At 72.7% G+C, this 56,883-nt stretch carries 50 protein-coding genes and 1 tRNA gene (2 of these 51 running past the window's edge); 21 read left to right on the top strand and 30 right to left on the bottom strand.

What is annotated here, in order from left to right; all coding sequences use genetic code 11:
- Together AC1DYZ_RS14265 and AC1DYZ_RS14260 are read right to left on the bottom strand one after the other, a co-directional pair.
- Positions 1-1,237: the 5' portion of a PhoH family protein gene (locus AC1DYZ_RS14265; RefSeq protein WP_477065841.1), read on the bottom strand. The gene continues 134 nt to the left of window position 1, outside the view; only the first 1,237 of its 1,371 coding nucleotides appear in the window; it begins with the start codon at positions 1,235-1,237; its stop codon lies beyond the left edge, outside the window.
- A 385-nt stretch (positions 1,238-1,622) separates the two neighbouring features.
- The gene (locus AC1DYZ_RS14260) at positions 1,623-2,384 is read right to left on the bottom strand and encodes an isoprenyl transferase (protein WP_477065840.1); all 762 of its coding nucleotides are present in this window, start codon (positions 2,382-2,384) and stop codon (positions 1,623-1,625) included.
- A gap of 262 nt (positions 2,385-2,646) precedes the next feature.
- Here AC1DYZ_RS14260 and trhA point away from each other — a divergent pair, with 262 nt between their 5' ends.
- Complete coding sequence (gene trhA, locus AC1DYZ_RS14255; RefSeq protein WP_477065839.1) at positions 2,647-3,381, top strand: PAQR family membrane homeostasis protein TrhA; 735 nt, start codon at positions 2,647-2,649, stop codon at positions 3,379-3,381.
- Positions 3,382-3,384: 3 nt separating this feature from the next.
- On the opposite strand, the gene AC1DYZ_RS14250 is transcribed toward trhA, so the two are convergent.
- Genes AC1DYZ_RS14250 through mca form a run of 3 tightly spaced genes read right to left on the bottom strand, consistent with a single transcriptional unit; the run spans position 3,385 to position 5,491 of the window.
- Positions 3,385-4,215: a carbon-nitrogen hydrolase family protein gene (locus tag AC1DYZ_RS14250; RefSeq protein ID WP_477065838.1), complete on the bottom strand. Its 831-nt coding sequence runs from the start codon at positions 4,213-4,215 to the stop codon at positions 3,385-3,387.
- On the bottom strand, positions 4,212-4,622 hold the full coding sequence (locus AC1DYZ_RS14245) for a hypothetical protein (protein ID WP_477065837.1): 411 nt from the start codon (positions 4,620-4,622) through the stop codon (positions 4,212-4,214). The genes AC1DYZ_RS14250 and AC1DYZ_RS14245 overlap by 4 nt, the downstream gene beginning before the upstream one ends.
- The gene (mca, locus tag AC1DYZ_RS14240) at positions 4,619-5,491 is read right to left on the bottom strand and encodes a mycothiol conjugate amidase Mca (protein WP_477065836.1); all 873 of its coding nucleotides are present in this window, start codon (positions 5,489-5,491) and stop codon (positions 4,619-4,621) included. Before mca ends, AC1DYZ_RS14245 begins: the two co-directional genes overlap by 4 nt.
- Positions 5,492-5,620: 129 nt before the next feature.
- Between mca and AC1DYZ_RS14235 the strand changes: the two genes are divergently transcribed.
- Both AC1DYZ_RS14235 and greA read left to right on the top strand, forming a co-directional pair.
- Positions 5,621-6,046 carry a DUF4307 domain-containing protein gene (locus AC1DYZ_RS14235; protein ID WP_477065835.1) on the top strand — a complete coding sequence of 142 codons (426 nt, stop codon included), beginning with the start codon at positions 5,621-5,623 and terminating at the stop codon, positions 6,044-6,046.
- 269 nt (positions 6,047-6,315) lie between these two features.
- Entirely contained in the window at positions 6,316-6,801 is a 486-nt protein-coding gene (gene greA, locus AC1DYZ_RS14230) for a transcription elongation factor GreA (protein WP_477065834.1), read from the top strand.
- A gap of 54 nt (positions 6,802-6,855) precedes the next feature.
- On the opposite strand, the gene ilvA is transcribed toward greA, so the two are convergent.
- Genes ilvA through AC1DYZ_RS14215 form a run of 3 tightly spaced genes read right to left on the bottom strand, consistent with a single transcriptional unit; the run spans position 6,856 to position 10,609 of the window.
- A complete protein-coding gene (gene ilvA / locus AC1DYZ_RS14225) occupies positions 6,856-8,058 on the bottom strand; it encodes a threonine ammonia-lyase (protein WP_477065833.1) in 1,203 nt (400 codons plus the stop codon).
- On the bottom strand, positions 8,055-9,380 hold the full coding sequence (locus AC1DYZ_RS14220) for an AI-2E family transporter (protein ID WP_477065832.1): 1,326 nt from the start codon (positions 9,378-9,380) through the stop codon (positions 8,055-8,057). The genes ilvA and AC1DYZ_RS14220 overlap by 4 nt, the downstream gene beginning before the upstream one ends.
- On the bottom strand, positions 9,377-10,609 hold the full coding sequence (locus AC1DYZ_RS14215) for a cystathionine gamma-synthase (RefSeq protein ID WP_477065831.1): 1,233 nt from the start codon (positions 10,607-10,609) through the stop codon (positions 9,377-9,379). The genes AC1DYZ_RS14220 and AC1DYZ_RS14215 overlap by 4 nt, the downstream gene beginning before the upstream one ends.
- Positions 10,610-10,832: 223 nt before the next feature.
- Between AC1DYZ_RS14215 and msrA the strand changes: the two genes are divergently transcribed.
- The 4 genes from msrA to AC1DYZ_RS14195 all read left to right on the top strand — a co-directional run bounded on the left by msrA (position 10,833) and on the right by AC1DYZ_RS14195 (position 14,248).
- A complete protein-coding gene (msrA, locus tag AC1DYZ_RS14210; RefSeq protein ID WP_477065830.1) occupies positions 10,833-11,501 on the top strand; it encodes a peptide-methionine (S)-S-oxide reductase MsrA in 669 nt (222 codons plus the stop codon).
- A 336-nt stretch (positions 11,502-11,837) separates the two neighbouring features.
- Positions 11,838-12,161 carry a nuclear transport factor 2 family protein gene (locus AC1DYZ_RS14205; RefSeq protein ID WP_477065829.1) on the top strand — a complete coding sequence of 108 codons (324 nt, stop codon included), beginning with the start codon at positions 11,838-11,840 and terminating at the stop codon, positions 12,159-12,161.
- Positions 12,158-12,994: a lysostaphin resistance A-like protein gene (locus AC1DYZ_RS14200; RefSeq protein ID WP_477065828.1), complete on the top strand. Its 837-nt coding sequence runs from the start codon at positions 12,158-12,160 to the stop codon at positions 12,992-12,994. Before AC1DYZ_RS14205 ends, AC1DYZ_RS14200 begins: the two co-directional genes overlap by 4 nt.
- A 9-nt stretch (positions 12,995-13,003) precedes the next feature.
- Positions 13,004-14,248: a D-arabinono-1,4-lactone oxidase gene (locus AC1DYZ_RS14195; RefSeq protein WP_477065827.1), complete on the top strand. Its 1,245-nt coding sequence runs from the start codon at positions 13,004-13,006 to the stop codon at positions 14,246-14,248.
- Here AC1DYZ_RS14195 and AC1DYZ_RS14190 read toward each other — a convergent pair.
- The 3 genes from AC1DYZ_RS14190 to AC1DYZ_RS14180 form a co-directional block, all read right to left on the bottom strand.
- Positions 14,245-15,159, bottom strand: coding sequence for a transglutaminase-like domain-containing protein (locus tag AC1DYZ_RS14190; RefSeq protein ID WP_477065826.1), 915 nt, complete (start codon positions 15,157-15,159; stop codon positions 14,245-14,247). The genes AC1DYZ_RS14195 and AC1DYZ_RS14190 overlap by 4 nt on opposite strands.
- A gap of 33 nt (positions 15,160-15,192) precedes the next feature.
- Positions 15,193-16,017: a MerR family transcriptional regulator gene (locus AC1DYZ_RS14185; protein WP_477065825.1), complete on the bottom strand. Its 825-nt coding sequence runs from the start codon at positions 16,015-16,017 to the stop codon at positions 15,193-15,195.
- A 67-nt stretch (positions 16,018-16,084) separates the two neighbouring features.
- Entirely contained in the window at positions 16,085-16,492 is a 408-nt protein-coding gene (locus tag AC1DYZ_RS14180; RefSeq protein ID WP_456823183.1) for an FKBP-type peptidyl-prolyl cis-trans isomerase, read from the bottom strand.
- Positions 16,493-16,602: 110 nt separating this feature from the next.
- On the opposite strand from AC1DYZ_RS14180, the gene AC1DYZ_RS14175 reads away from it, so the two are divergent.
- A complete protein-coding gene (locus AC1DYZ_RS14175; RefSeq protein WP_477065824.1) occupies positions 16,603-17,466 on the top strand; it encodes an alpha/beta fold hydrolase in 864 nt (287 codons plus the stop codon).
- Positions 17,459-18,046 carry a TetR/AcrR family transcriptional regulator gene (locus tag AC1DYZ_RS14170; protein WP_477065823.1) on the top strand — a complete coding sequence of 196 codons (588 nt, stop codon included), beginning with the start codon at positions 17,459-17,461 and terminating at the stop codon, positions 18,044-18,046. The genes AC1DYZ_RS14175 and AC1DYZ_RS14170 overlap by 8 nt, the downstream gene beginning before the upstream one ends.
- A 79-nt stretch (positions 18,047-18,125) precedes the next feature.
- Here the strand turns inward: AC1DYZ_RS14170 and AC1DYZ_RS14165 are convergent, their stop codons facing one another.
- The 3 genes from AC1DYZ_RS14165 to AC1DYZ_RS14155 all read right to left on the bottom strand — a co-directional run bounded on the left by AC1DYZ_RS14165 (position 18,126) and on the right by AC1DYZ_RS14155 (position 21,567).
- A complete protein-coding gene (locus AC1DYZ_RS14165; RefSeq protein WP_477065822.1) occupies positions 18,126-19,148 on the bottom strand; it encodes an acetylxylan esterase in 1,023 nt (340 codons plus the stop codon).
- Between the two features lie 45 nt (positions 19,149-19,193).
- Positions 19,194-20,579 carry a cystathionine beta-synthase gene (locus AC1DYZ_RS14160; protein ID WP_477065821.1) on the bottom strand — a complete coding sequence of 462 codons (1,386 nt, stop codon included), beginning with the start codon at positions 20,577-20,579 and terminating at the stop codon, positions 19,194-19,196.
- 127 nt (positions 20,580-20,706) lie between these two features.
- Positions 20,707-21,567, bottom strand: a complete 861-nt coding sequence (locus tag AC1DYZ_RS14155) for a Bax inhibitor-1/YccA family protein (protein ID WP_477065820.1) — start codon at positions 21,565-21,567, stop codon at positions 20,707-20,709.
- 206 nt (positions 21,568-21,773) lie between these two features.
- Here AC1DYZ_RS14155 and AC1DYZ_RS14150 point away from each other — a divergent pair, with 206 nt between their 5' ends.
- Both AC1DYZ_RS14150 and AC1DYZ_RS14145 read left to right on the top strand, forming a co-directional pair.
- Complete coding sequence (locus AC1DYZ_RS14150; RefSeq protein WP_477065819.1) at positions 21,774-22,757, top strand: ABC transporter ATP-binding protein; 984 nt, start codon at positions 21,774-21,776, stop codon at positions 22,755-22,757.
- Positions 22,754-23,617, top strand: a complete 864-nt coding sequence (locus tag AC1DYZ_RS14145; RefSeq protein ID WP_477065818.1) for an ABC transporter permease subunit — start codon at positions 22,754-22,756, stop codon at positions 23,615-23,617. Before AC1DYZ_RS14150 ends, AC1DYZ_RS14145 begins: the two co-directional genes overlap by 4 nt.
- 54 nt (positions 23,618-23,671) lie before the next feature.
- On the opposite strand, the gene AC1DYZ_RS14140 is transcribed toward AC1DYZ_RS14145, so the two are convergent.
- Both AC1DYZ_RS14140 and AC1DYZ_RS14135 read right to left on the bottom strand, forming a co-directional pair.
- The gene (locus tag AC1DYZ_RS14140) at positions 23,672-26,776 is read right to left on the bottom strand and encodes an efflux RND transporter permease subunit (protein WP_477065817.1); all 3,105 of its coding nucleotides are present in this window, start codon (positions 26,774-26,776) and stop codon (positions 23,672-23,674) included.
- Positions 26,777-26,894: 118 nt separating this feature from the next.
- Complete coding sequence (locus AC1DYZ_RS14135) at positions 26,895-28,133, bottom strand: MFS transporter (RefSeq protein WP_477065816.1); 1,239 nt, start codon at positions 28,131-28,133, stop codon at positions 26,895-26,897.
- Between the two features lie 52 nt (positions 28,134-28,185).
- Here AC1DYZ_RS14135 and AC1DYZ_RS14130 point away from each other — a divergent pair, with 52 nt between their 5' ends.
- Positions 28,186-28,635, top strand: coding sequence for a MarR family winged helix-turn-helix transcriptional regulator (locus tag AC1DYZ_RS14130; RefSeq protein ID WP_477065815.1), 450 nt, complete (start codon positions 28,186-28,188; stop codon positions 28,633-28,635).
- A gap of 58 nt (positions 28,636-28,693) precedes the next feature.
- Positions 28,694-29,548 carry a siderophore-interacting protein gene (locus AC1DYZ_RS14125; protein ID WP_477065814.1) on the top strand — a complete coding sequence of 285 codons (855 nt, stop codon included), beginning with the start codon at positions 28,694-28,696 and terminating at the stop codon, positions 29,546-29,548.
- 6 nt (positions 29,549-29,554) lie between these two features.
- Here the strand turns inward: AC1DYZ_RS14125 and AC1DYZ_RS14120 are convergent, their stop codons facing one another.
- From AC1DYZ_RS14120 to AC1DYZ_RS14070, 11 genes are all read right to left on the bottom strand, one after another.
- Positions 29,555-31,843, bottom strand: coding sequence for an FdhF/YdeP family oxidoreductase (locus AC1DYZ_RS14120; protein ID WP_477065813.1), 2,289 nt, complete (start codon positions 31,841-31,843; stop codon positions 29,555-29,557).
- The gene (gene fdhD, locus AC1DYZ_RS14115) at positions 31,843-32,685 is read right to left on the bottom strand and encodes a formate dehydrogenase accessory sulfurtransferase FdhD (protein ID WP_477065812.1); all 843 of its coding nucleotides are present in this window, start codon (positions 32,683-32,685) and stop codon (positions 31,843-31,845) included. Before fdhD ends, AC1DYZ_RS14120 begins: the two co-directional genes overlap by 1 nt.
- 32 nt (positions 32,686-32,717) lie before the next feature.
- Positions 32,718-32,791: transfer RNA gene (locus AC1DYZ_RS14110), tRNA-Leu, on the bottom strand.
- A gap of 72 nt (positions 32,792-32,863) precedes the next feature.
- Entirely contained in the window at positions 32,864-34,351 is a 1,488-nt protein-coding gene (locus tag AC1DYZ_RS14105; protein ID WP_477065811.1) for an NAD(P)/FAD-dependent oxidoreductase, read from the bottom strand.
- Positions 34,352-34,420: 69 nt separating this feature from the next.
- Entirely contained in the window at positions 34,421-35,896 is a 1,476-nt protein-coding gene (locus tag AC1DYZ_RS14100) for a GH1 family beta-glucosidase (RefSeq protein ID WP_477065810.1), read from the bottom strand.
- A 564-nt stretch (positions 35,897-36,460) separates the two neighbouring features.
- Complete coding sequence (locus AC1DYZ_RS14095; RefSeq protein ID WP_477065809.1) at positions 36,461-37,414, bottom strand: Ppx/GppA phosphatase family protein; 954 nt, start codon at positions 37,412-37,414, stop codon at positions 36,461-36,463.
- Positions 37,415-37,642: 228 nt separating this feature from the next.
- On the bottom strand, positions 37,643-38,143 hold the full coding sequence (locus tag AC1DYZ_RS14090; protein WP_477065808.1) for a DUF501 domain-containing protein: 501 nt from the start codon (positions 38,141-38,143) through the stop codon (positions 37,643-37,645).
- Positions 38,144-38,172: 29 nt separating this feature from the next.
- Positions 38,173-38,643 (bottom strand): FtsB family cell division protein, encoded by a 471-nt coding sequence (locus tag AC1DYZ_RS14085; RefSeq protein WP_477065807.1) that lies wholly within the window; start codon positions 38,641-38,643, stop codon positions 38,173-38,175.
- 383 nt (positions 38,644-39,026) lie between these two features.
- Positions 39,027-40,307 (bottom strand): phosphopyruvate hydratase, encoded by a 1,281-nt coding sequence (gene eno, locus AC1DYZ_RS14080; protein ID WP_477065806.1) that lies wholly within the window; start codon positions 40,305-40,307, stop codon positions 39,027-39,029.
- 94 nt (positions 40,308-40,401) lie between these two features.
- Positions 40,402-41,784: a Re/Si-specific NAD(P)(+) transhydrogenase subunit beta gene (gene pntB / locus AC1DYZ_RS14075; RefSeq protein ID WP_477065805.1), complete on the bottom strand. Its 1,383-nt coding sequence runs from the start codon at positions 41,782-41,784 to the stop codon at positions 40,402-40,404.
- 4 nt (positions 41,785-41,788) lie between these two features.
- Positions 41,789-43,342: a Re/Si-specific NAD(P)(+) transhydrogenase subunit alpha gene (locus AC1DYZ_RS14070; RefSeq protein ID WP_477065804.1), complete on the bottom strand. Its 1,554-nt coding sequence runs from the start codon at positions 43,340-43,342 to the stop codon at positions 41,789-41,791.
- 149 nt (positions 43,343-43,491) lie between these two features.
- Between AC1DYZ_RS14070 and AC1DYZ_RS14065 the strand changes: the two genes are divergently transcribed.
- Positions 43,492-45,225: a WD40 repeat domain-containing protein gene (locus AC1DYZ_RS14065; RefSeq protein ID WP_477065803.1), complete on the top strand. Its 1,734-nt coding sequence runs from the start codon at positions 43,492-43,494 to the stop codon at positions 45,223-45,225.
- On the opposite strand, the gene AC1DYZ_RS14060 is transcribed toward AC1DYZ_RS14065, so the two are convergent.
- Genes AC1DYZ_RS14060 through mfd form a run of 3 tightly spaced genes read right to left on the bottom strand, consistent with a single transcriptional unit; the run spans position 45,159 to position 50,129 of the window.
- Positions 45,159-45,818 (bottom strand): nucleoside triphosphate pyrophosphohydrolase, encoded by a 660-nt coding sequence (locus tag AC1DYZ_RS14060; protein WP_477065802.1) that lies wholly within the window; start codon positions 45,816-45,818, stop codon positions 45,159-45,161. The genes AC1DYZ_RS14065 and AC1DYZ_RS14060 overlap by 67 nt on opposite strands.
- Positions 45,815-46,450 (bottom strand): hypothetical protein, encoded by a 636-nt coding sequence (locus tag AC1DYZ_RS14055; protein ID WP_477065801.1) that lies wholly within the window; start codon positions 46,448-46,450, stop codon positions 45,815-45,817. The genes AC1DYZ_RS14060 and AC1DYZ_RS14055 overlap by 4 nt, the downstream gene beginning before the upstream one ends.
- Before the next feature lie 10 nt (positions 46,451-46,460).
- Positions 46,461-50,129, bottom strand: a complete 3,669-nt coding sequence (mfd, locus tag AC1DYZ_RS14050) for a transcription-repair coupling factor (RefSeq protein ID WP_477065800.1) — start codon at positions 50,127-50,129, stop codon at positions 46,461-46,463.
- A 138-nt stretch (positions 50,130-50,267) separates the two neighbouring features.
- Here mfd and lhgO point away from each other — a divergent pair, with 138 nt between their 5' ends.
- From lhgO to wecC, 7 genes are all read left to right on the top strand, one after another.
- Positions 50,268-51,458, top strand: a complete 1,191-nt coding sequence (lhgO, locus tag AC1DYZ_RS14045; RefSeq protein WP_477065799.1) for an L-2-hydroxyglutarate oxidase — start codon at positions 50,268-50,270, stop codon at positions 51,456-51,458.
- A 173-nt stretch (positions 51,459-51,631) separates the two neighbouring features.
- Positions 51,632-52,327: a hypothetical protein gene (locus AC1DYZ_RS14040; protein ID WP_477065798.1), complete on the top strand. Its 696-nt coding sequence runs from the start codon at positions 51,632-51,634 to the stop codon at positions 52,325-52,327.
- A gap of 6 nt (positions 52,328-52,333) precedes the next feature.
- The gene (locus AC1DYZ_RS14035) at positions 52,334-53,701 is read left to right on the top strand and encodes an MFS transporter (protein ID WP_477065797.1); all 1,368 of its coding nucleotides are present in this window, start codon (positions 52,334-52,336) and stop codon (positions 53,699-53,701) included.
- 5 nt (positions 53,702-53,706) lie between these two features.
- A complete protein-coding gene (locus tag AC1DYZ_RS14030) occupies positions 53,707-54,720 on the top strand; it encodes a TolB-like translocation protein (RefSeq protein ID WP_477065796.1) in 1,014 nt (337 codons plus the stop codon).
- Positions 54,717-55,958 carry a hypothetical protein gene (locus tag AC1DYZ_RS14025; RefSeq protein ID WP_477065795.1) on the top strand — a complete coding sequence of 414 codons (1,242 nt, stop codon included), beginning with the start codon at positions 54,717-54,719 and terminating at the stop codon, positions 55,956-55,958. The genes AC1DYZ_RS14030 and AC1DYZ_RS14025 overlap by 4 nt, the downstream gene beginning before the upstream one ends.
- On the top strand, positions 55,955-56,755 hold the full coding sequence (locus tag AC1DYZ_RS14020; RefSeq protein ID WP_477065794.1) for a WecB/TagA/CpsF family glycosyltransferase: 801 nt from the start codon (positions 55,955-55,957) through the stop codon (positions 56,753-56,755). Before AC1DYZ_RS14025 ends, AC1DYZ_RS14020 begins: the two co-directional genes overlap by 4 nt.
- Positions 56,748-56,883 carry the start of a UDP-N-acetyl-D-mannosamine dehydrogenase gene (wecC, locus tag AC1DYZ_RS14015; RefSeq protein WP_477065793.1) on the top strand. It continues 1,121 nt past the right edge of the window, so 136 of the gene's 1,257 nt are visible here — the first part of the coding sequence; the start codon lies at positions 56,748-56,750; its stop codon lies beyond the right edge, outside the window. The genes AC1DYZ_RS14020 and wecC overlap by 8 nt, the downstream gene beginning before the upstream one ends.

Here is a 56,883-nt window from a genome sequence, read left to right as displayed (position 1 = left end):
GGCCGACCCGCAGGTTGTCGCGCTGGGCCACGTCGTGCGTGAGGACCACGCGCGAGCTCTGGCCGATGCGGGACAGCACGGTGAGCAGGACGTTGCGCTCGAGCGACTGGGCCTCGTCGACGATCACGAACGCGTCGTGCAGCGAGCGCCCGCGGATGTGGGTCAGCGGCAGGACCTCGAGGATGTCGCGGTCCATGATCTCCTCGACGACCTCCTTGGAGACCAGCGCCCCGAGGGTGTCGAAGACGGCCTGTGCCCAGGGGTTCATCTTCTCGTCGGCACTGCCGGGCAGGTAGCCGAGGTCTTGGCCGCCGACCGCGTACAGGGGTCGGAACACCATGACCTTGCGGTGCTGGCGACGCTCGAGCACCGCCTCGAGGCCGGCGCACAGGGCGAGCGCCGACTTGCCGGTGCCGGCGCGCCCGCCGAGCGAGACGATGCCGATCTCCTCGTCGAGCAGCAGGTCGATGGCGATCCGCTGCTCGGCGCTGCGGCCGTGCAGGCCGAACACGTCCTGGTCGCCGCGCACCAGCTGCACGTGCTTGTCGGCCGTCACGCGCCCGAGGGCCGAGCCGCGCGGGCTGTGCAGCACGACGCCGGTGTGGCACAGCAGGTCGTTCGGGTTCGCGCTCCCGGTCCCGAAGCCGGCGGGGACGTCCGCGAGCGCGATGGACTCGTGCTCCCACAGGTTCGCCATCTGCTGCTCGCCCAGGTCGAGCGCGTCCATGCCGGTCCAGCCGGAGTCGACGGCCAGCTCCGCGCGGTACTCCTCGGCGCGCAGGCCGACCGCGGATGCCTTGACGCGCATCGGCAGGTCCTTGGAGACGACCGTGACGTCCTTGCCCTCGGCGGCGAGGTTGGCCGCCACGGCGAGGATCCGCGTGTCATTGTCGCCCAGACGGAAGCCGGCGGGCAGGACCGTGGGGTCGGTGTGGTTGAGCTCGACGCAGAGCGTGCCGCCGTCCTCGCCGAGCGGGATCGGCGTGTCGAGGCGGCCGTGCTCGATGCGCAGGTCGTCCAGCATCCGCAGCGCGGCCCGGGCGAAGTAGCCCAGCTCGGCGTGGTGGCGCTTGGCCTCGAGCTCCGTGATCACCACGACCGGGAGCACGACGTCGTGCTCGGCGAAGCGCAGGATCGCCCGCGGGTCGGACAGCAGGACGGAGGTGTCCAGGACGTGCGTCCTGCGCCCCTCGAGCGCGGGCTCGGGCTGGGTGTCGTTCTGCGCGTTGCTGACCACGGCAGGCTCCCTCCGGCGCTACGTGCGCCGCGACGGGCACCGGACGTCGGCGTCCTGCCAGAGCAGGACCATGCACCGACGAGCGGCGACGGGACGGGGGCGGTCGGCCGAGGGCCGGATCCGGCCCACCTCCCGGAGCAGATGCTCCATGGGCTGGCCTCCCGGGGACGGCGGTCGCCGTCCTCTACGCCGGAACATAAGCCCGCTCCGGCGCCCCTCAAGGGCGACACGCGAAGTGGTTACACGCTGTTCATCTGGGCGACCCTGGGCGCCTCGGCGCCCCGCACAGGTCGCACGCGACGGAGCCGCAGGTGGGAGCGGCAGAGGCGCTCGAACGACGCCCGCGGCGGCCTCGTCGGCCCCCGACACAATTAACCCGGACGGGTCAGCGGCCCCCGCGTCGCTCGCGCGCCGCGTACGCACGGACGGCGCGCAGGAAGTCGACGCGCCGGAAGTCGGGCCAGTAGGCCTCGCAGAAGTAGAACTCCGAGTGCGCGCTCTGCCAGAGGAGAAACCCGCCCAGCCGCTGCTCGCCCGAGGTGCGGATGACCAGCTCCGGGTCGGGTTGGCCCTTCGTGTAGAGGTGCTCGGCGATGTGCTCGACGTCGAAGGCCTCGGCCAGCTCGTCCAGGCTCGACCCGGCTTCCGCGTGCATGCGCAGGAACGCCTTGACCGCGTCGGCGATCTCGCGCCGGCCGCCGTACCCGACCGCGACGTTGACGTGTAGGCCGACCACGTCCTCGGTCGCGTCCTGCGCGGCGACGAGCGCCTTGACCGTGTGGTCGGGGAGCAGTTCGAGGGAGCCGACCGCCTGGATGCGCCACCGACCGGTCGCCGCGAGCGAGCCGACGGCGTCCTCGATGATCTCGAGCAGCGGCTCGAGCTCGTCGGCGCTCCGGGCGAGGTTGTCGGTGGAGAGCATCCACAGCGTGACCACCTCGACGCCGATGTCCTCGCTCCACTCGAGCAGGTCGGCGATCTTGTCGGCCCCGGCCTGGTGCCCGTGCCGGGTCGACTCCCCCACGCTGCGCGCCCAGCGGCGGTTGCCGTCGAGGATGACCCCGACGTGCCGCGGGAGCCCGTCCTTCGGGAGCGACGCCGCGAGCCGGCGTTCGTACAGCCCGTAGAGCGGGTGGGGCAGACGCACGCGCACTCCTCGGATGGACGACCGGATCCCGCTCACCGTACTCGCCGCGCGGCGCCCCGCGGACCCGGTCCGCGACGTCGTCGCGTGGGGTCGGTCCGGCGTCGCGCGGTACGTTCGCGAGGGACCCTCAGGGGTCTTTCTCAGGGTCCCGACGAGGGCCGCACCGACCGCATCACACCCGCCGCGCCTCGGTCGACACCCCTACCTACGGCGTCGTAACCTACGGTGTCGTAAGTTACCGCTGACGAATCGAGACAGTCCCATGAGCACGTCCCCCGCGCCCGCCCCGGGAGGCTCCGGTGCGCAGCCGACGGCCCCGACCGACGGGGAGTCGACCGGGATCGTGGAACGGGTGGCGGACAACGTCAAGCCGCACCTGCGCGGCTGGATCCACGCAGGCGTCACGCCGTTCGTGCTCATCGCATCGATCGTTCTCGTGGTGCTCTCCCCCACGCCCGAGGCCAAGTGGTCGACCGCCGTCTTCGGGCTGACCGCCGTGATGCTGTTCGGCACCAGCGCGTTCTACCACCGCGGCCACTGGTCCCCGAAGACCGCCGCCGTCCTGCGCCGGCTGGACCACACGAACATCTTCCTCATCATCGCGGGCACCTACACGCCGCTGTCGGTGCTGCTGCTGCCCGCGACCACCGCCCGGGTGCTGCTCATCGTCGTGTGGTCGGGCGCACTGATCGGGCTGCTGGCCCGCGTGTTCTGGCTCGGCGCGCCGCGCTGGGTCTACGTGCCCGTGTACGTGGCGCTCGGCTGGGTCGCCGTCTGGTTCTTCCCGGAGTTCTACCGCGCCGGTGGCGCCGCGATCGTCGCCTTCATCGCGATCGGCGGGCTCGCGTACACGCTCGGTGCGGTCGTGTACGGCACCAAGTGGCCGAACCCGAGCCCCCGCTGGTTCGGGTTCCACGAGATCTTCCACGTGCTGACCGTGGTCGGGTACGGGTGCCACTACATCGCGGTGTCGATGGCGTCGTACGGCTCCGCCTGACCCTTATGCGACCGGGACCACCGTGTACCGACGGTTGGCGAGCGACGGGTTCTTCTCCCGGACGCTGAGCAGCGCGGCACCGTCGAGGTCGACGGTCCGGATCTGCGGCTGGTCGTCCATCTCCAGGCCGACCACGCCGTCGGGCGCCACGACGATCGAGCGACCGACCACGCCCTTGCCCGCCTGACCGACGGCGACGACCGCCGCGGTGTTCTCGATGGCGCGGGCGATCGCGAGGGTCCGCCAGTGCATCGCCTTGAGGTCCCCGGCCGCCCACGCGGCGGGCACGACGAGCACCTGCGCACCCGCATCGATAAGCCGTCGTGCCGACTCGGGGAACCGCAGGTCGTAGCAGGTCAGCACGCCGAAGGTCAGGCCGCCCAGCTCGAGGACGAGCGGCGGCGCGTCGACGGGCCCCGGCGCCAGCCGGTCGGACTCCCGCTGCCCGAACGCGTCGTACAGGTGCACCTTGCGGTAGACCCCGACCAGCGCGCCCGTGCCGTCGACCGCCACGACCGCGTTGACCGCGCGCGGGTCGTCGCCGTCGGCCGGCAGGGTGACGCCCGCCAGCACCGCGACGCCGGTCGCGGCCGCGCGCTCGCGCAGCATGTGCACGAACGGGCCGTCCAGCGGTTCCGCGTGCTCCGCGCCGACGCCCCGCGGGTCGAAGCCGGAGGCGTACTCGGGGACCACCAGCAGGTCGGCCCGCGCCCGTGCGGCGGTGTCGAAGGCGTCCTCGACCACCTGGCGGTTCGCGCCGTGGTCCGCGCTGACCGACAGCTGCGCGACCGTCACCCGGACCGCGGGCCGCAGCGGCGGGTCGGTCGAGCTCACCGCGAGCCCCCGGCGGGCCCGGGACCGGGCTCGTCCGGGCTGGTCCCGCGCTGCCGGTCGGGCGTCTGCTCGTCCTCGACGTACTCCCACGGGGCCACCGCCACGTCGGCGTCGACCTCGGAGTCGGGGCCGGCCGCACCGGCGTCGACGAGACCGAGGTCGGCGTGCGGCCCCTCCGTGCGGTCGTCGCCCGGCTCGTCGTCGTCGAGCCCCAGCTTCTTCGCCCGGCGGTCGACCACGCGCAGCTGCTTGGTCAGCGACAGGAAGAGGAAGACGAGCGCGACGGCGAGCAGGAACGTGAACACGAACCCGAGGAACCCGGGCGAGCCGACGGGGCTTCCGTCGATGTTCACGTCCGACGGGGACGGGCTGGGCGTCGGCGCGACGAGCAGCAGGGCCGCGATCATGCGCGCAGCCCGGCGAAGAGGTCGTCCTCGGGCAGCGTCACGGGGACCCGGGACGACGCGAGCTCGTACTCCTCGGTGGGCCACTGTGCGATCTCGAGCTCGCGCGGGACGGCGAAGAAGAAGCCGTCCGGGTCGATCTGCGTCGCGTGGGCGCGCAGGGCGTCGTCGCGCTGGCCGAAGTACGCCGAGCACTCGATGCGCGTGGTGACCTCGCGCTCGGGGACCTCGCGGGCCTGGCGGGAGTCGATCCAGTCGCCGAACGGCGACTCGCGACCGGCCGCGACGAGGGCGTCGTGCACCGCGCGCATGCGCACCAGCGAGAAGCCGTGGTTGTAGTAGAGCTTCGACGGCGCCCAGGGCTCGCCGAGGCCGACGTACCGGTCGGGGTCGCCGGCGGCCTCGAACGTCTCGACCGAGACCCGGTGGCACATGATGTGGTCCGGGTGCGGGTAGCCGCCCGACGGGTCGTACGTCGTGATGACCTGCGGGCGGAACTCGCGGACCAGCTGCACCAGCGGGGCCGACGCCTCCTCGAGCGGGACGAGGCCGAAGCAGCCCTCCGGCAGTGGCGGCAGGGGGTCGCCCTCGGGCAGGCCGGAGTCGACGAAGCCGAGCCACCGGTGCCGCACGCCGAGCGCTGCCGCCGCGGCCGCCATCTCGTGGCGCCGGTACTCGCGCATGCCGTCCAGGCCGCCCTCGACCGGGGGGTGCTGCGTGTTGAGCACGTCGCCCCGCTCGCCGCCGGTGCACGAGACGACCAGGACGTCGACGCCCTCCGCCGCGTACTTCGCCGTGGTCGCGGCGCCCTTGCTCGACTCGTCGTCGGGGTGGGCGTGCACCGCCATCAGGCGCAGCCGCTCTCCGGTCACCTCGGGCCTCCCGTCGGTCGCCCGCCGACGGACCGCGGACGCGGACACGCTCGGCACGGGCGGGTGGTTGGACGAGAGACAATGATCGCGCACGCGGCGCCCCTGTCGCGCCACCGCCCGAGGAGCTCCGTGACCGACTCGCCCGCCACCCGACCGCCGGCCGGGCGCTACGGCCCCGAGCCCACGGCGCGGTCGACCCGGCGCGGGCGGCTCGGCCTCGTGGTCGCGGGGGCGCTCGGGGTCGCGCTGGTGATCTGGATCGGGCTGAACATGGCCGGCCGGCCCGTGTCGTGGAAGGACGTCGGCTTCCACGTCGAGGGCCCGCAGGCCATCGAGGTGACCTTCGAGGTCACCAAGCCCAAGGAGTCGACCGTGACCTGCACGGTCACCGCGCTGTCCGAGTCCTACGCCGAGGTCGGCGTGCGCAAGGTCGACGTCGGGCCGGCCGCCACCGCCACCCGCCGCGTCACCGCCACCGTGCAGACCACCGAGCTCGCCGTGAGCGGGACGGTCGAGCGCTGCGATCTGGTGGACACGCCCGGCTCGACCGGCTGACGGCACCACCCGAACGGGCGACAGCGCACGCCGTCGGGGCGCACCGGACGGGGTGATTCGGACCCCCGCTTGCTATCCTGGTCGTTTCAGCGCCGCCCCGGTCCGGCACCACCACCGGTCGACGTGACCGTGAGGGAACGGCGGAGCACCCCTTCAGTACCCGATCACCGGACGTGTCCTCGGATGCCTCCGGTCGACCGGACTGCCGAGAGCACGCCCTCGTGGCGCAGACCGGCCCGTCCGGCACACACGCAAGGAAAGGAGCGATCGTGACCGATACGACTGCGGCCACTTGGCTGACCCAGGAGGCCTACGACCGCCTCACGGCTGAGCTCGCACGCCTCGAAGGAGAGGGTCGGGCCGAGGTCACCGCGCGCATCGCCGCCGCGCGCGACGAGGGCGACCTCAAGGAGAACGGCGGCTACCACGCCGCGCGCGAGGAGCAGGCGAAGCAGGAGGCCCGCATCCGCGAGCTCAAGGAGAAGCTGCGCAACGTGCAGATCGGCACGCCGCCGGACAACGGGATCGTCGAGCCGGGCATGGTCGTCACGGCCGTCGTCGCCGGCGACGAGATGGTCTTCCTGCTCGGCTCGCGCGAGATCGCCGGGACCTCCGACATCGAGGTCTTCTCCCCGACCTCCCCGCTCGGCGAGGCCATCAACGGCCACAAGATCGGCGACTCGACCACCTACACGGCCCCCAACGGGCGCGAGATCCCGGTCGAGATCACGGACGCGAAGCCGTTCGCGGGCTGATCCACCGCACGCACGGACGAGGCGCCGCCCCACCGGGGTGGCGCCTCGTTCGCGTCAGCCGTCCGTGAGCCGGTAGCCCGCCCCGCGCAGCTGCTGCAGCACGTAGGCGCAGTGGTCGGGGCCCTTGGTCTCCACCTGCACCACGATCGCCACCTCGTCGAGCTGGAGGTCGCCGACGGTCCGCGCGTGCGACACGTGCATGACGTTCCCGCCCGTGTCGGCCAGGGCACGCAGCAGGTCCGCGAGCGCTCCCGGGGTGTCGTCGATGCGGACCTGGAGCTGCAGGAACCGGCCGGCCGCGGCGAGCCCGTGCCGGACCACCCGCATGAGCACGAGCGGGTCGATGTTGCCGCCCGACAGGATCGCGACCACCGGCCCCTCGACCGGACCGACGCCCGCCATGAGGGCCGCGGCCGCGGCGGCGCCCGACGGCTCGACCAGCATCTTCGCCCGCTCCGCGAGGAGCAGCAGCGCCCGCGAGAGGCTCTCCTCGGAGACGGTCGTCACCTCGATCTGGTGCGCGTCCAGGATGCCGAACGGCACGCCGCCCGGTGTGCCGACCGCGATGCCGTCGGCCATCGTGCGCAGCTCCGGCGCCGGGACCGGGTAGCCGGCCGCGAAGGACGCCGGGTACGCGGCGGCGCGGGCGGCCTGGACGCCGATCACGCGCACCTCGGGCCGCAGCTCGGCGAGGGCCGCGACGATGCCCGCGGCCAGCCCGCCGCCCCCGACCGGCACGACGACGGTCGCCACGTCGGGCACCTGCTCGACGATCTCGAGGGCGATGGTGCCCTGCCCCGCCACGACGTCGTCGTGGTCGAAGGGGTGGATGAGGATCGCGCCCGTGCGCTCGGCGAACTCCCGGGCGTGCACCAGGGCCTCGTCGACGCTGGCGCCGACCAGCTCGACCCTGGCCCCGTAGTCGCGCGTGGCGGCGATCTTGGGCAGGGCGGCGTCGCCCGGCATGAACACGACGGCGTCCAGGCCGAGCATCCGGGCCGCCAGCGCGACGCCCTGAGCGTGGTTGCCGGCGCTCGCGGCCACGACCCCGCGCGCCTGCTCCTGCGGCGACAGCCTGGCCATGCGCACGTACGCGCCGCGCAGCTTGAACGAGCCCGCCCGCTGCAGGTTCTCGCACTTGAGCCACACCTCGGCACCGCACGCCTGCGAGAGCGCGCGGCTCAGCTGCACGGGCGTCCGGTCCGCGACACCCTCGAGCAGCTGGGCGGCGGCCCGGACGTCGGCGAGGCCGGTCATCGGGGACCGGCCACGTCGTCGTCGGCGGCCGGGTCCTCGCGACGATCCGCCGCCTCCGCCCTCGTCGCCACGCGCTCGGACGTGGCCTCGGCCACCTGCGCGATGGCGCGGTCGAGCACTGGGTGCCCCCGACCCCGCACGGGGACGTGGTCGTCCGTCCCGAGCTGCGGGAACTTGTCGTGGCCGTGCAGGTAGAGGACGACGGTGTTCAGGGTCGCGACGATGGGCACGGCGAACAGCGCACCGATGATCCCGGCGACGAACGACCCGGCGGCCACCGACAGCAGCACGGCGACCGGGTGCAGGGCCACCGCGTGACCCATGAGGAACGGCTGCAGGACGTGGCCCTCGAGCTGCTGGACGAGCAGCACGACGACCAGCATCCAGATCGCCGACGCCGGGCCGTTGGAGACGAGCGCGACGAGGATCGCGACCGAGCCCGTGACGACCGCGCCCACGATCGGGATGAACGACCCGAGGAACACGAGCACGGCGAGCGGCAGCGCGAGCGGGACCTGCAGGATCGCGGCACCGACTCCGATGCCGACGGCGTCGACCGCGGCGACGAGGATCTGCGTCCGCGTGTACGCGCCGAGCGTGACGAGCCCCCGCCGGCCCGCCTGGTGGACGTGCTCGCGGGAGCCCCGCGGGAGCAGCCCGATGACCCACGCCCAGATGGCGCGGCCGTCGAGCAGGAAGAAGAACGTGCAGAACAGCGTGATCAGCGCGCCGGCCGCGACGTGGGCGACCGTCGTCGTCGCGTGCAGCGCGCCCGAGACGAGCTCGGAGCTGCCGCCGCTGAGGGACCCCTGGATCTTGTCCAGCCACCCCGAGATGTCGGCGGTGGTCAGCTGGAGCGGGCCCTCGGCGAGCGAGGTGGTCAGCTTGTCGATGCCCTGGGCCGCCTGGTCCCACAGCTCCCGGAAGCCCTTCACGATCGACCGACCGGCCAGCGTGAGCAGACCCGCCACGAGGGCGACGAGCCCGACGAGCGAGATCGCGGTCGCGGCGACCCGCGGCAGCCGGGTCCTGCGCTGCAGCCAGCCGACGAACGGCGCGAGCAGGACGGTCAGCAGCAGGGCCACCGCGATGGGGACCACGACGACCTTGAGCTCGGACAGCAGCCACAGGAACACCGCCAGGGCGGCGCCGATGAGCAGCAGCCGCCACGACCAGTCCGCCGCGTTGCGCACCGACGGCGGCACGGACTGCCCGTCGGCCGCGCGGATGACGCTGGTGGCCGACGGCGCTCCGGTGCGGGCCCCCGCCCGGGGCCCGGCCGCGTCGTCTCCTCCCGGTGCGGCCCCGCCGGGCCCGCTCACGCGTCGCGCCCCGCCGCGAGCGCGGCCTCGAGGTCGGCGATCAGGTCGGCGACGTCCTCGATCCCGACCGACAGGCGGACGAGGTCGTCGGGGACCTCGAGCTCCGTGCCGGCCACCGAGCCATGCGTCATCTTGTGCGGGTGCTCGACCAGCGACTCGACCCCGCCCAGCGACTCCGCGAGCGTGAACACGTGGGTCGCCGCGCAGAACGCCAGTGCGGTCGCCTCACTGCCGGTGCGGAACGAGATCATGCCGCCGAACCCGCTCATCTGCCGCGTCGCGACCTCGTGGCCCGGGTGGCTCTCCAGCCCCGGGTAGATCACCGACGTCACGGCGTCGTGCGCGGCCAGGAACTCGGCGATCGCCGTGGCGTTGCTGACGTGCCGGTCCATGCGGACGGCGAGCGTCTTGAGCCCGCGCAGCGTCAGCCACGCGTCGAAGGGCCCCGCCACCGCGCCCGAGGCGTTCTGGTGGAAGCGCACCGCGTCGGCCAGGACCGTCGTGCCGGTCGGACCGTCAAGGCCCACCGGGAGCTGCGCGCCGTCCGCGACGACGAGCGCGCCGCCGACCACGTCCGAGTGCCCGCCGATGTACTTCGTCGTCGAGTGGACGACGACGTCGGCGCCGAGCGCGAGCGGCTGCTGCAGGTATGGGGTGGCGAAGGTGTTGTCGACCACCAGCAGCGCGCCCGATGCGCGCGCGTGCGCCGCGAGGACGGCGATGTCGGCGATGCCGAGCAGCGGGTTGGTCGGGGTCTCCACCCACACGACCTTGGTGCGACCGGGCTGGATCGCGGCGAGGACCGCGTCGGCGTCGGAGAGGTCGACCGCTGTGTGCTCGATCCCCCACGGGCCGAAGACGCGGGCGATCAGGCGGTACGTGCCGCCGTACGCGTCGTTCGGGATGACGACGTGGTCGCCGGGTCGCAGCGTCGCGCGCAGCAGCGTGTCCTCGGCGGCGAGGCCCGACGAGAACGCGAAGCCGGCCGCGCCGCCTTCCGCCGCCGCGAGCGCCGACTCGAGCGCCGTGCGGGTGGGGTTGGCCGAGCGCGAGTACTCGTACCCGCCGCGCAGGCCGCCGACGCCGTCCTGCTTGTAGGTCGAGGTCGCGTAGATGGGCGGGACGACGGCCCCGGTGGTGGGGTCCGGGTCCTGACCTGCATGGATGGCGCGGGTCGAGAAGCCGGCGGAGGACCAGTCGTCGTCGTGGGGGTGCGCGTGGTTCGTCACGCGTCCCAGGCTAGGCGCTCGCGGCGCCGGGGCCCTGGTGGACGACGGTGCGCTGCGGGTGCGGTCTCGGTCACGGAATGGTGCGCTCTCGGTCTGGTATTCATTCGGTCAAGCAATGACCACGATCGGTGCCGCAGAACGGGAACAGAGGGCGGATGGACGCCGTTGAGATCGCCGGGAGGACCCAGGTGACCAACCGGGCTCCCGGAGAGGAAACAGACTCATGAGCTGGCTGTTCGGATCCGCACTCAAGTCCACGATGGTCGAGCCGGAGCGCGCCCTCGCGGGTCGCGACCGCTACGCCTACACCGTCCCGACGACCCACACCGTCCTCGGCACCCCGCTGCAGGGCCCGTGGCCCGAGGGCACCGAGGTGCTCTACGTCGCGATGGGGTGTTTCTGGGGCGCCGAGCGCACCTTCTGGAAGATCCCCGGCGTCGTGACGACGGCGGTCGGCTACCAGGGTGGGTTCACCCCCTTCCCGTCCTATGAGGAGACCTGCACCGGCCGGACCGGCCACACCGAGATGGTTCTCGTCGCGTACGACCCGTCGGTCGTCTCCGCCGAGGACCTGCTGCGCACCTTCTGGGAGTCGCACGACCCGACGCAGGGCTACCGGCAGGGCAACGACGTCGGCACGCAGTACCGGTCGGCGATCTACACCACGACGCCGGAGCAGGAGCTCGCCGCCCGCACCACGCGCGACGAGTACCAGCCGCGGCTGACCCGGGTCGGCTTCGGCCCCATCACCACGGAGATCCGGTCGGCCGACGACGCCGGCACGTTCTACTACGCCGAGGGCTACCACCAGCAGTACCTCGACAAGAACCCGAACGGCTACTGCGGCCTGGGTGGCACGGGCGTCTCCTGCCCGCGCCCGACCGGCGCCTGACCGTTCGCACACGCCCCGCTCGCCGACCACGGCGAGCGGGGCGTCGCACGTCAGCGGGCGGGTGACCGGCTCGCCCCCGCTGCCGGCCACCCACCCGCCACGGGGCCGGCGACAGGTCCCCGGGTCGCCGGCCGCCCTTCGGCGTCGTCCTTGGCGGACCGGCGGGTCGCTCCCCTGTGCCGGTCCGCCGCGAACGTATCGGCGTGCCTCCAAGCCCGTCCACGCCCGTCCACCCGGCGCTGGACCCCGGTCCACCTGCGCGAACGCCCATCTCGACACAGCCGGCCACCGACCGAGGTCTCGCCGAGCGGGTCGGGAGCCGACAGACTGCACCCCGTGACCTCCGAGCTCCCGGCCCGCATCAGCGACGTGATCGTCGGCATCAACACCGAGGACCCGACGCTCTTCCGAGGCGCGTTCACCGACGACGCGGTCGTCGACGACTGGGGCCGCACCTTCCACGGCCTGGAGGCGATCGCGGGCTGGAACCGCACGGACAACCTCGACAAGCACACGCGCGTCCGCGTGACGGGCTACGACCGGCGGGGCGATGCCCACGCGGTCGCGATCGACGTGACCGGCGGCGGGTTCAACGGCGCGGGGACGTTCACCTTCCGGCTTGCCGACGACGGCCGCGTGACCCGCCTCGACGTCGCATGAGCGAAGCGGCACCCAGCCGGACGGACAGCTCCACGGCGACGACGGCCGCCCGCGCCCTGGCCGCCGCCCTCGTCTGCGGCGCCGCGATCCTGCTCTTCGCCGTCCACGTCCGCCCGCTCGGCTACGTCCCGCTCGTGCTGGGCGTGGGCCTCGGGCTGCTCGTCGACAAACGCCTGGGCAAGGACCTCGCCCTCATCGCGCTCGGCCAGGTGATCATCAGCACAATCTCGCTCAAGGCCGACCTGTCCAACGCCGGCATGGCGCGATTCACGGTGGCGCTGGGCCTGGCGGTCGTCGTGCCGACGGTGCTGAGCCGCCGGGCGTTCCACGACGACAAGATCCACTTCCCCGTCCGCACGGGCCGCCGCTGGGAGCGCTGGCAGTGGGTGTACCTCGGCGCGGTCGCCGTGGCGGCGTACCTGATCCTGCCGGCGTACTTCCTGCGGTCCGGCGTCTGGCAGAACTGGCCGGACCTCGACGGCACGCACGACATCGTGCGGCTGTTCATCGGGGTCAACGCGGTGGGCATCTGGGACGAGCTGTTCTTCATCTGCGTCGTCCTCGCGCTGCTCCGGGCCCACTTCCCGTTCTGGCTGGCCAACCTCCTGCAGTCCGCCGTCTTCGTGTCGTTCCTGTGGGAGCTGGGTTACCGCTCGTGGGGGCCGCTGCTGACCATCCCGTTCGCGCTGATCCAGGGCTGGATCTTCCGCCGGACCTCCTCGCTGAGCTACGTCGTGGCGATCCACCTGACGTTCGACCTCGTCGTGTTCCTGGTGCTGGTGCACGCCCACGACCCCGCCCTGTTCGACATCTTCGTCACCGGTGGGCCGTAGGTTGGCCTGGTGACGCTGACCAACTGGGCCGGGAACTACACCTACCGCGCGGCCGAAATCCACCACCCCCGCACCGTCGAGGAGCTGCAGGAGATCGTCGCGAGGTCCCCGCGGATCCGCGCCCTGGGCACCCGGCACTGCTTCAACGACATCGCCGACGACCCCGCCGCGCTGGTCGCGCTGGACGGCCTGGAAGTTGCGCCGGAGATCGACGAGGCGGCCAGGACGGTCACGGTCACGGGCGGCACCCGCTACGGCACGCTCGCCCAGCACCTGCACCCGGCGGGCTGGGCGGTGCACAACCTCGCGTCGCTCCCGCACATCTCCGTCGCCGGGGCCGTCGCCACGGCGACGCACGGCTCGGGCGACCGCAGCCCGAACCTCGCGGCCGTGGTGCGCCGCCTGGAGCTCGTGGGTCCGGACGGCGCCATCCGCACGGTGGAACGCGGTGACGACGACTTCGCCGGCTCGGTGGTCGCGCTCGGCGCCCTCGGCGTCGCCACGCGCGTGACCCTCGACATCGAGCCGACCTACGACGTCGCGCAGGAGGTGCACCTCGACCTGCCGTGGAGCGCGGCCCTGGAGCACCTCGACGAGATCACCGGCAGCGCCGACTCCGTCAGCCTCTTCACCGACTGGACCGGCGAGACGATCCAGCAGGTCTGGCGCAAGACCCGCGTCACGGAGTCCTACGCGCTGCGCACCGACTTCTTCGGCACGACGCCGGCCGACGGTCCGCGCCACCCGCTGCCCGGCATCGACCCCGTCAACTGCACGGCCCAGCTGGGTGAGCCCGGGCCGTGGCACGACCGCCTGCCGCACTTCCGCATGGACTTCACGCCCAGCAACGGCGACGAGCTGCAGTCGGAGTTCCTGGTCCCGCGGGCCCACGCGGTGGACGCCCTGCAGGCGATGCGCGCGCTGAGCAGCCGGATCGCGCCGTTGCTGCAGGTGACCGAGGTCCGCACCATGGCCGGGGACGACCTGTGGCTCTCCACCGCCGAGGGCGGCGACCGCGTCGGCCTGCACTTCACGTGGCTGCCGCGGCAGCCCGAGGTCGAGGCGCTGCTGCCGACGATCGAGGCCGCGCTCGCCCCGTTCGACGCGCGTCCGCACTGGGGCAAGCTCTTCGCGGACGAGCACCGCGACCTCGCCCGCCTGTACCCGCGCTGGGACGACTTCCGCTCACTCGTCGCCCGCACCGACCCCGACGGCGTCTTCCGCAACGCGTTCCTGGACCGGCACGTCCTCTAGGACCGCCAGCGGTTGACCTTCGCGACGAGGTCCGCGTCGGCGACCCGCCCGGTCGGCGACAGCGTCACCACGCCGGCGCCCGGCTGCAGCCGCGGGTCGGTCGCGTAGCGGTCAGCCAGCGACGCCTCGGCCGCGGCGTCGCCGGCATCCGCGGCCACGAGCAGCGCGGCGACCTCGTCGGCGAGCCGGTCCAGCTCCTCCGCGGGCGTCGGCGTCTCGGGCAGGGTGTCGCCCCACACGTCCCAGAGCAGCAGCTCGTCGCGCTGCCGGTGCGCGAGCTCGTTGACCACGTACCCGCGGACGAACTGCGGCCCGCAGAGGAACGGCAGGGAGGGATCGACCCCGTAGGTCGAGACGTCGAGGCCGTCCCGGCGGTGCGCGAGCCAGACCTCGGCCGCGGTCTCGAACGGCGCCCCGATCCCCGTCGCCATGTCGTGCGAGTCGAAGCCGAACCAGTTCTCGGCCATGTTCAGCTCGGGGTCGAACCGCACCCACCGGTCGCCGTCCCAGTACTCGCCGACGACGTGGTCGTGGTGGAACCCCGGCCGGAAGTAGCCCGAGAACCCGACGCGGCTGCGCGCCGGGATCCCGTGCTCGCGCAGCACGCCGAGCGCGACGAGCGTGTGGTCGCGGCAGCAACCCGCGACCTGCTGCGCTGGTGCCCGCGGCGCGACCAGCGGACCGGCGGACCGCCGCTGCGCCTCCGCGAGCACGTCGGAGAGCCAGCGCAGGTCGATGTCGGCGTCCTGCCCGGGCTCCAGCTGCTCCGCCCCAGCGCGGTAGTGGATGACCACCGAGCAGGCGGCCTGGTGCAGGGCGGCCGGCGACGGGTCGACCGCGGCGAGGAGCGGCGCGTACGGACCGGGGTCGGTGTAGCGGCTGTGCGTGGCGTACGAGGCGACATCGGGCATGCGACCAGCGTGAGCCCTGCCCCAGGGGCAGGGTCAAGCGACGGGTCGGGCGACGTGCGCGACGACGCCCTCGTCCGACCACGGCACCGGGTAGATCTCGCGCTCCGGGCCGCCGTGCGTCCACCCGCCCGACGCGAACCACGTCTCGAGCGCGACGTAGGCGCCGATGATCCGCGGGAACCGGCAGTCGGCGGCGGCCACCGGCACGAACGCCAGGGTGTGCGCGGGCTCGCGGCGCAAAGTGATGCTGCCGACCGGGTCGACGGGCCCGTCGTAGGGCACGCACACCTCGATCGGCCCGTCGCCGTCGTTGCCCACGGCCCCGTGGAACAGCACCCAGAACTCGTCGCCGCGAGCCGCGCCGCCCTCGTCGAGAAACCGGCGGACCTCCAGGACGTCGGCCGTGATCGCCGCGACGAGCTCGACCTGCGGGACGTGCCGGGTCACCGACGCGACCGTCCGTGCGGGCACCGGCTCGACGACGACGTCGTCGATCCCGAACTGGCCGACGTGCGCCGAACCGGGCGGCCCGCCGAGCGCGTGCAGGACGAGGTCGAGCTCCGGCCCGTGCTCGGCCAGCTCGCGGCGTCGCCCTTCCCACCACGACCGGATCGCTGCGGCCTGAGCGCCCGGCGCCGCGAGCACGTCGGCGATCGTGCCGAGCGGCATCTCCAGCCGCCGCAGCAGCGAGATGGTCCGGGCCCGGTCCAGCTGGTCGGGGTCGTAGTAGCGGTACCCGCTGTCCGGGTCCACCCGGACGGGCTCGAGCAGCCCGCGGGCGTCGTAGAGCCGCAGCGCCTTGAGCGAGAGCCCCGACCGGCGCGCGAACTCCCCGATCGTCACCTCGCCGTCGGCCACGGCCCGAGGATAGCGACGGCCCCCTGCATGCGAACGCGCAGCAGCGCAGGGGGCCGATCGCCTCAGCTCAGTTGCTGGTGCCGACGATGTCGACGACGAAGACCAGCGTGTCCCCACCCTTGATCCCGGCCTGCGGGGCGCCGCGGTCGCCGTAGCCCAGGTGCGACGGGATGGAGAGCAGCACACGGGATCCGACCTGCTGACCGACGAGGCCCTCGTCCCAGCCGCCGATGACCGCGCCGACGCCGATCGGGAAGCTGATCGAGGAGCCGCGGTCGTACGAGTTGTCGAACACTCCCCCGTTCCAGGACTGGCCGAGGTAGTGGACCTCGAGGTCGTCGCCGGCCTCGACGAGGGCGCCGTCGCCCCGGGAGAGGACGACGACCTCGAGCTCCTTCGGCGCAGGCGCGTCCGGGAACGTGAGGGTCGGCTTCTGGCCGAAGGTTCCCGATGCCTCGGGCAGCGCTGCGGACATGACGTACTCCTTCAGTGGATGACAGTGCGCACACCATCTTGCCAACCCCGACCGACACCCGTCGCACCGAGGGGTTGACCGCGTTGGCTAATGGCATTAGCTTTTCTCTCATGACACAGCACCTGCAGCGCCCCGAGGGGCGGATCGCCTACACGGTCGACGGGCCCGCGAACGGCCCGCTCGTCGTCCTCATCCCCGGCATGGGGGACCTGCGCAGCACCTGGCGCGAGCTCACCGGCCCGCTCGTCGACGCCGGCCACCGCGTCGCCGTGCTCGACCTGCGCGGCCACGGCGACTCCGACACCACGTTCAGCACCCACGGAGACGTCGTGACCGGCCAGGACGCGCTCGCGCTCGTCGAGCACCTGGGCGGCCCGGCGGTCCTCGTCGGCAACTCCATGGGCGCGGCCGCCGCCGGTTGGGCCGCCGCCGAGCGGCCCGACCTCGTCGCGGGCCTGGTGCTCACGGGCCCGTTCCTGCGCGAGCGCCCGATGCCGGCGGTCGCCGTGGCGGTCTTCCACGGCCTCGAGCGCCTGCTCTTCGCACGCCCGTGGGGCGGGGCCGTGTGGGCGTCCTACTACCGCGGCTACCTCAACCGCGGCACGAAGGCGCCGTGGCTCGACGAGCACGTCGCGGACCTGCGCGCGGCCATGAAGGACCCCGCCCACCTGCGCTCCTTCCGGCACCTGACCGTCCAGCTCACCCACGCCCCCGTCGAGGCCCGCGTCCCGGAGATCGTCGCGCCCGCCGTCGCCTTCGTCGGCGCCATCGATCCCGACTTCAAGGACCCGGCGGCGGAAGCCGAGTGGCTGCGCGGCGCGATCGACGCCGACGTCACCCTCATCCCGGGCGTCGCCCACTACCCGCAGAACCAGGCGCCCGAGGTCGTCGTCCCCCGGACGCTCGCCTTCCTCGCGGACCTCCCCCGGGACGCCGACGGCCGCTTCCGGGTCGGCGCGAGCGCGCGTGCCTAGGGCGGGGCTCGACCGCGCCGCCGTCGTCGACCTGGCCCTGGCGGTCGTCGACGAGGGCGGCCCGACGGGGTTCGCCGACCTCACGCTCTCCGCCGTCGCGACCCGCGCAGGCGTCGCGGTGCCGAGCCTGTACAAGCACGTCGCCGGCCTGCCCGCGCTGCGCCGCGAGGTCGCCCTCGTCTGCATCGAGGGGTTCGGGGACGCCCTGCGGGCCGTGCGCGCCGACCACGACGGCCCCGACCTGCTCGTTGCGATGGCGCACGCCACCCGCGACCTCGCCCGACGTCGGCCCGGACGCTACGGTGCCGTCCAGGGCGCCGGGTGGATGCAGGACCCCGACGCCGACGCCGTCCGCGCGGCGGCCGCCCGAACCGTCGGCGAAATGACGGACGCCGTCGCCGCGCTCGGAGTCCCGGCCGCGCGCCGAATCGACGCCGTCCGCGCCGTCCGCGCCGCCGTGCACGGGTTCGTCGTCCTGGAGCTCGACGGCGGATTCGGCATGCCCGACGACGTCGACGACAGCTTCGCCTTCCTCGTCGACGGACTGGTCGGCGGCCTGGAACGGCTGGGCGTGGGCTAGGCCATTCGGGGCCGCGGTCGAGCCCGCGTCCACGACCGGGCTCGGGTGGCGGATCGCCTCCGCCGGCCGACCTGACCCGTCAGGCGCGAGCCTCGGCGGCCACCGGGGCGGGCTCCGTCGCCAGCAGCGCCCGCAGCCAGTGCAGCTGCCGCTGCACCTGGAACGCCTGCCCGCCCTCGTGCTGGTTGTAGGCGTACACCTCGATCTCGGTCGCGGGCCGCGCGGCCGCGAGCCCCGCGTAGTGGTTGTACGCCGCGAAGACGGTCGACGGCGGGCACGTCTGGTCGCGCAGCGCGACCGAGAACAGCGCGGGTGCCGACGCACGCCGCGCGAAGTGCACGCCGTCGAGGTAGGACATCGTGCGCATCACGACGGCCTCCTCGTCCCGGTGCACCGCGAGGTACTGCACGAGCTCGCCGTACGGGAACGCGTCGGTGATCGCCAGCGCCCGCGGGTAGTGGCACAGGAACGGGACGTCCGGCATGACCGCGACGAGGCCGTCGGCCAGCCCGCCGACCGCGAGCGCGAGTCCGCCGCCCTGGCTGATCCCCGTCACCGCCACGCGGGAGGCGTCGACCCCGGGCAGCGCGCGGACCGCGTCGACGGCCCGCACGCCGTCGGTGATGAGCCGCCGGTAGTAGTGCTCGTGCGGATCGCGGACCCCGCGCGTCATGACCCCCGGCGACGCCGGTCCGGAGCCGGCCGGGTCCGGGGTGTGGCCGCCGTTGCCCCACGTGGACCCCTGGCCGCGGGTGTCCATCACCAGGTGCACGTACCCGGCCGCGGCCCACGCGAGTCGCTCGTGCGCGAAGCCGCGGCCGCCGCCGTACCCGATGAGCTCGACGACGGCGGGCAGCTCCCCGGCCACCCCGGCGGGTCGCGTGACCCACGCCTTGATCGGGTGCCCGCCGAACCCCGCGAACGTCACGTCGAACGCCTCGATCGCGGTGAGCCCGGTGTCCACCGGCGTCACGGTCAGACCGAGGTCGAACGTCCGCGCCTCGTCCAGCGTCGACGCCCAGAAGTCGTCGAAGTCGGCCGGCTCGTCCAGCTCGGGCAGGTAGCGCTCGAGCTCGGGCAGGGGCAGGTCGAACAGGGCCATCGTGCTCCTTCGGACGACAGTGTGGACAGCGTTTCCCGGGAGAACCTATCGCGCCAGGAACCCGAGCAGGTCGTGCCGGGTGAGCACCCCGACGGGCGACCCGTCGTCGACGACCATCAGCGCGTCGGCCTTCTGCAGCGCCGACCGGGCGGACTCCACGGACTCTCCCGAGCCGATGAGCGGCAGCGCGGCCGACATGTGCCGGTCCACGCGGTCCGACAGCTCGGCCTCCCCCGAGAACACCGCGTCGAGCAGCTCGCGCTCGCTCACGGCGCCGGCCACCTCGCCGATCTTCACGGGCGGCTCGGCACCGACCACGGGCATCTGCGAGACGCCGTACTCGTGCAGGATCTCGATGGCGTCGCGCACGGTCTCGTTCGGGTGCGTGTGCACCAGGTCGGGCAGGGCGCCGGTCTTGGTGCGCAGCACGTCGGCCACGGTGGCGCCCTCGTCGGCGGCCAGGAACCCGTACGAGCGCATCCACTTGTCGTTGAAGATCTTCGACAGGTAGCCGCGCCCGCTGTCGGGCAGGAGCACCACGATGACGGCCTCCGCGGCGGCGGCCGGGTCCTCCTCCTGGAGCCGGCGCGCGTACCGCAGCGTCGCCTCGACCGCCATGCCGCACGATCCGCCGACCAGCAGGCCTTCCTCGCGCGCGAGCCGCCGGGTCATGGCGAACGAGTCCGCGTCGGAGACGGCGATGATCTCGTCGGGCACCGTCGGGTCGTAGGCGGCCGGCCAGAAGTCCTCGCCCACGCCCTCGACCAGGTACGGACGCCCGTCGCCGCCCGAGTACACCGAGCCGGCGGGGTCGGCGCCGATGACGACCACCCGCCCGTCGGAGACGTCGTGCAGGTAGCGCCCGGTGCCGGTGATGGTGCCGCCCGTGCCGACGCCCGCGACCAGGTGCGTGACGCGACCGTCGGTGTCGGCCCAGATCTCGGGGCCGGTCGACTCGTAGTGGCTGGCCGGCCCGTTCGGGTTCGCGTACTGGTTCGGCTTCCAGGCGCCGGGGATCTCGCGCGCGAGCCGGTCGGAGACCGAGTAGTACGAGTTGGGGTGGTCGGGAGTGACCGCAGTGGGGGTCACGACGACCTCCGCGCCGTAGGCCCGCAGCACGTCCCGCTTGTCCTGGCTGACCTTGTCGGGGCAGACGAACACGCAGCGGTAGCCCTTGCGCTGCGCGACGAGGGCCAGGCCGACCCCGGTGTTCCCGCTGGTCGGCTCGACGATCGTGCCGCCGGGCCTGAGCAGGCCGCTCGCCTCCGCGGCCTCGATCATCTTCAGCGCGATGCGGTCCTTCACGGAGCCGCCGGGGTTCATGTACTCGACCTTGGCGAGGATCGTCGCCGTCAGGCCTGCGGTCACGGACGTGAGCTGGACGAGCGGGGTGCCGCCGACGAGCTCGGAGATGTGCTTCGCGTACTTCACGGTCGGGCTGCTCCCATGGGTGGCGGGGCGGGTCGACTTGAGATCGAAAAAAAGGTCGGCCCGGGTGCGATCGATCATCGCACCCGGGCCGAGGTCACGCCGTGAGGCGGACGGTCCATGCCCAGCGTCAGTTGCGGCCCGACAGGATCGCGAACAGGCGCAGGAACTCGAGGTACAGCCAGACCAGCGTGACGATGAGGCCGAAGGCGGCCGACCACGCGAACTTGGCCGGGGCGCCGTTCTCGACACCGCGCTTGATGGCGTCGAAGTCCACGATCAGGCTGGCCGCGGCGAGCCCGACACCCACGAGACCGGCGAGCACGCCCCAGATGCCGTTGCGGAACGGGCCGAAGCCGTCGCTCGCGATGAAGAACGACGCGACGAGGTTGGCCAGGGAGAACAGCAGGTAACCGACCATGCCGATGAGCAGGAAGCGAGTGAACTTCGGGGTGACGCGGACCTTGCCCGAGCGGAACAGGAACAGCGCACCGGCAAAGGTGGCGAGCGTCGCGATGACGGCCTGCGTGACGATCGGCTCCGCGGTGCCTGTCGACGATCCCTCGACCACCAAGTTCTGGAAGAGCAGGCTGATGCCACCGAGGAAGAGACCCTCCGCCGCGGTGTACGCGATGATCAGCGCCGGGCTCGGCTCCTTCCGGAACGCGTTGACCAGCCCCAGGACCAGACCGCCGATGGCGCCGACCCACAGGAGCCACGGCATCGTCGGCGTCAGGTACCAGGACCCGACCGACACGACCACGAGCAGCGCGAGCAGCCCGCCGGTCTTGATGATGACGTCGTCGTACGTCAGCCGCCCGGTCTCGCGCGTGGTCGCGGCGGGGGCGTCGTACATCTGGTCGAGCGTGGCCGCGTCGGTCACCTGGGCACCGGCGGTGCCGTAGGAGACCGTTGACGCGGGCGACTTCTGGCCCCGGCGCTGAACGGGATCCTGGAAGACCGGACTGTTGTTGAACACGGGATTGGCCATGGCGTCCTCCTGGACGGATCGGGCGCAGTAAGACAAGGCTGTCACCGTAGCGAACGTGAACAGGGGCGCGTTCGTTCCCAGGTTTCTCTACTCACGGGTTCTCGGCCTTTCGGCTGGGCCGCGCTCCCCCCATGGTCCGATGTAAGCCCTTGCGGCCCGACCCTAGGGTCGTCAACGGTTCTGCTCCCGACGACGAGGAACGGCTGATGATCGAGGCCCACGACCTGACGAAGAGATACGGCACGAAGGTGGCGGTGGACGGCATCTCGTTCACCGTCCAGCCCGGAAGGGTGACCGGCTTCCTCGGACCCAACGGCGCCGGGAAGTCCACGACCATGCGGATGATCGTCGGGCTGGACAAGCCGACGCACGGCAGCGTGACCGTCAACGGCAAGCGGTACGCCGAGCACTCATCGCCGCTCACGCAGGTGGGCGCGCTGCTCGAGGCCAAGGCGGTCCACACCGGCCGCAGCGCCCGCAACCACCTGCGGGCCATCGCCGCGACGCACGGCATCGGCGACAAGCGCGTCAACGAGGTCATCTCGATGACCGGCCTCGACACGGTGGCCAAGCGGCGGGTCGGCGGGTTCTCGCTCGGCATGGGGCAGCGGCTCGGCATCGCCGCGGCGCTGGTCGGCGACCCGCAGACCCTCATCCTCGACGAGCCCGTCAACGGCCTCGACCCCGAGGGCGTCCTCTGGGTGCGCAACCTGGTCAAGTACCTGGCCGCGTCCGAGGGTCGGACCGTCTTCCTCTCGTCGCACCTCATGAGCGAGATGGCCGTCACGGCCGACCACCTGATCGTCATCGGCCGCGGCAAGATCATCGCCGACGGCCCGGTCGACTCGGTGATCGCGCAGGCGACCACCGCCACGGTCCGGGTCCGCTCCCCGCAAGCGTCCGACCTGGCGGCGCGCCTGGCCGGACCCGCGGTCACCGTGACGCCGGCGCCGGACGGCTTGCTCGAGATCCACGGCGCGACCGCGGTGGAGATCGGCGAGATCGCCGCCAAGGCCGGGTTCGTGCTGCACGAGCTCACACCGCTCGCCGGCTCGCTCGAGGAGGCGTACATGTCCCTGACGTCGGAGTCGATCGAGTACCACTCGGCCGCGCTGCCCGGCGAGGTCTCCGAGCCGCACGGCGCACACGCCGCGACCACGTCCCCGACCACCGGAGAGGACGCCCGATGAGCGCCGCCGTCGCCACCGAGCCGCACCGCCACAGCACCGCCACGAAGCCCTACCGGCTCAGCTTCGGCCACCTGGTACGCGGCGAGTGGATCAAGTTCTGGTCGGTCCGCTCGACCATCTGGACGCTCGCCATCTTCCTGATCGCGACGGTCGGCCTGGTCGTGCTGATCAGCCTGGCGTACGTCAACGCCCCCAGCCCCGAGCAGGGCGGTCCGCCCGACGCCAGCGACGCGCTCGGTCCGCTGAGCTTCGCCGTGACCCTCGGCCAGCTGGCCCTGGCGGTCCTCGGCGCCCTGACCATCACGAGCGAGTACACGACCGGGATGATCCGCTCGAGCCTGACGGCCGCGCCCAAGCGCCTTCCGGTGCTGTGGTCCAAGGCGATCGTGCTGATCGTCGCGGTCTTCGGGGCGGCCCTGGTGGCCGTGGCCGCCGGGACGGCCCTCCAGTGGCTCTTCTTCGACAGCAAGGGGCTCTCGGTCGACTTCAGCGACCCAGACATGCTCCGGCCGCTCGTCGGAACCGCGGTGTACCTCGCGACGATCGCGCTGTTCTCGTTCGCCCTGGGCGCGCTCATGCGTCACTCGGCGGCGGCCATCGCGACCGTGCTCGGCCTCCTGCTCGTCGCGCCGATCCTCTTCAGCTCGATCCCGTGGAAGCCGCTGACCTACATGTTCCCGTTCCTGCCGGGAATCGCGGGGCAGCAGCTCACGCAGACCGACGCCCAGCTGGAGGTCGCCGCGGCCTCCTCACCGATCGGGGCAGACCTGACGGCGTGGCAGGGCTACGGCGTGCTGGTGATCTGGGTCGTCGTCGTCCTCGGGGTCGCCGCGATCCTGCTCAAGAAGCGCGACGCCTGACCCCAGGCAACGCGAAGGGGGCGGTCCGGTTCCGGACCGCCCCCTTCGTCGTGCTCAGGCGCGGGACGTGCGGCCCCTGGCCTTCTCCGCGAGCATGTACAGCACCGGCACGAGCACCAGCGTCAGCAGCGTCGAGGTGACCAGCCCGCCGATGACCACGATCGCCAGCGGCTTGGAGATGAAGACCCCGCCGCCGGTGACGCCGAACGCCATGGGCGTGAGCGCGAAGATCGTCGCCAGCGCCGTCATGAGGATGGGCCGCAGACGCTTGCGGGCGCCCTCGGTCACGGCCTCGGCCAGCGGCCGCCCGTCGCGGCGGTACTGGTTGACCAGGTCGATGAGCACGATCGCGTTGGTGACCACGATGCCGACCAGCATGAGCACACCGATGAGCGCCGGGACGCCCAGCGGGGTGCCGGTGAGCAGCAGCGCCAGCAGCGCACCGGTCGCGGCGAACGGCACCGAGACCAGCAGGATCAGCGGCTGCAGCAGCGACCGGAACGTCGCGACCATGACCAGGTAGACGATCGCGATGGCGACCAGCAGCGCGAGGCCGAGGTCGGCGAACGCGTCCTGCTGGTCGGAGGCGACGCCACCGATGGCCACGCTGGAGCCGGCCGGCACGTCGATCGCGTCGACCTTCGTCTGCAGCTCACGCGTCAGCGCCCCGAGGTCCTGCCCGGACGGCGTCGCCGAGATCGTCGCCGAGCGCTCCCCGTCGACCCGCGTGACCGACGTGGGCACGTCGACCTCGTCGATGCTGGCCACCTGCGTGAGCGGCACGATGCCGGTCGCCGTCGGCAGGACGACCTGGCGCAGCTGGTCGAGCGTCGTCAGGCCCGCCGTCGCCACGATCGTGACGTCCAGCGGCCCGTCGCCCAGGTCGACCGTGCCGATGGGTCGCGGGCTCATCACGGCCGCGACGGTGCCGGCGACCTGCGTCTCGGTGAGCCCGACCTGCGCGGCGGCGGCACGGTCGACGACCACCTGCACGGTCGGCTGGGCCGCCGCGAGGTTGTTGGTGACGTCGGACGTGCCGTCGACGCCCTCGACCACGGTCTGCACCTGCTGTGCGAGCGTCGAGAGCTGGTCCGGGTCGTCGGAGCGCACGACGACGTCGACCGTCGAGCTGCCGAAGGCCGCCCCGCCGCCGGCCACGGTCACGTCCCCGAGGTCCTTCGTGGCGGCGCGCACGTCCTCCTGCACCACGGCCGGGTCCGCGTCGCCGTCGAGCGTCAGTGCGAACGTCGCCCGCGGGGTCCCGCCGCCGCCGCTGAACGCCGCCTCCGCGCCCCCGGACGTGCCGACCGTCGTCTGCACGGTGGTCACGCCGTCGACGCCCATGAGCGCCTGCTCGACCTCCTTGGCGGAGGCGTCCTGCGTGGGCAGCGACGTGCCCGGCGCGAACGACTGCGTGACCGTGAGCGTGTCCTGGCCGGAGTCGCCCAGGAAGTTGGTCTCCAGGCGCGGCACGAGTGCGAGGGTGCCGACGAAGATCAGCAGCGCCGCCCCCAGCGTGAGCACCGGGTGCCGCAGCGCCGTGCCCAGCGTCGCGAGGTAGCCGCGCTGGAGGGCGCCCGAGCGCTCGCGCTCCTCGACCTCGTCGCGCACGTCCTGCTCGACCGGGACGACCCCGTCGACGTCGGCCGGCGCCGCCTGCGCAGCCTGGGCACGTTCCTTCGTGGACGGCCGGATGAACCAGAACGCGAGCACCGGCACGATCGTCAGCGCGACGAACAGCGAGGCGGTCATGGCCACGGCGACCGTGACGGCGAAGGGCCGGAACAGCTCACCGACCATGCCGCCGACCAGCGCGATCGGCAGGAACACGGCGACGGTGGTGACCGTCGACGCGGTGATCGCCCCGGCGACCTCGCGGACGGCCGTGAGGATCGCGGTCACCTTCGCCTCGCCGTACGACATGTGCCGTTTGATGTTCTCGATGACGACGATCGAGTCGTCGACCACCCGCCCGATCGCGATGGTGAGCGCGCCGAGCGTGAGGATGTTGAGCGAGTAGCCGCCGACCTTGAGGCCGACGAACGTGACGAGCAACGACAGCGGGATCGAGATCGCGGACACCAGCGTCGACCGGACCGAGCCGAGGAACAGCAGGATCACGAGCACCGCGAACAGCAGGCCCAGCGCGCCCTCGGTGGCCAGGCCGTTGATGGACTCCTCGATAAAGGGCGCCTGGTCGAACACGACCGCGACCTTGACCTGGTCGCCCAGCTGCTCCTCGAGGTCCGCGACCGCGTCCTGCGCACCGTGCGAGATCTCGACGGTGTTGCCGTCGGGCGTCTTGGTCAGCGCGACCGCGAGCGCCGCCTCGCCGTCGAGGCGCGAGTAGGAGGTGGCCGGCACGGGCGCGACCTCGATGTCGGCCACGTCGCCGAGCGTCGTCGGGGTGGTGGCCCCGACCAGCGGCAGGCTCTCGAGGTTCTCGACGGAGGACAGCTCGCTGCCGACCTGCACCGAGAGGGTCGTGTCGCCCTCGTCGACGGTCCCGGTGGGGATGACGACGCCGTTGTCCTGCAGGATCGTCGCCACCGCGGCAGGCGACAGCCCGACCCCCGCGAGCGCGGGCATGTCGAGCGTGATGGTCACGGCGTCGTCGGCGACGCCCGTCACCGTGACCTCGCGGACGTCGTCGATCTGCTCGAAGCGCGGCACCACCGTGTCCTGCACGAGCGTCGCCAGGTCGGTGTCGGACGTCCCCTCTCCGCCGGAGATGGAGAGCTGCACCACCGGGAAGTCGTCGAGCGAGCCGGTGAAGACCGTCGGCTCGACGCCGCTGGGCAGCGAGGTGCGCACGCGGTCGACCGCCTGCTGCAGCGCCTGCGCCGACGCGTCGAGGTCGCCGCCGTACGTGAGCTCGACCGTCGTCGTCGACAGTCCCGTGGACGACGTCGAGGTGACCTTCTCCACCCCGTCGACCGCGCGGACCGCCTGCTCGACGGGCACGGTCACCTGCTGCTCGACCAGCTGCGGCGAGGAGCCGGGGTCGACCGCGACGACGACCGCCGTCGGGATCTGCAGCGACGGGATGAGCTCCTGCTTGAGCGACCCAAGGCTGATCCAACCGAAGACGGCGATAGCGATGGTCAGCAGCGCGACCACCGCGCGGTTGGCCAGCGAGAGGCGGGCGAGGCGATACATGCAGGGGTCTCCCGAGTGTGCAACAGCTGACGCGGAACCGCGCCCACGTGCGAGAACGCGCCCGGCCGGGGTGGGGTTCCCGGTCCGGACGCGTCCTACGTCACATCTGCTGGGGAGGTCAGACGACCTCGCCGAGCGCCTCCTCAGGCACGCCCTCGAGCGCCTCGGCCTCGCGGTTCCACCGCGACCAGAGCACACGCTCGCCGACAGTGCGCGCCACCATGTGGCCGAACACGAGGAACGTGACGATGCCGACGGCGAGCACGGCGACGCCCACCCAGAACGGCGCGCTCAGGCCGACGTGCTCGGCCAGCAGCCCGGCGACGACCGGTGCCGGCGCCGCGAAGCCCCAGCGGACCAGGTTGAACGCCCCCGTGGTCACGCGACGGTCGGGCGAGCCGGTGGCCAGCGCGAGGTCGGTGAGGTTGGCGTTGCAGATGCCCATGCAGACGCCGGCCACGATGAGCACGATCACGGACTGCGCGGTGCTGTGCGAGGTCGCCAGGCCGATGAGCGTCAGCATGAGGACCATCAGGGCGAACCCGACGGTCTGCACGGCGCCGAACCGGTGCGCGAGCCGGTGCCCGACCACCAGGATGCCGAAGGCGAGCCCGGCGCCCCATGCCGTGAACACGAGGCCCAACGGCACGACGTCGAGGCCCAGGAAGATCGGCGTGTAGCCCAGCACGATGAAGAAGACGAAGTTGTAGGTCGCGGTGATGACGCAGAGCGCGACGAACGCGGGCCGCCGGAACGGGTGGAACACCTGGCCGAGCCGCAGCGGCGGGGGCATCTCCTCGGGGTCCTTGAGCCGCGTCAGCGAGATGATCAGCGCCGCGATCATGAACAGGCCGCACAGGAAGAACGGCACGCGCCAGCTGATCTGCCCGAGCAGGCCGCCGATCAGGGGGCCGATGGCGAAGCCGAGGCCGACGCAGGTCTCGAACAGCTCGACGACCCACTTCTTGTCGTTGGCCAGGGACACCAGCAGCACCATGGCCGTGGCGAAGAACATCGCGTTGCCGAGGCCCCACAGGCCGCGCAGGAGCGCCAGCGACACGATCCCGTTGGACAGCGAGGCCAGGATGGCGGCGACGGCGACGGTGCTCACGCCGGTGGCGAGGACCTTCTTGTAGCCGAACTTCCCGGTCGCCATGACCGCGGGGATCATGCCGACCGCCATGACGGCGATGTAGGCGGTGAAGAGCAGCTCGATCTGCCACGTGGTCGCGCCGATGGCGGCACCGATGGCGGGGAGGATGGGGTCCACGATCGCGATGCCCGCGATGGCGAAGAACGCCGTGAGGGCGGTCGAGTAGATCGCGGTCTTGTTCGGTTCTGTGCGAGACGACGCCACGTGCTGATCCTTGTATCTGTATGGGGCAGGTAACTCCATGTAGGCTACACCCATGAGCGACGACGACGCAGCCGCTGCGGTCGAGACCCAGGTGGCTCTGCTGCTGCGGCTCGCGGACCGCAACCGCCGGGCGACCACCCGCCTGTCCGCGACGCTCGAGCGCTCCGCCTACCTCGCGCTCCGCCTCCTCGACACCACGGGACCCGCCGGCATCAACGAGGTCGCGGACCACCTGCGCCTCGACGCGTCGACCGTGACTCGGCAGGTGCTGGCGATGGAGGCCGCGGGCTACGTGACCCGCGAGCGCGACGTGCACGACGGCCGCCGCGCGGTGGTCACCACGACGCCCGCCGGCACCGCGGCCCTGGCCGAGACGCGGGCCGTGCGCGCCGAGGTCTACGCCGACATCCTCGCCGACTGGTCGCCGGACGACCGGCGCCTCCTGGCCACGCTGCTGACCCGGCTCAACGACGACCTCGACGCGCACGCGACCCGCACCTGACAGGAGGCTCGGCTAGCGTGGGCCGCCGCACGACCACCCCCTCCGACGAAGGACATCGATGACCGACGCACCGGCCCGCCCGCGCCCCGCCCCGCTCGTGGGGGAGGTCGTCCGGACGGAACGGATCGCGGCGACCATGGTCCGCGTGGTCGTCGGCGGCCCCGGCCTCGCCGCCTTCCAGCCGTCGCCGTACGCCGACTCCTACGTCAAGGTCGTGTTCCTGCCCGCGGGCACGCCGCGCCCGCTGCGTGAGGACGGCCGGCTCGACCTCGACGCGGTGCGCGCGACCCTGCCCCCCGAGCAGCAGCCCCGCCAGCGGTCCTACACCGTCCGCGCCTGGGACGCCGAGGCCGGCGAGCTCACGCTCGACTTCGTCGTGCACGGCGACGAGGGCATCGCGGGCCCGTGGTCGGCGGGCGCGCAGCCCGGCGACGAGGTGCTGCTGGTCGGCCCCGGCGGCGCCTGGTCGCCGGACCCCGCCGCCGCGTCGCACCTGTACGCCGGCGACGCCAGCGCCCTGCCGGCCATCGCCGTCGCGCTCGAGCGCCTGCCCGCCGACGCCGTCGGGCACGCCGTCATCGAGGTGCACGACGAGCAGGACCAGATCCCGCTGACCTTCCCGCCGGGCGTGCACGTCCACTGGGTCCACCAGGGCATCGGCGTGGCGGGCCTCGCGCTCGTCGACGCCGTCACCGCACTGCCCGAGCTACCCGCCCCCGTCAGCGCGTTCGTGCACGGCGAGGCCGGCGTGGTCCGCGAGCTGCGCAAGCACGTGCGCGTCGACCGCGGCATCACCCGCGACCAGCTCTCGGTCTCCGGCTACTGGCGGCTGGGCGCCGACGACGAGGGTTGGCGCGCGAGCAAGCGCGACTGGCTCGCCACGATCGAGGAGTCGGAGCAGGGGCTCGACTGACCGGGCCTACGCCTTCTGCAGCCGCACGATGACCGCCTTCGAGACCGGGGTGTTGCTGCCGAGCGCCGTGCTTGCCAGTGAGACCAGCACGTTCGCCTCGGGGAAGTACGCGGCCGCGCACCCCCGCGAGGTCGGGTAGGCCACCACGCGGTAGCCCCGCAGCCAGCGGTCCGGTTCCTCCGGCCACTCGCTCGCGATGTCCACGCGGTCGCCATCGGCGAGGCCTAGCTCGAGGAGGTCGTCCGGGTTGACGAACACCACGTCGCGGCCGTTCTTGATGCCGCGGTAGCGGTCGCTCAGGCTGTACATCGTCGTGTTGAACTGGTCGTGCGAGCGGATGGTCTGCAGGATCAGCCGGCCCGGCGGGCACTCGACCGGCACGAGCTCGTTGACCGTGATCATCGCCTTGCCGGTCGTCGTCGGGAAGGTCCGCGAGTCGCGCGGGCCGTTCGGCAGCACGAACCCGCCCTTGCGTCGAACCTGGCGGTTGAAGTCCGCGAAGCCGGGGACGACGCGCGAGATCGACTCCCGGATCGTGTTGTAGTCGCGCTCGAAGCCGGCCCAGTCGATCGGCCCCTCGTCGCCCAGGACGGCGCGCGCCAGGCGGGTGACGATCGAGATCTCCGAGAGCAGGGCCGGCGAGACGGGCGGGACCGCGCCGTGGGTCCCGTGCACCGCGCAGACGGAGTCCTCGACGGAGACGAACTGGGGCCCGGTCTCCTGCAGGTCCACGTCGGTGCGACCGAGCGTCGGCAGGATCAGCGCCTCGGCACCCGTCACGACGTGCGACCGGTTGAGCTTGGTCGACACCTGCACGGTCAGGTCCGTCCCGCGCATCGCGGCCTCGGCCGCCGCCGTGTCGGAGATCGCCGCGACGAGGTTGCCGCCGAGCGCGAACCAGACCTTGATCTCGCCGCGCTGCATCGCCTCGATCGACTGCACGGAGTCCAGGCCGTGCCTGCGCGGCGGCTCGAACGAGAACTCGGCGGCCAGCGCGTCCAGGAAGGCGTCGGGCATCTTCTCCCAGATGCCCATGGTGCGGTCGCCCTGCACGTTGCTGTGCCCGCGGATGGGCGACGCGCCCGCGCCCGGCTTGCCGATGTTGCCGCGCAGCAGGAGCAGGTTCACGATCTCCTTGATCGTGTCGACGCCCTTGCGGTGCTGCGTGATGCCCATCGCCCACGTGATGATCACGCGGTCGGCCGCGAGGTAGCGGTCCGCCAGCTCGTCCATCTCGGCGACCGTGAGGCCCGTCGCCGCCAGGACCTCCTGCTCGTCGAGCGCCTCGAGGTGCGCCCGGAAGTCCTCGAGGCCGAGCGTGTGGTCCGCCAGGAACTCGTGGTCGAGCACGGTGCCGGGGCTGCGGTCCTCCGCCTCGAGCACGCGCCTGGACACCCACTGCAGCAGTGCCATGTCGCCGCCGCTGCGGATCTGCAGGAACTGGTCGGCCAGGTCGGTCCCCCGGCCGACGATCCCGCGCACCGTCTTCGGGTTCTTGTAGCGCCGCATCGCCGCCTCGGGCAGCGGGTTGACCGCGACGATCGCCGCGCCGCTGCGCTTGGCGTCCTCGAGCGCGGTGAGCATCCGGGGATGGTTGGTGCCGGGGTTCTGTCCCATGACGATGACCAGGTCGGCCTTCGCGAAGTCGTCGTAGGCGATGGTCGACTTGCCGACGCCGAGCGTCGCGTTCATCGCCGTGCCCGTCGACTCGTGGCACATGTTCGAGCAGTCGGGCAGGTTGTTCGTGCCGAAGGCGCGCACGAACAGCTGGTAGAGGAACGCGGTCTCGTTGGCCGTGCGGCCGCTGGTGTAGAACGCGGCCTGGTCGGGCGAGTCGAGGCCCCGGAGCTTGTCGGCCACCAGGCCGAGCGCGTCCGCCCAGCTCACCGGCACGTAGTGGTCGCTGCCCGCAGCCTTGTGGACGGGCTGGACGAGTCGGCCCTGCATGCCCAACCAGTACTCCGACTTCTCCTTCAGCTCCGTGAGCGAGTGCTCCGCCCAGAACGTCGTCGGCACCGTCACCGGGGTCGCCTCCCACGAGACCGCGCGGACGCCGTTCTCGCAGAACTCCGCTCTCGCACGGTGAGCCGGGTCCGGCCACGCGCAGCTCATGCAGTCGAACCCGTCCTTCTGGTTCAGCCGCGAGAGCAGCGTGAGCGAGCGGCTGGGACCCAGGTCCTCGAGCGCGTAGGTGATCGCGTTGACGACGGCCGGCAGCCCGACGGCCCACGCGTCCGGCGGGTGGACCCTCAGCCGGTCGTAGCCGGGGTCCTCGACCGGTGGCTTGCGCGGCATCAGACCCGCGCTCCGACCAGTACGCGCTCGGGCCGCGAGTACACGACCATCGACGATCCCCGCAGGAACCCCACGAGGGTGATCCCCGACTCCTGCGCGAGGTCGGCGGCGAGCGAGGACGGCGCGGACACTGCCGCCAGCACGGGGATGCCGGCCATCAGCGCCTTCTGCGTCAGCTCGAACGACGACCGTCCGGACACCATCAGCACCGTGCCGCGCAGCGGCAGCAGCCCGGCCGTGAGGGCCCAGCCGACCACCTTGTCCACGGCGTTGTGGCGGCCGACGTCCTCGCGCAGCACGAGCAGCTCGCCGGTGGCGGCGTCGAAGAGCCCGGCGGCGTGCAGCCCACCCGTCTTGGCGAAGACCTCCTGGTGCTCCCGGAGGCGGTCGGGGAACGTGGCCAGCAGCTCGGCCGGGATCGCGCGGTCGTCGTCGGCCACCGTCCAGCGCGAGCGCGTCCGGACGGCGTCGATGCTCGCCTTCCCGCAGAGCCCGCAGGACGACGTCGTGAAGAAGCTGCGCTCGAGGCTGGGATCGGGCGCCGGGACGCCGCCGGCCAGCGTCACGTCGAGGACGTTGTAGGTGTTGAGGCCGTCGACAGTGGCCCCGGCGCAGTAGCGCGCGGCGGCGAAGTCGTCGGCGGTCGCGACGACCCCCTCGGAGACCAGGAACCCCGCGGCGAGGTCGACGTCATGGCCGGGCGTGCGCATGGTGACGGCCAGTGCGCGGCCGCCGACCCGGATCTCGAGCGGCTCCTCGGCCGCGAGCAGGTCTTCGGTTCGCCGAGCGCCGTCCTCGAGGGTGATGCGCGTGACTCGTCGTCGAATCGCGATGCGTTCCATGGCCCCATCTCAGCACTCAGGAGCCGGTCCGGTGCCCCCGCCGGGGTTCGAACCCGGACTGTGCCGGGTTTAAGCCGGCTGCCTCTGCCAGTTGGGCTACGGGGGCCGGGCCACATCCTGCCAGGACACGAACGAGCCCCCGGTCCGCGTGGGGGCCGGGGGCTCGTGTCGGGCGTGGTCAGGCGCTCTTGGCACCCTTGGTCGCGGCCTTCTCGGCCGGCGACCCGGCCTCGGCCTTGATGACGGGCAGCGACGGGTCCTTCTCGCCCGGCTCGACCGCTCGCGGCTTGGCCGGCACCGAGGCGGAGCGGAACTCCGCGCGCGGGTCGTGCAGGCTGCCGAGCGCGACGACCTCGCGGCGCAGCAGCAGCGAGCCGGTCCAGCCCGCGGCGATCCGGATCTTGCGGTTCCACGTCGGCATGGCGGCCACGTGGTACGAGCGGTGCAGCACCCACGCGAGGAAGCCGCGGACCTTGATCCGGCCGAACATCTGCGCGACGCCCTGGTACATGCCGAGCGACGCGACGGCGCCGATGTTCTTGTGCTTGTACTCCGTCAGCTCGGCGGAGCGCAGCACGCGGGAGAGGTTGTCGCCCAGGTGGTTGCCCTCGCGCAGCGCGTGCTGGGCGTTCGGCGGGCAGAACTTGCCGGGGTTGTACAGGTCCGGCACGGCGGCGCAGTCACCGGCGGCGTAGGCGTCGGGCACCACGGTGCCGTCGGCGTCGACCACCTGCAGGAAGGCGTTGCACGTGACCCGACCGAGGTTGTCCAGCGGCAGGTCCGAGTCCTTGAGCACGGGGTTGGCCTTGACGCCCGCCGTCCACACCAGCGTCTCGGCGTCGAACTCCGTCTTGTTCGACAGCACGATGTGGCCGTCGACGCAGCTGCTCAGGAAGGTCGAGAGGTGGATCTCGATGTTGCGCTTGCGCAGCTGCTCGAGCGTGTAGCCACCCAGCTCCTCGCTGACCTCGGGCAGGATGCGCGGCGAACCCTCGACCAGGACGAACCGCAGCTCCTCCTGCTCGACGGCCTTGTAGTACTTGACCGCGGCGCGGGCCATGTCCTCGACCTCGCCCAGCGCCTCGATGCCGGCGAAGCCGCCGCCGACGAACACGAAGGTGAGCATGCGGCGACGCAGCTCGGGGTCCCAGGTGCTGGCCGCGACGTCGATGCGGTTGAGCACGTGGTTGCGCAGCGCGATGGCCTCTTCGACGTTCTTGAAGCCGATGCCGAAGTCCGCCAGGCCCGGGATGGGCAGCGTGCGGGCGACGGCGCCGAGGCCCACGACGAGGTGGTCGTAGGTGATCCAGTACGCGTCGCCCTCTTCGGGCGTGATCTCGACCGTGCGATCGGCGTGGTTGATCTGGCTGACCTTGCCCTGCAGCACGTCGACGCCCTTGAGCGCGCGGCGGTGCGGTGCGACGACGTTGCGCGGGTCGATCGAGCCGGCAGCTGCCTCCGGGAGGAACGGCGCGTAGGTCATGTAGGGCCGGGGGTCGACGACGACGATGGCCGCCTCCCGCTTGCCGAGGCGCTTGCGCAGCCGGCGGGCCGTGTACAGGCCGACCGTGCCGCCGCCGAGGATCACGACGCGGGGCACCTTGCGAGGCTTGCTCGGGCGGACCGTGGCCGGGACGGTGGCGGCGTCGGAGACAGACGTGGGCATATGTCAACGGTAGCGGGACCGAAGTCCCGTCGCCTTACCGGAACCGGTGATACTGCGCACAGTGCGCGCTCAGGAACGCTCGACGGCGTTCGCGCGGACCACCGCGGAGTACCAGCCGGCGCTCTGCTTGGGCGTCCGCTCCTGGGTCTCGAGGTCGACGTGCACCAGCCCCCAGCGCTGCGTCATGCCCTCGGCCCACTCGAAGTTGTCCAGCAGCGACCACGCGTAGTAGCCGGTCAGGCGCACCCCGTCGCCGATCGCGCGCGCCGCCTGCTGCAGGTGCGCGCGCAGGAACTCGAGCCGCTCGGGGTCGTCGGTGGTGCCCTCGGGCGTCGGGTCGGGGATCCCGTTCTCGGTGATGACCAGCGGCGGCGCGTCCGGGTAGTCGATGAGCAGGTCCATGAGCAGGTCGTACAGGCCCTCCGGGTGCACCTGCTGCCAGTCCGCCGCCGACGTCGGGAAGAGCGCGACCTGCTCGCCGCCCTCGTCGACACCCGTGACGCCGTAGTACTGCACCGCGAGGACGTCGAGCGGCGCGCCGATCGCCGCCAGGTCACCGTCCTGCACGAGGGCCCCGAATGTCTTCGGGGCGGCCGGGAGCTGGCCGGGTTGGTCGCCGAGGGCGTCTGCCGGGTACCGGCCCCGCAGGACGGGGTCGAGGAACAGCCGGTTCTCCACGCCGTCCACGCGAACTGCCGCCGTGTCCGCCGCGCGGCTCACCGGGTAGACCGGCAGCAGGTTGAGCGCGATGCCGATACCCCCCGCGGCGCCGCTCTCGCGGAACGCCTGCACCGCCCTCCCGTGCCCGAGCAGCTGGTGGTGGACGGCCGCGGCCGCCTGGTCGACGTCGGTGATCCCGGGCGCGTGCGACCCCCAGCGGTAGCCGACGAACGCGGTGGTCTTCGGCTCGTTGATCGTGAGCCACGTGGCGTCCACGTCACGCAGGGCGTCGAACATGATTGCCGCGTACTCGCCGAACCGGTCGGCCGTGTCGCGGACCGCCCAGCCGCCCGCGTCCTGCAGCGGCTGCGGCAGGTCCCAGTGGTAGAGCGTGATCGCGGGGTGGATGGCGCGGGCCAGCAGCCCGTCCACGAGTCGGCGGTAGAAGTCGACCCCCGCCTGGTTGACCGCCCCGGACCCGGTCGGCTGGATGCGCGGCCACGCCACCGAGAACCGGTAGGCGGGCAGGCCCAGGTCCTTGATGAGGTCAAGGTCCGACTCCCAGAGCCGGTAGTGGTCGGCGGCCGGGTCGCCCGTCGAGCCGTCGCGTATCGTGCCCGGCCGGGCGGCGAACGTGTCCCAGATCGACGGGCCGCGGCCGTCCGCCGTGGTCGACCCCTCGACCTGGAACGCCGACGTCGCCGCGCCCCAGACGAACCCCGCGGGGAACGTCATCGGCTCCGCCGGGGGCCGCCAGGTCGTGTCGGGTGCCGGCTCGGTCGGCGCGGGGTCCGCGGTCTCCGGCGCGCAGGCAGCGAGCAGACCCGTCGTCGCGCCCAGCTGGAGCAGCAGGCGGCGGTCGAGCACGGGCTCCCTCGGTGGCATCGCGCTCCTCCTTGAGCGTCGGCGGGCTTGCTCTCCGCACGGTGAGAGCGCTCCCAGGTCGCATTCTGCCAGGTGGTCCGCCGTTGGGGGCGCCGCCGGGCTCACAACCCGCGGAAGTGCGGAGTCGGGCGGTTGGACCGTAGCGTCCGCACTCGTGTGGCCCGGAACCCGCCGCAGTGCGGACGTGTGGGCGCTTCCCCGCGCTGCGTCCGCACTCGTGCGTGCCAGGACCCGCCGGAGTGCGGCCGTCGGGCGGAGCGGGACCGCCGCGTCCGCACGCGTGCGCGGGGCCAGAACCCGCAGCGGTGCGGACGTCCGGCCCGTCCCCCAGCGCTGCGTCCGCAGTTTCGGTCGTCGGGGCGCTCGATCGTGCGGACGTCCGGCTTGGGAGGGCGCAACGTCCGCAGATTCGGTCGTCGCAACGCGGGAATGTGCGGACGTCCGCCTTGGGGAGGGCGCAGCGTCCGCAAGTTCGGTCGTCGCGACGCGCGGACGTGCGGACGTGCCGGAGAGGCACAGCGTCCGAGCAGGTGGAGGCCCTGGGCCGCTTCTGCTCGGACGTCGTCAGCGGGTGGCGATGCTCCAGGCGATGCCGTCGAGGATGTCGTGCTCCGAGGTGACGACCTCCGTGAGCCGACCACCGGCCGCGGCGACCTCGTCGCGAACCCGCCGGACGACGTCGGCCCAGACCAGAGCGCCGGCGCCGATCACGTCGACACGGCCGGGGTGCATGAACCCGAGGGCCGCGCGCTCGGCGCGGGTCCGGCCGAGCAGGTCGTCGCACGCGGCGAGCACGACGTCGACCGGCAGCACCGACCCGTCGATGATCGCCGGGTCATAGGCGGGCAGGCCGAGCCCGTGGGCGGTCACGGTGGTCACCGAGCCGGCGAGCCCGACGAGCGTGACGGTCTTGCCCAGGGGGACGATAGCCGACGCCGTGTCGAGCGCGGCGCCGACGTCGGCGTGGGCCGCGGCGATCTCGGCGGCGGTCGGCGGGTCGGTGCGCAGGTGGCGCTCGGTCATCCGCACGCAGCCGACATCCATCGAGAACGCGGCCTCGGGCGTCGCGGTGCCCAGCACCAGCTCGGTCGAGCCGCCACCGAGGTCGACGACGAGGAACGCGCCGGGGTGAGCACCGGCGAGCACCCCCGTGGCCCCACGGAACGAGAGCGCGGCTTCCTCGTCGCCCGCCACGACCTCGGGCTCGACGCCCAGCGCGGCACGTACGCCGTCGACGAAGTCGGCCCGGTTCTCCGCGTCCCGCGACGCCGACGTGGCCACGAACCGGATCGCCTCGACGCCCAGCTCCGTGCAGATGTCGTTGTAGCGCCGGGCGGCGTCGAGCGTGCGCGCCAGGGCCTCGGGCGCGATGCGGCCAGTCCGGTCGACACCCTGCCCGAGGCGGACCACCTCCATGCGGCGGTCCAGGTCCACCAGCGTCCCGGCGTCGGGATCGACGTCGGCGACGAGCAGTCGGATGGAGTTGGTCCCGCAGTCGATGGCAGCCACACGCGTCACGCGCTCATCCTCCCCCACCGGCGCCCGCCCCACGTCCGCACATCCGTTCGCCAGGACGCCCGAATGTGCGGACGTCCGAGCAAGTGAGGGGTATAGCCCACATCTGTTCGGACGCTACGGGTGGTTCGCAGGACGTCCGAGGAAGTGGGGGGGTATAGCCCACATCTGTTCGGACGCTACGGGTGGTTGACAGGACGTCCGAGGAGATGGCGCGCAGCTGCTCGGACGTCAGCAGGTGCAGCGGTCCGGGCGCCAGTCGTCGCGGATCAGGGCGAGGGCCTCGTCGCCGATCGGGTTGACGCCCGGGCCGGTGGCGAGGGCGTGGCCCACCAGCACGTGCAGGCACTTGACGCGCGTCGGCATGCCGCCGGCGGAGATGCCCGCGATCTCGTCGACGTGGCCGAGGGCCTCGCGGTCGGCGAGGTAGGCGTCGTGCGCGCGGCGGTAGGCGGCGGCCAGCTCCTCGTCGTCGGCGAGCCGGGCGGTGAGCTCCTTCATGAGCCCACCGGCCTCCAGCGTGCTCACCGCGGCGACTGCCGGAGGGCAGGTGAGGTAGTAGGTCGTCGGGAACGGGGTGCCGTCGTCGAGGCGGGGCGCGGTGCGCACGACGAGCGGGCGGCCGCAGACGCACCGGGCGGCGATGCCGACGACACCGCGCGGGGGGCGACCGAGCTGCTCTGCGAGCACCGTGATGTCCTGGTCGGAGACGGCATCGAAAGAGGTGGTCACAGCAGCGGTCCGTTCGTGCGCGGGGTGGGTCAGCCGCCCGCCGGGGCCGTGGTGCTCGGGGCGGGCGTCCCATTGTCGCCCGTCGGCGCGGCATCGTCGGTACCGGCCACCGGCGTCTGGCCGGCCACCTGCACGGACTCCCAGACGTTCGCGTACCAGGGCAGGGTCGAGCCCGAGTCGAGCACCGACGCGGGGCCGTCGGCGGCGGGCGGGGTGTCAGGGATGGTCTCCGGGTCGATCACCCGGAACGCCTTCTCCCCCGGCATCACGAACGACAGCCGCTCGCGCGCCTGCGCCCGCACGTACGCCTCGTCGTCCCACCGCTTGAGGTCCGCCTCGAGGTCGTCGTTCCGCTGCCGCGCCGACTCGACCTGGGCGCGCAGCTGGTCCACCTCGACGCGCTGCTGCAGGTACGAGTGCAGCGTCGGGTACACCAGCACGAACGCGAGCAGCAGCACGCAGGAGAACACCATCGCGCGCACGGTGAACAGCCGCGGCACGCGCACCTGCACCCGCTCGGCGCGGGGAGTTCCGCGGGGCGGTGTCGGTGCGCTGCCGCGCGTGGCGGGGCGGGAGGCGGAGGGTCGCGACGAGGAGGGGCGGGCCGACGACGAGGGCGCCGGACCGACACGGGGCGTGGCCCCGGACCGCGGTGCCGACGCCCTGCTGCCCGTGTTCCCGCGCGGCACGTTCGCCCCAGCGGTCGGCGTCCCGGACCGCGGGGCCGCCGGACGCCGACCCGGGGCGCTCGGGGACGCCGGGCGTCGGGGGGCGGACATGGCGTCGATTCTGCCTCGGACCGCACCGACCTGCGCGCACGTCGCGAATCGTGGCGCGCCGAAGGCCGGCCACCCGTGGGTGACCGGCCTTCGAGGGTCGTGCGTCAGGCCTTGAACCGCGGGAAGGCGGAGCGGCCGGCGTAGCGCGCGGCGTCGTCCAGCTCCTCCTCGATGCGGAGCAGCTGGTTGTACTTGTTGATGCGCTCGCCACGGGCGGGGGCACCGGTCTTGATCTGGCCGGCGTTCGTGGCCACCGACAGGTCGGCGATCGTGGTGTCCTCGGTCTCGCCGGAGCGGTGCGAGGTCATCGTCGTGAAGCCGCTGCGCTGAGCCAGCTCGACGGCTTCGAACGTCTCCGTCAGCGTGCCGATCTGGTTGAGCTTGACCAGCAGCGAGTTGGCCGACTTGAGCTCGATGCCCTTGCGCAGGCGCTCGGGGTTGGTGACGAACAGGTCGTCGCCAACGATCTGGACCTTGTCGCCGATGGTGGCGACCAGGTGGGACCAGCCCTCCCACTCGTCCTCGGACAGCGGGTCCTCGATGGAGACCAGCGGGTAGTCCTTCACCAGCTGCTCGTAGTAGGCCGACAGCTCCTCGTTCGAGAGCGTCTTGCCCTCGAAGTGGTAGACGCCGTCCTTGAAGAACTCGGTCGCGGCGACGTCGAGCGCGAGGCCCAGGTCGACGCCCGGCGTGAAGCCGGCCTTCTCGATGGCGACCAGGATGAGGTCGAGCGCCTCGCGGTTGCTGCCCAAGCTGGGGGCGAAGCCGCCCTCGTCGCCGAGACCCGTCGACAGGCCCTTGCTCTTCAGCACGGACTTGAGCGAGTGGTAGACCTCGACGCCGGTGCGCAGCGCCTCGCGGTACGTGGCCGCACCGATCGGGGCGACCATGAACTCCTGGATGTCGACGTTGGAGTCGGCGTGCGACCCACCGTTGAGGATGTTCATCATCGGGACCGGCAGCACGTGCGCGTTCGGGCCACCGAGGTAGCGGAAGAGCGGCAGGTCGGCCGAGTCGGCTGCGGCCTTGGCGACGGCGAGCGAGACGCCGAGGATCGCGTTGGCGCCGAGCTTGCCCTTGTTGGCCGTGCCGTCGAGGTCGATCAGCGCGGCGTCGACGAGGCGCTGCTCGGTGGCCTCGAAGCCGATGAGCTCAGGAGCGATCTCGTCGATGACGGCCGCGACGGCCTCCTCGACGCCCTTGCCCAGGTAGCGGGCGGAGTCGCCGTCACGGCGCTCGACGGCCTCGAACGCGCCGGTCGAGGCACCCGAGGGGACGGCGGCGCGGGCGATGGTGCCGTCGTCGAGTGCGACCTCGACCTCGACAGTGGGGTTGCCGCGCGAGTCCAGGATCTCGCGGGCGCCGACGGCCTCGATGCTGGCCATGGGTGCTCCTTCTGAAGCGGGTGGGTTTACGACCTCACCCTACTGGCGTCGCGGAGCGGGCGTCCTGGGCCCTTCGACTGGTGGGACAGGAGGTTCAGAGCGCCAGCATGATGTGCTCGACCTGGTCCTTCGCGTCGCCGAACAGCATTGACGTGTTGTCGCGGAAGAACAGCGGGTTCTGCACGCCCGCGTAGCCGGTGGCCATGGACCGCTTGAAGACGATCACGCGCCCGGCCTTCCACACCTCGAGCACGGGCATGCCGGCGATGGGCGAGGACGGGTCGTCGAGCGCCGCGGGGTTCACGGTGTCGTTGGCGCCGATGACCAGGACCACGTCGGTGTCCGCGAGGTCGCCGTTGATCTCGTCCATCTCCAGCACGATGTCGTACGGCACCTTGGCCTCGGCGAGCAGCACGTTCATGTGCCCGGGCAGCCGGCCCGCGACGGGGTGCACGCCGAACCGGACGTCGACCCCACGGGCGCGCAGCTTGGCGACGAGCTCCGCGACCGGGTACTGCGCCTTGGCGACGGCCATGCCGTACCCGGGCGTGATGACGACGGAGCGGGCGTCGGCGAGCAGCTCCGCGACCTCCGGCGCCATGACCTCGTGGAACTCCCCCAGGTCGACGTCGGACGCCGCCACCGTGCCGCCCTCGGCCCCGAACCCGCCGAGGATGACCGAGACGAACGACCGGTTCATGGCCGTGCACATGAGGTAGCTGAGGATCGCACCGGACGACCCGACGAGGGCGCCGGTGACGATGAGCAGGTCGTTGCCGAGCATGAAGCCCGCGGCCGCGGCGGCCCAGCCGGAGTACGAGTTGAGCATCGAGACGACGACGGGCATGTCCCCGCCGCCGATCGACGCGACCAGGTGCCAGCCGAGAGCCAGCGCCACGACGGTCATGAGCAGCAGCGGCAGCACGCTGCCCGTGCCCAGGAACCACACGAGGAGGCCCGCCGACGCCAGGACCATGGCGAGGTTGAGCACGTTGCGGCCCGGCAGCATGAGCGGCGCGGAGCGGATCCGGGTGGACAGCTTGAGGTAGGCGACGATCGAGCCCGTGAAGGTCACCGCGCCGATGAGCACGCCGAGGAACACCTCGACCAGGTGCGCGGGGTCTGCCGGCTCCGTGAGGAACGAGTTGTAGCCGACGAGCACGGCGGCGAGCCCGACGAACGAGTGCAGGATCGCGATGAGCTCGGGCATCTGCGTCATCTCGACGCGGCGCGCCTGCCACGTGCCGACGGTCGACCCGATGAGCAGCACGACGAGGATCAGCGATGCGGTGACCTCGACGGGACGCTCGGAGCGCTGGAGGGCGAGCGCGATCGTCGCGACGAGGGCCAGCGCCATGCCCACCATGCCCGCGACGTTGCCGCGGCGCGCGGTCTCCTGCTTGGACAGGCCGGCGAGGCTGAGGATGAACAGGACGGCGGCGACGACGTAGACCGCCTGGGCCACGGAGTTCAGCACGGGCTCAGGCGTCCTTCCGGAACATGCGGATCATGCGGTTGGCGACAAGGAAACCGCCGAACACGTTGATGCTGGCCACCGACGCCGCGATCACCGCCAGCACGGTCACCAGCCAGCTGTCGTCGCCGATCTGCAGGAGCGCACCGACCAGGATGATCCCGGAGATCGCGTTGGTCTGCGCCATCAGCGGCGTGTGCAGGGAGTGGCTGACGTTCGAGATGACGTAGTAGCCGACGATCACCGCCAGCACGAACACCGTGAAGTGACCGAGGAACGCGGCCGGCGCGAACGAGATGCCGAGCAGCACGACCACCGCGAGCAGCGCGAGCACGACCGACCGCTGCTGTCGTCGGCGGGCCCTGTCGCGTTCCGCCGACGCGGCGAGCGCTGCCCGCTCCCCGTCGCTCGGCCCGGCGACCGCGGCCGGAGCGGCCGACACCTGGACCGGCGGCGGCGGCCAGAGCACCTCGCCGTCGCGGGTCACCGCCATGCCGCGCTGCACGGGGTCGTCGAGGTCGAGGACGAGCTCGCCGTCCTTGCCGGGGGTGAGCAGCTGGAGCAGGTGCACGATGTTGGTGCCGAACAGCTGCGACGTGTGCTGCGGCATCCGACTGGTCAGGTCGGTGTACCCGATCACCCGCACGCCGTTGTCGGTCACGACCGAGGACCCCGGGACCGTGAGCTCGCAGTTGCCGCCGCCGGACGCCGCGAGGTCGACGATCACGCTGCCGGGCCGCATGCGCGCGACCATCGCCGCGGTGATCGTGGTCGGCGCGAGCCCCCGCACCAGCGCGGTGGTGATGACGATGTCCGCGTCGGCCGTCTCGGCGGCGTACATCTGCTGGGTCAGGAGCTCCTGCTCGGCCGTAAGGGCGCTCGCGTACCCGTCCGCGCTGACCGCCTGCTGGGCGGCCTCCGCCTGCACGAACGTCGCGCCCATCGACTCGATCTGCTCGCCCACCTCGGGCCGCACGTCGAACGCGCGCACGCGGGCGCCCATGCTGCCGGCGGCGCCGATCGCCGCGAGCCCGGCCACGCCGGCGCCGATGACGAACACCCGGGCCGGCGGCGTCTTGCCCGCCGCGGTGACCTGGCCGGTGAACATGCCGCCGTACGCCTCGGCGGCCTCGACCACCGCGCGGTAGCCGGCGACGTTGGACATCGTGCTCAGGACGTCGAGCGCCTGCGCGCGGGAGATGCGCGGCACCGCGTCGAGCGCGAGCGCCGTCACTCCCCGCGCGTGCAGGGTGTCGACGAGGTCCGGCGCGGACGCCGGCGCCAGCATCGCGACGAGCGTGGCGCCGGGGCGCAGGGCCGCGACCTCGTCGTCGGTCGGCGCGTTGACCTTGGCGACGACGTCGCTCGCCCAGACGTCGTCCGCCGACCCCACCGTCGCCCCGGCGGCCGCATATGCGTCAGGGAGGAACGTCGCGGCGTCGCCGGCCCCACGCTCGACGACCACGTCGTAGCCGAGGCCCACCAGCTGCGCGGCGGTCTTCGGGGTGGCCGCCACGAGCCGTTCGCCTGCCCGGCTCTCGGTCGGGATGCCGATGCGCATCGCTGCGGTCCTCCGTCGTCAGATGGTCGTGCCCGTGGCGCTCATCATGGCGGCCACGGGCAGGCTACGGGCGCGAACCGTGCGCGGGCAAGCGCTTTCCTTCCGGAACTCGGACGATCCTGGGAATCTCCGTACCAGCCGCGACCGTCGTGGGTGAGCTCGCGTGCGCGACGATCACGACCTATGACGTCGCGTCGGGAGCCGTGGTGGGCTCCCCGGCGGTCCTGCCCTGGCAGTCCGGCGAGGTCGCTCTGAGCCCCGACGGGACGACGACCGCCGTGACCAAGGGCGCCGACGGGACGACCGTGCTGCTGGGAGCGCGCGACAGCAGGGTCATCGGCGTGGTCCCCCCGCTCGACGCACCGCCCACGCGCGACTGGGGCTCCGGCGCGCTCGCGTTCGGCCCGGACGGCACCTTGTACGTCGGGTCGAACGCCGGCCAGGTCCGCGCCGTCGATCCCTCGACCGCCACGGTCGTGCGGACCTACGACGTCCCCGAGCTGTCGACGAACGTCACTCTCGTGGTCGCCGGCGACGTCCTCGTGGGTGTCGGCCACCAGCACATCGTGTCCGTCGACATCGCGACCGGCGCGCAGCGATGGACGGTCGCGATCTCCGGCAGCCGCCAGTCGCCGTGCCCGTGGTTCGCCGTCTCGGCCGCCGCCGGCCGGATCTGGTGCGGAACCTTCCACGGCGTGATCGAGGAGCGCTCCCTGGCCACCGGGGAACGCACGGGGGTCACGCGCGAGAGCGGTCTCGGGAACGTCGGCTGGATGCAGGTGACCCCGGACGGCCGGGAGCTGGTGGACTTCGGCGTGACGTCGCCGGTGATCACCCGGTGGCGGCTGGACGGATCGGGCCCCATCACCCGGCTCGTGGCGCCCAGGCACGTGCTGGTCGACCGCTACCAGCCGGGTGGTGGTCAGCTGCTCACGGCGGTGCGACCCGACGGCCCCGCCACGATCCTCGACGACTTCACCGAGTTCGACGTCTGGGACCCGGTCTCGGACGCGGCGGTGCGGCGCCTCCCCGCGGTCCTGGGGCCGGGCTGGGGCACGGCGGACTCGATCGCGGCCTACGACCCGACCCTCGACGCGATCGTGACCGTCGATGTGGCGAGCGGCGAGGAGCGCCGCGTCCCCGGGGTCACGCCGGAGGCCGCGCTCCTCCGGGCAGCTCCGGACGGCCGGACCATGTTCGCCGCCATGCCCGACGGGTCCGTCGACCGGGTCGAGCCGATCACGGGCGACCGCGCCGGCCCGACGATGCACGCCGAGGGGTGGCCACTGAGCGTCTCCGCGGCGCCTGACCTGTCCCGCGTCGTCGTCACCACGGTCGCGTCCGGGGACGACACCGGGACGGTCTACACGTTCGACGGCCGCACGGGCGAGCAGATCGGCGATCCCGAGCGGGGCTGGTGGTCCGGCGAGCTCGGGCAGACGGCCCTCGTCCTCAATTCCGGGCCCGGAGTCCAGCTCGGGCTCCGTGACCCGGTGACCGGAGCGGCGCTGGGCGAGCTGCCCAGCACGATCGGCGAGGTCAGCTCCCTGCAGTTCAGCGACGACGGTCGTGTCCTCGCGGCATCAGCGAAGAGCGGGAGCGTGTCCGTCTACGACGTCGAGAGCCGGATCCGCCTCGGCGACCCGATACCGGTCGACGGGCCGGCCTTCTTCTCGGCGGCCCTGCGCCCTGACGGGCTCGCGCTCGCGGCCACCGGTAGCGCCGGCATCCTCCTGTGGGACCTGGACGCGCAGGACATGTTCGACGCCGCGTGCGGGTTCGCCGGCCGCGAGCTCAGCGCGGCCGAGTGGGCGACCTACCTGTCCGAGCTCGGGCCGCGGCGCGACACCTGCTCGGTCGCGCGGACGTCGGCCTCGAGCTGACGGACCGCGCCGCGCAGCGCCGTCTCGGCGTCGATCCCCTGCCCGTGGGCGGCGACGAGGACATCGAGCAGCCGTCGACCGATCTCGTCCTCCGTCTCGATCTGCCCCGCGGCACCGACCGCGTCGAGCCCGGCCCGCTCGGCGCGCGCGAGCACCTTCTGGCCCCGCGCGAGAGCGCCGAGGGCCACCGGTATCCCGTCGAGGGCCGACGCGCGCTGCTTCTCGGCGTTCTTCAGCCGGTCCCACTGGACGTGCGCGTCGCCCTCGAGCGGCGCCTCCTCGAACACGTGCGGGTGCCGGCGGACCAGCTTGTCGACGAGGTCCGCGGCCACGTCGTCCACGTCGAACGGGTCGGTCGGGTGCTCGGTGGCGATGCGCGCGTGGAACACCACCTGGAGCAGGAGGTCGCCCAGCTCCTCGCGCAGGCCCGGGCGGTCGGCGGTCTCGATCGCCTCCGCCAGCTCGTAGGCCTCCTCGAGCGCATACGGCACCAGCGACTCGTGCGTCTGCTGGGCGTCCCACGGGCAGCCGCCCGGCGAGCGCAGGCGGTCCATGACGCGCACGAGTGCGCGCAGGGAGTCCGCCTCGGTCACGACGCCGAGGGCGTCGGAGTCGGTGCGGGCGTGGCGCCGTCCGCGGGGGCCGCCGGTGCCGTGTCCTTGACCATCCACGGCGCCGGGGTGGGATCGGTCACCTGGTTGGCGTCGGTCAGCGACCCGAACCGCGGGTTCACCTCGACGTCGAGCGCCCGCAGGCGCGTGTCGATCTCCTTGCCCACGTCGGTGGCATCCGGCAGGCCCTGCAGGTTGGTGTAGGCGATCGAGTACTTGGCCACCGCCAGGGACGGGTCGGTGAAGTCCGCGGTCGCGCCCTTGACCTTCTGCTCCACCACCGAGTCGAGCAGCTTCTGGGCGTCTTCGTCCGAGACCCCGACGCCCTTCTCGTCCGCAAGGGCGACCACCGTGGGCTCCTGGACCAGGACGGCCAGCACGTTCGTCGTGGTGACGCCCTGGAAGTACGGCGCGAGCTCGACCAGCGCGGCCTCCACGTCCGACGTCGGTATCGCGGTGCCGTCCACCACCGCAGCGGCGCCAGGCTCCCCGGCGCACCCCGCCAGGGTCGCCGTCGTCGCGAGCGCGACCAGCACACCCGCCGCCCGCACACTCGCACGCCACTGCACCGCCACCAGGGACCTCCCGCGTCGTCGCTCGTCGATCGGGGTCATCGTAGGGCCCTCACCTACGTGCGGTGCCCACGGTCGCCGCCACGCCGACGTCCCCGCGCACGACGGCGTCGATGAACTGCTTCGCCCAGAGCATCACCTCGCGGCCCTGCACCGGCTTGCCGCCGATGCGCGCCGTCATGGGCCACGGCACGAGCACCGTGCGGACGGCCGGCTTGAGCACCGAGCCCGGGTAGAGGCGCTTGAGCCGCAGCTGGGCCGACTCCGGCAGGTCGACCGGCGCGAACCGCACGAACTTGCCCTGCGCAGTGACGTCCGAGATCCCCGAGGCGCGCACGTGGAGCCGGAACTCGGCCACCTCGAACAGGTTGTCGACGGCGGCCGGGACCGGCCCGTACCGGTCGATGAGCTCCGCGCGGACGTCGCCGAGCGTCGCCGTGTCCAGAGCCGCCGCGATCTTCCGGTACGCCTCGAGCCGCAGGCGCTCGTGCGCGATGTAGTCGTGCGGGATGTGCGCATCGACCGGCAGCTCGATAGTGACGTCGGGGATCTCCTCCTCCACGTCTCCGCGGAAGTTGGCCACCGCCTCGCCGACCATCCGGATGTAGAGGTCGAAGCCGACGCCCTCGATGTGCCCCGACTGCTCGCCGCCCAGCAGGTTGCCGGCGCCGCGGATCTCGAGGTCCTTCATCGCGACCGCCATGCCCGCACCCAGGTCGGTGTTCGCCGCGATCGTCTGCAGCCGGTCGTGCGCCGTCTCGGTCAGCGGCTTCTCGGGCGGGTACAGGAAGTACGAGTACGCGCGCTCGCGCCCGCGGCCCACGCGCCCGCGCAGCTGGTGCAGCTGACTCAGACCGAGCAGGTCGGCCCGCTCGAGGATCAGGGTGTTGGCGTTGGAGATGTCCAGACCGGTCTCGACGATGGTCGTGCAGACCAGGACGTCGAACCGCTTCTCCCAGAAGTCGACGATGACCTGCTCGAGCTGGTGCTCGTTCATCTTCCCGTGGGCCACGGCGACGCGGGCCTCGGGCACCAGCTCCATCAGCCGGGACGCCGTCCGCTCGATCGAGTCGACCTTGTTGTGCACGTAGAACACCTGGCCCTCGCGCAGCAGCTCGCGCCGGATGGCGGCGCTGATCTGCTTCTCGTCGTACGCGCCGACGAACGTGAGCACCGGGTGCCGCTCCTCGGGCGGGGTGGCCAGCGTCGACATCTCGCGGATGCCCGTGACCGCCATCTCGAGCGTGCGCGGGATCGGCGTCGCGCTCATGGCCAGCACGTCGACGTTGGTGCGCAGCGCCTTGAGCGTCTCCTTGTGCTCAACGCCGAACCGCTGCTCCTCGTCGATCACCACGAGGCCGAGGTCCTTGAACCGCACCTCGCCGGTGATCAGGCGGTGGGTGCCGATGACGATGTCCACCGACCCGTCGGCCAGGCCCGCCACGACCTCCTTCGACTCCTTGGGCGACTGGAACCGGCTCAGCGCCTTCACCGTCACGGGGAACGCGCTGTAACGCTCGCTGAAGGTGTCGAGGTGCTGCTGCACCAGCAGCGTCGTCGGCACCAGCACGGCCACCTGCTTGCCGTCCTGCACCGCCTTGAACGCCGCGCGCACGGCGATCTCGGTCTTGCCGTAGCCGACGTCGCCGCAGACCAGCCGGTCCATCGGGATCGGCTTCTCCATGTCGGCCTTGACCTCGTCGATGGTCGCCGCCTGGTCGGGTGTCTCCACGTACGCGAACGCGTCCTCGAGCTCGCGCTGCCAGGGCGTGTCCGGGCCGAACGCGTGGCCCGCGGTCGCCATCCGCGCCGAGTACAGCCGGATGAGCTCGGCAGCGATCTCCTTGACCGCCTTCTTGGCGCGACCCTTGGTCTTCGCCCAGTCGCCGCCGCCCATCTTGGACAGGCTCGGCGCCTCGCCGCCCACGTACTTGGTCACCTGGTCCAGCTGGTCGCTGGGCACGAAGAGCCGGTCGCCCGGCTGGCCGCGCTTGCTGCTGGCGTACTCGATGACGAGGTACTCGCGCGTCGCCGCGTTGGCGCCCGTGCCGATGGTCCGCTGCACCAGCTCGACGAACCGCCCGACCCCGTGCTGCTCGTGCACCACGTAGTCGTGCGGCCGCAGCTGCAGGGGATCGACGACGTTGCGGCGCCGGCTGGGCATCTTGCGCATGTCACGCGTGCTCGTCCCCGCGCGGCCCGTCAGGTCCGACTCGGAGAACACGGCGAGGTGCAGCGGCTCGGCGACGAACCCGGGCCCGACAGGCGCGGGCACGACGAGCACGACGCCGCCCTCGGGCTCCTCGGTGATCGTGCCGACGAGGCGCGCGGGCACCTCGGCGGCCTTGAGCTGCTCGACCATGCGCTGCGCGGGACCGTGGCCCTCGGTGGCCAGCACCAGCCGCCAGCCGGCCTGCTGCAGCACCCGCACGTCGGCGACGGCGCGCGCGACCTCCCCGCGGTAGCGCTCGACGTCCCGCGCGCCGATCACGAGCGTCTGAGCCGTCGCCGCGAGGTCGTCGGCCATCGCGGCCAGGTGCGGCGCTTCGTTCCGGGCGGCGGTGTGCCCGGTGCCGGTCGACCCCTCGTAGAAGTCGTCGGGCTTCGCGGCCTCCGTGGCATCGACGTCCAGCGAGAACGGCGACAGCGTCCACCAGCCGAGCCCGCGCACGGCCGACAGCGCGCGGATCTCCGCGAACGACGCGAAGCTCGCCGCAGACAGGTCCAAGGGCGTCGCGGCACCGGCGGCCGCGGACGTCCACGCCGCCTCGAGGAACTCCTGTGTGGTGGCGACGAGGTCGTGCGCCCGCCGCCGGACCCGCTCCGGGTCGACCATCACCATCAGGCTGTCGTCCGGCACCAGGTCGAGGACGGGCACCATGCGCTCGACGAGGGCCGGCGCGAGCGACTCCATGCCCTCGACCGCGATGCCCTGCGCCAGCTTGTCGAGCATGTCCGTGGCACCAGGCAGCTGCGGGATCAGCTCGAGTGCCCGCGCGCGGACGGCGTCCGTCAGCAGGATCTCCCGGCAGGGTGGCGCCCAGACCCCGTGGTCCGCGACCTCGAGGCTGCGCTGGTCCGCGATGGAGAACCAGCGGATCTCCTCGACGTCCTCTCCCCACAGCTCGACGCGCAGCGGGTGGTCCTCCGTGGGCGGGAAGATGTCGATGATCCCGCCGCGGACGGCGAACTCCCCGCGCTTCTCCACCATGTCGACGCGCGTGTACGCGGCGGCGACCAGCCGCTCGGCGAGGTCCGCGAGGTCGACCCGGTCCCCGGTGCTGATCGACACCGGCACCAGCTCGCCCAGCCCGTCGACCACCGGCTGCAGAAGCGCCCGCACCGGCAGCACCAGCACCCGCACCGGGCCCGCGTGCCCCTCGGTCTCGGGGTGCGCGAGCCGCCGGAACACGGCCAGCCGGCGGGCCACGGTGTCGCTGCGGGGCGAGAGCCGCTCGTGCGGGAGCGTCTCCCACGATGGCAGCACCGCGACGTCGTCGTGCGGCAGGTAGCAGCGCACGGCGGCGGCCAGCTCGTCCGCGTCGCGGCCCGTGGCGGTGACGACGACGAGGGGACGGCCGCTGCTCAGCGCCGCGAGCAGCGGCGGTCGGACCCCCGCGGGGCCGACGAGGTCGAGCTCCCCGCGGGCGCGCACGGAGTCCACCGCCGCGGCGGCGGCCGGGTCGGCGAGCAGGGCGGGCAGGAGGCCGGTGAGGTCCATGGGGTCCCTTGGGTCGAGGGCATGCGCACAACACGACTGCCCCGGATCCATGGGACCCGGGGTGCATCGCCAGTCTACGAGCCGCCGCCGACACGCGACCGCTAGCCTGCGCGCAGGACTCGAAGCCCAGGAGGCGCGATGCAGGTCGTGGTGGTCGGTGCCGGGATCGTCGGTCTCGCGGTGGCGGCACGCCTGGCGGGCGACGGGCACCAGGTGACGGTGGTCGAGAAGGAGCGGGCCGTCGCCGTCCACCAGACGGGGCGCAACTCCGGGGTGATCCACTCCGGCCTCTACTACGCCCCCGGCAGCCTCAAGGCGACGATGGCGGTGGCCGGCGCGCGCAGCATGGAGCGGTACGCCCGCGAGCGCGGCGTGGCCGTCGAGATCACCGGCAAGCTCGTCGTGGCGACGAGGGACGACGAGGTGGCCGGGCTGCACAGGCTGGCCGAGCGGGCGGTCGCGAACGGGGTGCCGGCGCGCCTTGTCGGGACGTCGGGTGCCCGCGAGCGCGAGCCGCACGTCGCCTGCGTCGACGCCCTCTGGGTCGAGAGCACCGGGATCGTCGACTACACGGGCGTCTGTCGCGCTCTGGCCGCGGACGTCTCGGACGGGGGCGGGCAGGTGCTGCTCGGCACCCGGGTGATCTCTGCGACCGAGACGGCCGACGGCGTGCACCTGCAGCTCGAGCGAGACGGCGTCTCGACGGAGCTGCGCGCGGACGCCGTCGTGGCTTGCGCCGGGCTGCACGCCGACCGCGTCGCTCGGGCGTGCGGGGTGGACCCGAGCGCGCGGATCGTGCCCTTCCGCGGCGAGTACTACGAGCTGTCGGCCACCGCCGCCGAGCTGGTGAACGGCCTCGTCTACCCCGTGCCCGACCCCCGGTTCCCGTTTCTCGGCGTGCACCTGACCCGCATGATCGGCGGCGGGATCCATGCCGGCCCGAACGCCGTGCTGGCCCTCGCACGCGAGGGCTACACCTGGCGCAGCGTGAACGTACGCGACACGGCCGACGCGCTGACCTGGCCAGGGCTCTGGCGGATGGGCGCACGCAACGCGGTGCCGGGTGCTCGTGAGGTGGGTCGGTCGCTGTCCCGGCGGGCGTTCGCCCGCTCCTTGGCCGCCCTGGTCCCCGCGATCGTTCCCGACGACCTCGTGCCGTCCCCGGCCGGCGTGCGCGCCCAGGCGGTGGCCCGCGACGGGCGGCTCGTCGACGACTTCCTCCTGCAGCGCACGGCGCGTCAGGTGCACGTGCTCAACGCCCCGTCCCCGGCCGCCACGTGCGCGCTGGAGATCGCCGACCACGTGGTGGGACAGCTCCCGACGGGTTGACCCGCGGGTCTGGACCGAACGTGTGACGGTGCCGCGCGAGCGGGGGTGAAAACCTCCCCGATCGGCCGAGAACTGTATTCCCGTCGGTACCGTGAGCACGTTCAAGATGTCCGCTTTCTGGCACTTTGGTCGTCCGTCGACCCCTGCCGGAGCCCTCCCCCTCGAGGTCGTCGATGCTCACGCCGCACCGCTCTACCGCAGCCGCCCCGCGCGGCCGCGCGGTCGTGCTCGCAGCGGTGCTCGTGCTCGGCGCGACCGCGGGCTGCACGTCGCCCGGACCCGCCCCGGACGCGAGCCCGTCGGCGTCGGGGTCGGCGACCCGCCCGTCTCGGGCCGACGCGACGGACGCGCCGTCGAGCTCGTCGGCCGCGACCCCCAAGCCGACCGCCGCGGCGACCGGGTCCACGGACGGCGGCGCGGCGGGCGCCCTGGCCAGCGAGATCCTCCCCTCCCAGGCCCCCGGACCGGCCGGCCTGCCGGACGTCGCACCCCCGGCCGCCGGACCCTCCCTCACGGGACCGCTGCCCGCGACCGGCGCCCAGAACGGCTCGGTGGTGAAGGGCTTCCCCAAGGAGGTCGTCCCGATCGTCGACGGCCTGACCGTGGTGTCCAGCTCGGTGTCGGCGTCGGGCGACCGGCTGCAGGTCGGGCTCCAGGCGAGCAGCGACGCCGCACCGGCCGACGTCCAGGCCGCCTACGTCGCCGCCCTGGGTGGCGCCGGCTTCGCCGTCAGCGACTCGCCCTCGCTCCCCGGCACCACCGCCACCGCCTTCACGCGCGGCCCCGACGGGCTCGTCCTCACGACGAGCGACCGGATCGGCGGCGGCACGGAGCTCTCGATCGCCGGCACGCTGACGACGGCCGGGTGACGCGCGGTGTACCTGTCCCTGCGCGACCGTCCTGCCCGCGCCACCGAGGGCTCCCCGGAGGAGGCGCGCGCCGCACGGGCGGCGCGGCGCACCCGCGTCTCGTCGGTCGTCGTCACCCTCGGCATCGTCAGCATGCTCACCGACATCTCGTCGGAGTCCGTCGCCGCCGTCCTGCCGCTCTACCTGACCACCGCGCTGGGCCTCTCGACGCTCGCCTACGGCTTCGTCGACGGCCTCATGCAGGGTGCCAGCGCCCTCGTCCGGATCGCTGGCGGCTGGGCGGCGGACAAGGGCGACCACCCCAAGTGGGTGGCGGTCCTCGGGTACGGCCTGTCCGCCGTGACGCGCGGCGTGCTGCTCGTGGCGAGCAGCTTCGGCGCCGTCGTCGCCATCGTCGCCGTCGACCGCGTGGGCAAGGGCATCCGCACCGCCCCGCGCGACGCGATGATCACTGCGTCGTCCGACCCTCGGACCCTGGGCAAGTCGTTCGGCGTGCACCGGGCGCTCGACACCGTCGGTGCCGCCCTGGGCCCGCTCTTCGCCTTCCTGATCCTGTGGGCGATCCCCGACGGCTACCAGACCGTCTTCGTCGTCTCGTTCGGCTTCGCCGTCATCGGGCTCGCCGCGCTCGTCCTGCTCGTGCCCGACCTGCGCCCGCGCCGCGCCGCCTGGCTCACGCAGCACCGCACCCGCGAGGCTCGCAAGCTGCCCAAGTGCAAGGGCTGCACCTGCGACATCGCGGGCCTCGAACCGGCGGGCCGCCCGTTCAGCTGGCGCTTCCTCACCGAGCCCGGGCTGCGCCGACTCTTCGTCACCGCCGGCGTCCTCGCGCTGCTCACGGTGGGCGACGGATTCATCTACCTGTCCCTGCAGGCCCGGGACGGCTTCGCCACCCAGTGGTTCCCGCTGCTGTACGTGGGCACCAACATCGCCTACATGTCGCTCGCGCTTCCGATCGGCAAGCTGGCGGACAAGGTCGGCCGGGCGCGGGTCTTCGTCTGGGGCCACGGCGCCCTCGTCGCCGCCTACGTGTGCGCGGGCGTGGCCACCGCCTCGGCCGCCTCGACCATCGGCGCGCTGCTTCTGCTCGGCCTGTTCTACGCCGCCACGGACGGGGTGCTCGCCGCGCTCGCCGGCCGGCGGGCCGCCCCCAACGTCCGCGCCTCGGCCATCGGCACGGCCCAGACCGTGGTCGCCGTGGCCCGCATGGCGTCATCGGCCCTGTTCGGGCTGCTCTGGTACACCGTCGGCCGCGGCCCCGCGATCCTCTCGGTGGCCGTCCTGCTCGCGGCGGCCCTGCCCGTCGCATGGTTCGTCGTCCGAGGCCTGGACGCCCCGGAGCCCGCGCTCGTCGACGCCGGTGACGGGCAGTGAGACGAATGTCCTCGCGCGTCGCGCTCCTCGTCGCCATCACGGCCGTCGTCGTCCTCGGCATCGGGGGGTACGCCGTCGCCGCATGGCGCGGTCACCGGGCCGAGGTCGACTCCGCCCCGCCCGTTGCCTCGACGGAGCTCGACGCGGTGACGTCCGGCCCGCACATCGTGTTCCGCTCCACACTGCCCGGCAACGAGTACGGCCTCGTCGCTGCCGTCCCGCTCGACGACCCCGCCGGTCCCCGCGCCTTCACCGACGTCGCCTGCGACCGCGTCGACGTCTCCGGACCTCTCGCCTCGTGCCTGCGCACCATCGCCGGCATCGCCACCCGCTGGGAGGCCGAGCTGCTCGACTCCGACTGGCAGCCCACCGAGAACTGGGGCCTGCCGGGCATTCCGAGCCGGACCCGGCTGTCCGACGACGCCACGCTCGTCGCGACCACCTCGTTCGTCACCGGCCACTCCTACGCGACCGTCGGATTCTCCACGCTCACCGAGATCCACCGGTCCGACGGCACGTCGCTCGGGAACGTCGAGGACTTCGCCCTCACGGTCGACGGACAGCCGTTCTCCGCCGCCGACCGCAACATCTGGGGGGTTACTTTCGTGGACGACGACACGTTCTACGCCACCGCCGCGTCGCAGTCCGCCGGCCAGACGTGGCTGGTCCGCGGCTCGCTGAGTGACCGCACGCTCACCTCGGTCCACGACGACGCCGAGTGCCCGTCGATCTCCCCCGACGGCGCGGAGGTCGCCTACAAGAAGGTGGTCGACACCGTCGCCGGGCAGCCCGTGTGGGCGCTGGCCGTGCTCGACCTGGCCTCCGGCGACGAGACGCTCCTTCCCGCCACCAAGGGGCTCGACGACCAGGCGGCCTGGCTCGACGACGACACCCTGCTGTACGGGCTCCCCCGGGCCGATGTGCCCGGGACGACCGACGTGTGGGCGGTCGACACGTCGGCCGATGCCGTCCCCGCGGTGCTGATCCCCGGGGCATGGTCGCCGGCGGTGGTGCAGTGACCGAGACCTCGATCCCGACCGACATCCCCGACGGAGAGACCCGGATGACCCAGATCCAGCCGACGACGGCGCCGCGCACGCACGGCCTCGCTCCCGACGACGCTGCGGTGGTCGACGACCTCGTGGAGCTCGCCGTGGCCGGGCTCCCGGCGACGTACCGACCCACGACCGCCGAGTTCACGCAGACCGTCCGGCTCGTGCGGCGACCCGACGGCGTCGCACTGCAGCAGGAAGGGACGAACCTGCGGTACGCCGCGATCGTCGCCCTCGGCCTGGCTCGGATGCCGCTCGACGTCCAGCAGGGCGTGCTCGACGGCCGGACCGCGGACGCCCTCGGGGCGCTCGTCGCCGAACGAGCGGTCGGGGACCCGGACACCGGTGCGGTCGCGCTCGCGGCGTGGGTGAGCGCGGAGGTCCGCGGCGTCGTCGACTCCGCCCTGCTCGACGACCTCGCCGGCCGACTCGCGTCGGGCGCGGCCCTCCCGACCGTCGACACGTCGTGGGCGCTCACGGCGGCGGTCGCCGCGCTGGCGATCGACGCCTCGTCGCCGGCCGCGGCGACGGTCCGCAGCCTGGCCCGGGAGAGGCTCCTGGCGGCGCAGGGGCCGCAGGGTCTGTTCCCGCACGCGCTGCCCGCGGACTCGCTCGGGCGCTGGCGTAGCCACGTCGGCTGCTTCGCGGACCAGGTGTACCCGATCCAGGCGCTCGCCCGCCTCGCGGCGTCGAACGCCGACGAGACGGCCCTCGCGGCCGCCGAGCGGTGCGCCGCGCGGATAGTCCAGCTCCAGGGGCCGCAGGGCCAGTGGTGGTGGCACTACGACTGGCGGGACGGCACGGTGGTCGAGGGTTTCCCGGTCTACTCCGTGCACCAGCACGCGATGGGTCCCATGGCGCTCTTCGATCTCTCCGAGGCCGGCGGCACCGACCACGCCGAGGCCGTCGCACGCGGGCTGCGCTGGCTCGACACGCACCCCGAGGTCCTCGAGGAGCTCGTCTCGACCAAGCACCACCTCGTGTGGCGCAAGGTGGGCCGGCGCGAGCCTCCGAAGGCCGCGCGGTCCCTGTCGGCGGCGACCACCTCGGTCTCCCGGGGACTCAAGGTTCCCGGCCTCGACACCGTCCTCCCCCCGGTGCGGGTGGACCACGAGTGCCGCCCGTACGAGCTCGGCTGGCTGCTCTACGCCTGGCGCGCCGCTGGCGTCGTCGAGGCGCTCGCTCCGACGCAGGAGGAGACATGACGACGACGACCGCGGCACCCGTCCGGCAGCGCCTGTTCGGCCTACAGCTCGACGCGCTGACCATGGGGCAGGTGCTCGACCGCTGCGACACCGCCCTCACCACCCGTACTCGGCTGCTGGTCGGTGTGGTGAACGCGGCCAAGGTGGTGAACCTGCACAAGGACCCGCTGCTGCGCGACTCCCTGCTCGAGGCGGACGTGCTGCTGGCCGACGGTCAGTCCGTCGTGTGGGCCAGCCGCCTCCTGCGGCACCCGCTGCCCGAACGCGTCGCGGGCATCGACCTGTTCGAGGAGCTCCTCGCGCGCGCCGACCGCACGGGCGGCTCGATCTACCTGCTGGGCGCCAGGCCCGAGGTGCTCGCCGCACTTGTCGAGCGGATCGGGCAGCGGTTCTCCGGGCTGCGGGTGGCCGGAAGCCGCGACGGGTACTTCACCGCCGAGCAGGCGAGCGAGGTCGCCGACGACATCGCGGCGAGCGGCGCCGACATGCTCTTCCTGGGCATGGTCTCGCCCAAGAAAGAGATGTTCCTGGCCGCCCACGGCGACCGCCTCGGCGTTCCGGTGCTGCACGGCGTGGGCGGCTCGTTCGACGTGCTGGCCGGCGTGACCCGACGCGCTCCCCGCGCGTGGCAGCGGCTGGGCCTCGAGTGGGCGTACCGGCTCGTCCAAGAACCTCGGCGCCTCTGGCGGCGGTACTTCACGACGAACACCGTCTTCATCTGGATGACCTTGCGCGAACTCGTCCGCCCCACGCCGGCCTACCGGCGTGCCACTCACTCCGGAGGACCCCATGGATGACCTTTTCACCGGCCGCGTCGCGGTCGTCGGTCTCGGCTACATCGGCCTACCGACAGCCGTCGCCCTGGCCACCCGCGGCATCGAGGTCGTCGGCGTCGATGTCAACGAGGACACCGTCAAGGCGGTGG

Source organism: Cellulomonas sp. P1_C4, assembly GCF_056406355.1.
The sequence above is the reverse complement of the archived record's forward strand: the minus strand, read 5'-3'. Positions and strand labels throughout refer to the sequence as shown.

Bases quoted from the DNA above. Each gene is read 5' to 3' on its own strand.
- AC1DYZ_RS14105 (WP_477065811.1), bottom strand. From the start codon at position 34,351: ATGCCCACGTCTGTCTCCGACGCCGCCACCGTCCCGGCCACGGTCCGC.
- AC1DYZ_RS14175 (WP_477065824.1), top strand. From the start codon at position 16,603: ATGACACAGCACCTGCAGCGCCCCGAGGGGCGGATCGCCTACACGGTC.
- AC1DYZ_RS14030 (WP_477065796.1), top strand. From the start codon at position 53,707: ATGTCCTCGCGCGTCGCGCTCCTCGTCGCCATCACGGCCGTCGTCGTC.
- eno (WP_477065806.1), bottom strand. From the start codon at position 40,307: ATGGCCAGCATCGAGGCCGTCGGCGCCCGCGAGATCCTGGACTCGCGC.
- AC1DYZ_RS14245 (WP_477065837.1), bottom strand. From the start codon at position 4,622: ATGATCGCGGCCCTGCTGCTCGTCGCGCCGACGCCCAGCCCGTCCCCG.
- AC1DYZ_RS14125 (WP_477065814.1), top strand. From the start codon at position 28,694: ATGACCGACGCACCGGCCCGCCCGCGCCCCGCCCCGCTCGTGGGGGAG.
- AC1DYZ_RS14055 (WP_477065801.1), bottom strand. From the start codon at position 46,450: ATGACCCCGATCGACGAGCGACGACGCGGGAGGTCCCTGGTGGCGGTG.
- AC1DYZ_RS14100 (WP_477065810.1), bottom strand. From the start codon at position 35,896: ATGCCACCGAGGGAGCCCGTGCTCGACCGCCGCCTGCTGCTCCAGCTG.
- AC1DYZ_RS14070 (WP_477065804.1), bottom strand. From the start codon at position 43,342: ATGCGCATCGGCATCCCGACCGAGAGCCGGGCAGGCGAACGGCTCGTG.
- trhA (WP_477065839.1), top strand. From the start codon at position 2,647: ATGAGCACGTCCCCCGCGCCCGCCCCGGGAGGCTCCGGTGCGCAGCCG.
- AC1DYZ_RS14140 (WP_477065817.1), bottom strand. From the start codon at position 26,776: ATGTATCGCCTCGCCCGCCTCTCGCTGGCCAACCGCGCGGTGGTCGCG.
- AC1DYZ_RS14120 (WP_477065813.1), bottom strand. From the start codon at position 31,843: ATGCCGCGCAAGCCACCGGTCGAGGACCCCGGCTACGACCGGCTGAGG.
- AC1DYZ_RS14145 (WP_477065818.1), top strand. From the start codon at position 22,754: ATGAGCGCCGCCGTCGCCACCGAGCCGCACCGCCACAGCACCGCCACG.
- AC1DYZ_RS14200 (WP_477065828.1), top strand. From the start codon at position 12,158: ATGAGCGAAGCGGCACCCAGCCGGACGGACAGCTCCACGGCGACGACG.
- mfd (WP_477065800.1), bottom strand. From the start codon at position 50,129: ATGGACCTCACCGGCCTCCTGCCCGCCCTGCTCGCCGACCCGGCCGCC.
- AC1DYZ_RS14040 (WP_477065798.1), top strand. From the start codon at position 51,632: ATGCTCACGCCGCACCGCTCTACCGCAGCCGCCCCGCGCGGCCGCGCG.
- AC1DYZ_RS14130 (WP_477065815.1), top strand. From the start codon at position 28,186: ATGAGCGACGACGACGCAGCCGCTGCGGTCGAGACCCAGGTGGCTCTG.
- fdhD (WP_477065812.1), bottom strand. From the start codon at position 32,685: ATGGAACGCATCGCGATTCGACGACGAGTCACGCGCATCACCCTCGAG.
- AC1DYZ_RS14180 (WP_456823183.1), bottom strand. From the start codon at position 16,492: ATGTCCGCAGCGCTGCCCGAGGCATCGGGAACCTTCGGCCAGAAGCCG.
- AC1DYZ_RS14190 (WP_477065826.1), bottom strand. From the start codon at position 15,159: ATGCCCGATGTCGCCTCGTACGCCACGCACAGCCGCTACACCGACCCC.
- AC1DYZ_RS14020 (WP_477065794.1), top strand. From the start codon at position 55,955: ATGACGACGACGACCGCGGCACCCGTCCGGCAGCGCCTGTTCGGCCTA.
- AC1DYZ_RS14150 (WP_477065819.1), top strand. From the start codon at position 21,774: ATGATCGAGGCCCACGACCTGACGAAGAGATACGGCACGAAGGTGGCG.
- msrA (WP_477065830.1), top strand. From the start codon at position 10,833: ATGAGCTGGCTGTTCGGATCCGCACTCAAGTCCACGATGGTCGAGCCG.
- lhgO (WP_477065799.1), top strand. From the start codon at position 50,268: ATGCAGGTCGTGGTGGTCGGTGCCGGGATCGTCGGTCTCGCGGTGGCG.
- ilvA (WP_477065833.1), bottom strand. From the start codon at position 8,058: ATGACCGGCCTCGCCGACGTCCGGGCCGCCGCCCAGCTGCTCGAGGGT.
- AC1DYZ_RS14165 (WP_477065822.1), bottom strand. From the start codon at position 19,148: ATGGCCCTGTTCGACCTGCCCCTGCCCGAGCTCGAGCGCTACCTGCCC.
- AC1DYZ_RS14155 (WP_477065820.1), bottom strand. From the start codon at position 21,567: ATGGCCAATCCCGTGTTCAACAACAGTCCGGTCTTCCAGGATCCCGTT.